At 36.5% G+C, this 57,671-nt stretch carries 50 protein-coding genes (2 of these 50 running past the window's edge); 26 read left to right on the top strand and 24 right to left on the bottom strand.

All coding sequences use genetic code 11. The features are described 5' to 3' along the window. The 8 genes from VUJ46_RS22470 to VUJ46_RS22505 all read left to right on the top strand — a co-directional run. Positions 1 to 249, top strand: the 3' portion of a protein-coding gene (locus tag VUJ46_RS22470; protein WP_326982882.1) for a CPBP family intramembrane glutamic endopeptidase. 582 nt of this gene lie to the left of the window's left edge; 249 of the gene's 831 nt are visible here — the last part of the coding sequence; its start codon lies beyond the left edge, outside the window; it ends in the stop codon at positions 247 to 249. A 111-nt stretch (positions 250 to 360) separates the two neighbouring features. Beyond that, the gene (gene rdgB / locus VUJ46_RS22475) at positions 361 to 936 is read left to right on the top strand and encodes an RdgB/HAM1 family non-canonical purine NTP pyrophosphatase (protein WP_442784938.1); all 576 of its coding nucleotides are present in this window, start codon (positions 361 to 363) and stop codon (positions 934 to 936) included. Between the two features lie 137 nt (positions 937 to 1,073). After that, positions 1,074 to 1,988: a ribonuclease Z gene (locus VUJ46_RS22480; protein ID WP_326982883.1), complete on the top strand. Its 915-nt coding sequence runs from the start codon at positions 1,074 to 1,076 to the stop codon at positions 1,986 to 1,988. Positions 1,989 to 1,994: 6 nt separating this feature from the next. Further along, positions 1,995 to 2,765, top strand: coding sequence for a TIGR02757 family protein (locus VUJ46_RS22485; RefSeq protein WP_442784939.1), 771 nt, complete (start codon positions 1,995 to 1,997; stop codon positions 2,763 to 2,765). Positions 2,766 to 2,776: 11 nt separating this feature from the next. Continuing rightward, positions 2,777 to 3,328: a DUF1003 domain-containing protein gene (locus tag VUJ46_RS22490; RefSeq protein ID WP_326982884.1), complete on the top strand. Its 552-nt coding sequence runs from the start codon at positions 2,777 to 2,779 to the stop codon at positions 3,326 to 3,328. A 199-nt stretch (positions 3,329 to 3,527) separates the two neighbouring features. After that, a complete protein-coding gene (locus VUJ46_RS22495; RefSeq protein WP_326982885.1) occupies positions 3,528 to 5,894 on the top strand; it encodes a choice-of-anchor L domain-containing protein in 2,367 nt (788 codons plus the stop codon). Positions 5,895 to 6,067: 173 nt separating this feature from the next. Next, positions 6,068 to 9,673, top strand: coding sequence for a choice-of-anchor L domain-containing protein (locus VUJ46_RS22500; RefSeq protein WP_326982886.1), 3,606 nt, complete (start codon positions 6,068 to 6,070; stop codon positions 9,671 to 9,673). A 136-nt stretch (positions 9,674 to 9,809) separates the two neighbouring features. Beyond that, entirely contained in the window at positions 9,810 to 12,191 is a 2,382-nt protein-coding gene (locus tag VUJ46_RS22505; protein WP_326982887.1) for a choice-of-anchor L domain-containing protein, read from the top strand. Positions 12,192 to 13,290: 1,099 nt separating this feature from the next. Here VUJ46_RS22505 and VUJ46_RS22510 read toward each other — a convergent pair. Together VUJ46_RS22510 and VUJ46_RS22515 are read right to left on the bottom strand one after the other, a co-directional pair. Beyond that, the gene (locus tag VUJ46_RS22510; protein WP_326982888.1) at positions 13,291 to 14,577 is read right to left on the bottom strand and encodes a T9SS type A sorting domain-containing protein; all 1,287 of its coding nucleotides are present in this window, start codon (positions 14,575 to 14,577) and stop codon (positions 13,291 to 13,293) included. Between the two features lie 219 nt (positions 14,578 to 14,796). Beyond that, positions 14,797 to 15,609 (bottom strand): T9SS-dependent choice-of-anchor J family protein, encoded by an 813-nt coding sequence (locus tag VUJ46_RS22515; protein WP_326982889.1) that lies wholly within the window; start codon positions 15,607 to 15,609, stop codon positions 14,797 to 14,799. Positions 15,610 to 15,704: 95 nt separating this feature from the next. Between VUJ46_RS22515 and VUJ46_RS22520 the strand changes: the two genes are divergently transcribed. The 12 genes from VUJ46_RS22520 (at position 15,705) to VUJ46_RS22575 (ending at position 30,593) form a co-directional block, all read left to right on the top strand. After that, entirely contained in the window at positions 15,705 to 17,837 is a 2,133-nt protein-coding gene (locus VUJ46_RS22520) for a TonB-dependent receptor plug domain-containing protein (protein WP_326982890.1), read from the top strand. 10 nt (positions 17,838 to 17,847) lie between these two features. Then, complete coding sequence (locus VUJ46_RS22525; protein ID WP_326982891.1) at positions 17,848 to 18,957, top strand: HmuY family protein; 1,110 nt, start codon at positions 17,848 to 17,850, stop codon at positions 18,955 to 18,957. 22 nt (positions 18,958 to 18,979) lie between these two features. Next, positions 18,980 to 19,858, top strand: a complete 879-nt coding sequence (locus tag VUJ46_RS22530) for a heme/hemin ABC transporter substrate-binding protein (RefSeq protein ID WP_326982892.1) — start codon at positions 18,980 to 18,982, stop codon at positions 19,856 to 19,858. Beyond that, positions 19,842 to 20,882 (top strand): FecCD family ABC transporter permease, encoded by a 1,041-nt coding sequence (locus VUJ46_RS22535; protein WP_326982893.1) that lies wholly within the window; start codon positions 19,842 to 19,844, stop codon positions 20,880 to 20,882. Before VUJ46_RS22530 ends, VUJ46_RS22535 begins: the two co-directional genes overlap by 17 nt. Continuing rightward, the gene (locus VUJ46_RS22540; RefSeq protein ID WP_326982894.1) at positions 20,882 to 21,652 is read left to right on the top strand and encodes a heme ABC transporter ATP-binding protein; all 771 of its coding nucleotides are present in this window, start codon (positions 20,882 to 20,884) and stop codon (positions 21,650 to 21,652) included. The genes VUJ46_RS22535 and VUJ46_RS22540 overlap by 1 nt, the downstream gene beginning before the upstream one ends. Before the next feature lies 1 nt (position 21,653). Then, a complete protein-coding gene (locus tag VUJ46_RS22545) occupies positions 21,654 to 22,304 on the top strand; it encodes a class I SAM-dependent methyltransferase (protein WP_326982895.1) in 651 nt (216 codons plus the stop codon). A 4-nt stretch (positions 22,305 to 22,308) separates the two neighbouring features. Beyond that, positions 22,309 to 23,337, top strand: coding sequence for a hemin-degrading factor (locus VUJ46_RS22550; protein ID WP_326982896.1), 1,029 nt, complete (start codon positions 22,309 to 22,311; stop codon positions 23,335 to 23,337). A 271-nt stretch (positions 23,338 to 23,608) separates the two neighbouring features. Next, positions 23,609 to 24,481 (top strand): ChaN family lipoprotein, encoded by an 873-nt coding sequence (locus tag VUJ46_RS22555; protein WP_326982897.1) that lies wholly within the window; start codon positions 23,609 to 23,611, stop codon positions 24,479 to 24,481. A gap of 1,150 nt (positions 24,482 to 25,631) precedes the next feature. Continuing rightward, a complete protein-coding gene (locus tag VUJ46_RS22560) occupies positions 25,632 to 26,456 on the top strand; it encodes a tail fiber domain-containing protein (RefSeq protein ID WP_326982898.1) in 825 nt (274 codons plus the stop codon). Positions 26,457 to 26,989: 533 nt separating this feature from the next. Beyond that, positions 26,990 to 27,808, top strand: coding sequence for a tail fiber domain-containing protein (locus VUJ46_RS22565; RefSeq protein ID WP_326982899.1), 819 nt, complete (start codon positions 26,990 to 26,992; stop codon positions 27,806 to 27,808). 519 nt (positions 27,809 to 28,327) lie between these two features. Further along, the gene (locus tag VUJ46_RS22570; protein ID WP_326981209.1) at positions 28,328 to 29,668 is read left to right on the top strand and encodes an IS5 family transposase; all 1,341 of its coding nucleotides are present in this window, start codon (positions 28,328 to 28,330) and stop codon (positions 29,666 to 29,668) included. A 295-nt stretch (positions 29,669 to 29,963) separates the two neighbouring features. Next, on the top strand, positions 29,964 to 30,593 hold the full coding sequence (locus VUJ46_RS22575; RefSeq protein ID WP_326982900.1) for a peptide deformylase: 630 nt from the start codon (positions 29,964 to 29,966) through the stop codon (positions 30,591 to 30,593). A gap of 187 nt (positions 30,594 to 30,780) precedes the next feature. Here the strand turns inward: VUJ46_RS22575 and VUJ46_RS22580 are convergent, their stop codons facing one another. The 3 genes from VUJ46_RS22580 to VUJ46_RS22590 are packed head-to-tail and all read right to left on the bottom strand — an operon-like array spanning position 30,781 to position 32,722. Beyond that, the gene (locus VUJ46_RS22580; protein ID WP_326982901.1) at positions 30,781 to 31,902 is read right to left on the bottom strand and encodes a lactonase family protein; all 1,122 of its coding nucleotides are present in this window, start codon (positions 31,900 to 31,902) and stop codon (positions 30,781 to 30,783) included. Further along, complete coding sequence (locus VUJ46_RS22585) at positions 31,903 to 32,460, bottom strand: hypothetical protein (RefSeq protein WP_326982902.1); 558 nt, start codon at positions 32,458 to 32,460, stop codon at positions 31,903 to 31,905. A gap of 10 nt (positions 32,461 to 32,470) precedes the next feature. Beyond that, a complete protein-coding gene (locus VUJ46_RS22590; RefSeq protein ID WP_326982903.1) occupies positions 32,471 to 32,722 on the bottom strand; it encodes a hypothetical protein in 252 nt (83 codons plus the stop codon). A 140-nt stretch (positions 32,723 to 32,862) separates the two neighbouring features. On the opposite strand from VUJ46_RS22590, the gene VUJ46_RS22595 reads away from it, so the two are divergent. Then, the gene (locus VUJ46_RS22595) at positions 32,863 to 33,162 is read left to right on the top strand and encodes a hypothetical protein (RefSeq protein WP_326982904.1); all 300 of its coding nucleotides are present in this window, start codon (positions 32,863 to 32,865) and stop codon (positions 33,160 to 33,162) included. 237 nt (positions 33,163 to 33,399) lie between these two features. Here VUJ46_RS22595 and VUJ46_RS22600 read toward each other — a convergent pair whose 3' ends face one another. The 18 genes from VUJ46_RS22600 to VUJ46_RS22685 all read right to left on the bottom strand — a co-directional run bounded on the left by VUJ46_RS22600 (position 33,400) and on the right by VUJ46_RS22685 (position 47,616). Next, a complete protein-coding gene (locus VUJ46_RS22600) occupies positions 33,400 to 33,822 on the bottom strand; it encodes an organic hydroperoxide resistance protein (RefSeq protein WP_326982905.1) in 423 nt (140 codons plus the stop codon). Further along, positions 33,823 to 34,257, bottom strand: coding sequence for a MarR family winged helix-turn-helix transcriptional regulator (locus tag VUJ46_RS22605; protein ID WP_326982906.1), 435 nt, complete (start codon positions 34,255 to 34,257; stop codon positions 33,823 to 33,825). A 32-nt stretch (positions 34,258 to 34,289) separates the two neighbouring features. Beyond that, positions 34,290 to 34,922 carry an NAD(P)H-dependent oxidoreductase gene (locus tag VUJ46_RS22610; protein ID WP_326982907.1) on the bottom strand — a complete coding sequence of 211 codons (633 nt, stop codon included), beginning with the start codon at positions 34,920 to 34,922 and terminating at the stop codon, positions 34,290 to 34,292. A gap of 217 nt (positions 34,923 to 35,139) precedes the next feature. Continuing rightward, positions 35,140 to 36,270: a DUF4932 domain-containing protein gene (locus tag VUJ46_RS22615; protein WP_326982908.1), complete on the bottom strand. Its 1,131-nt coding sequence runs from the start codon at positions 36,268 to 36,270 to the stop codon at positions 35,140 to 35,142. Positions 36,271 to 36,312: 42 nt separating this feature from the next. Next, entirely contained in the window at positions 36,313 to 37,344 is a 1,032-nt protein-coding gene (locus VUJ46_RS22620; protein WP_326982909.1) for a serine hydrolase domain-containing protein, read from the bottom strand. A 129-nt stretch (positions 37,345 to 37,473) separates the two neighbouring features. Further along, positions 37,474 to 38,202: a lipoyl(octanoyl) transferase LipB gene (lipB, locus tag VUJ46_RS22625; RefSeq protein WP_326982910.1), complete on the bottom strand. Its 729-nt coding sequence runs from the start codon at positions 38,200 to 38,202 to the stop codon at positions 37,474 to 37,476. 32 nt (positions 38,203 to 38,234) lie between these two features. Continuing rightward, positions 38,235 to 38,969, bottom strand: coding sequence for a tryptophan synthase subunit alpha (trpA, locus tag VUJ46_RS22630; RefSeq protein ID WP_326982911.1), 735 nt, complete (start codon positions 38,967 to 38,969; stop codon positions 38,235 to 38,237). Continuing rightward, on the bottom strand, positions 38,966 to 39,508 hold the full coding sequence (locus VUJ46_RS22635; RefSeq protein ID WP_326982912.1) for a hypothetical protein: 543 nt from the start codon (positions 39,506 to 39,508) through the stop codon (positions 38,966 to 38,968). The genes trpA and VUJ46_RS22635 overlap by 4 nt, the downstream gene beginning before the upstream one ends. Further along, positions 39,501 to 40,688 carry a tryptophan synthase subunit beta gene (gene trpB, locus VUJ46_RS22640; RefSeq protein ID WP_326982913.1) on the bottom strand — a complete coding sequence of 396 codons (1,188 nt, stop codon included), beginning with the start codon at positions 40,686 to 40,688 and terminating at the stop codon, positions 39,501 to 39,503. Before trpB ends, VUJ46_RS22635 begins: the two co-directional genes overlap by 8 nt. After that, the gene (locus tag VUJ46_RS22645) at positions 40,678 to 41,193 is read right to left on the bottom strand and encodes a hypothetical protein (protein WP_326982914.1); all 516 of its coding nucleotides are present in this window, start codon (positions 41,191 to 41,193) and stop codon (positions 40,678 to 40,680) included. Before VUJ46_RS22645 ends, trpB begins: the two co-directional genes overlap by 11 nt. A 152-nt stretch (positions 41,194 to 41,345) precedes the next feature. Next, positions 41,346 to 41,867, bottom strand: coding sequence for an IS200/IS605 family transposase (gene tnpA, locus VUJ46_RS22650; RefSeq protein ID WP_326982915.1), 522 nt, complete (start codon positions 41,865 to 41,867; stop codon positions 41,346 to 41,348). Beyond that, complete coding sequence (locus VUJ46_RS22655; protein ID WP_326982916.1) at positions 41,868 to 42,539, bottom strand: phosphoribosylanthranilate isomerase; 672 nt, start codon at positions 42,537 to 42,539, stop codon at positions 41,868 to 41,870. A 25-nt stretch (positions 42,540 to 42,564) separates the two neighbouring features. Then, a complete protein-coding gene (trpC, locus tag VUJ46_RS22660; RefSeq protein WP_326982917.1) occupies positions 42,565 to 43,338 on the bottom strand; it encodes an indole-3-glycerol phosphate synthase TrpC in 774 nt (257 codons plus the stop codon). 11 nt (positions 43,339 to 43,349) lie between these two features. Then, complete coding sequence (gene trpD, locus VUJ46_RS22665; RefSeq protein ID WP_326982918.1) at positions 43,350 to 44,336, bottom strand: anthranilate phosphoribosyltransferase; 987 nt, start codon at positions 44,334 to 44,336, stop codon at positions 43,350 to 43,352. A 38-nt stretch (positions 44,337 to 44,374) separates the two neighbouring features. Next, positions 44,375 to 45,007 (bottom strand): anthranilate synthase component II, encoded by a 633-nt coding sequence (locus tag VUJ46_RS22670; RefSeq protein ID WP_326982919.1) that lies wholly within the window; start codon positions 45,005 to 45,007, stop codon positions 44,375 to 44,377. Further along, complete coding sequence (locus tag VUJ46_RS22675) at positions 45,004 to 45,363, bottom strand: four helix bundle protein (RefSeq protein ID WP_326982920.1); 360 nt, start codon at positions 45,361 to 45,363, stop codon at positions 45,004 to 45,006. Before VUJ46_RS22675 ends, VUJ46_RS22670 begins: the two co-directional genes overlap by 4 nt. Positions 45,364 to 45,422: 59 nt before the next feature. Further along, on the bottom strand, positions 45,423 to 46,847 hold the full coding sequence (locus tag VUJ46_RS22680) for an anthranilate synthase component I family protein (protein WP_326982921.1): 1,425 nt from the start codon (positions 46,845 to 46,847) through the stop codon (positions 45,423 to 45,425). Between the two features lie 352 nt (positions 46,848 to 47,199). Then, a complete protein-coding gene (locus VUJ46_RS22685) occupies positions 47,200 to 47,616 on the bottom strand; it encodes a cupin domain-containing protein (RefSeq protein WP_326982922.1) in 417 nt (138 codons plus the stop codon). 382 nt (positions 47,617 to 47,998) lie between these two features. On the opposite strand from VUJ46_RS22685, the gene VUJ46_RS22690 reads away from it, so the two are divergent. Genes VUJ46_RS22690 through rlmF form a run of 3 tightly spaced genes read left to right on the top strand, consistent with a single transcriptional unit; the run spans position 47,999 to position 49,518 of the window. Beyond that, on the top strand, positions 47,999 to 48,214 hold the full coding sequence (locus tag VUJ46_RS22690; protein WP_326982923.1) for a hypothetical protein: 216 nt from the start codon (positions 47,999 to 48,001) through the stop codon (positions 48,212 to 48,214). Further along, positions 48,214 to 48,585 carry a c-type cytochrome gene (locus VUJ46_RS22695; protein ID WP_326982924.1) on the top strand — a complete coding sequence of 124 codons (372 nt, stop codon included), beginning with the start codon at positions 48,214 to 48,216 and terminating at the stop codon, positions 48,583 to 48,585. Before VUJ46_RS22690 ends, VUJ46_RS22695 begins: the two co-directional genes overlap by 1 nt. 3 nt (positions 48,586 to 48,588) lie before the next feature. Next, positions 48,589 to 49,518 carry a 23S rRNA (adenine(1618)-N(6))-methyltransferase RlmF gene (rlmF, locus tag VUJ46_RS22700; protein WP_326982925.1) on the top strand — a complete coding sequence of 310 codons (930 nt, stop codon included), beginning with the start codon at positions 48,589 to 48,591 and terminating at the stop codon, positions 49,516 to 49,518. A gap of 72 nt (positions 49,519 to 49,590) precedes the next feature. On the opposite strand, the gene VUJ46_RS22705 is transcribed toward rlmF, so the two are convergent. Beyond that, positions 49,591 to 51,342: a beta strand repeat-containing protein gene (locus tag VUJ46_RS22705; RefSeq protein ID WP_326982926.1), complete on the bottom strand. Its 1,752-nt coding sequence runs from the start codon at positions 51,340 to 51,342 to the stop codon at positions 49,591 to 49,593. 233 nt (positions 51,343 to 51,575) lie between these two features. Here VUJ46_RS22705 and lysS point away from each other — a divergent pair, with 233 nt between their 5' ends. Further along, positions 51,576 to 53,273, top strand: coding sequence for a lysine--tRNA ligase (lysS, locus tag VUJ46_RS22710; RefSeq protein ID WP_326982927.1), 1,698 nt, complete (start codon positions 51,576 to 51,578; stop codon positions 53,271 to 53,273). Positions 53,274 to 53,483: 210 nt separating this feature from the next. Further along, positions 53,484 to 57,671 carry the 5' portion of a glutamate synthase large subunit gene (gltB, locus tag VUJ46_RS22715; protein ID WP_326982928.1) on the top strand. 345 nt of this gene lie beyond the right edge of the window, so only the first 4,188 of its 4,533 coding nucleotides appear in the window; its start codon is at positions 53,484 to 53,486; its stop codon lies beyond the right edge, outside the window.

Here is a 57,671-nt window from a genome sequence, read left to right on the forward strand (position 1 = left end):
GGTGCCATTTTATTGGGCTGTGTTTTGGGGCTGGTTTATTTTAAAACAAAATCTCTTCTTCTTCCGATGTTGTTGCATGGTTTTAATAATTTATGTTCAACATTATTGATTACGTATACTAAAAGCGAGAGTTTTGCAGAAGCTTTTAAAGTCTCTGAATGGATGGTTCTGGCTATCGGGCTCGTACTTTTCTCTTTGTTTTTATATCTTTTTACAAAAAGGAATAAAGTGCATTACAATGAGATTTAATTTTAAACACTAATTACACGAATATTTTCACAAATTTCACAAGATGAAATGGTTTTATTCGTGCAATTTATGTTTAAGCAAAAAATAAAATTTAAATAAATGAAATTGGATATGGAATTATTAGTAGCCACCCACAACGAACATAAAAAAGAAGAGATTCAGCAGATTTTAGGAAACGAATTTGTCGTGAAAAGCCTTACAGATTATGATATTCATGAGGAAATTGTAGAAGATGGCGATTCTTTTAATGCAAATGCTTTAATTAAAGCTAAATATTGCTTCGAGAAAACAGGAATTCCAAGTTTGGGCGACGACAGCGGTTTGGTGGTTGAATCTTTAGACGGTAGACCGGGGATTTTTTCTGCCCGTTATGCAGGAGATCACGATTTTGCTAAAAACATTGAAAAAGTGCTGAGCGAAATGGAAGGAGTTGAAAACAGAAAAGCTTATTTCATCACGGTTTTATGCTATTATGATCAAAATGGAGCTCAATATTTCGACGGAAGAGTTCACGGGAATTTATTAACTGAAAATAAAGGGTTCAAAGGATTCGGATACGACCCTATTTTTGTGCCTGAAGGTTATGACATGACCTTTGCTCAAATGGAACCGCGGGATAAAAATAAGATCAGCCACAGAAAGCAGGCGCTGGATTTATTTTTGGACTTCTTAAAGGGAAAAGAGTAAAATTCCGCTGAGGTTAAGATGAAGACAGAGGTCAGAATTAGGAAAATAAATCTAAATTCTGACCTTAATTTTAACCTTTGCCTCCACCTGATTCTTAACCTAAATCCGTACATTTGTCTTTATAATAAACAATTAATTTGAGTACTTATTTAACGATATTAGGCTTTAACTCAGCGATTCCTACCATTAATTCTTCCCCCACTGCACAGTTTTTGGAAATGGAAGAAAGGTCTTTTCTGATAGACTGCGGTGAAGGGACTCAGGTACAGCTGAGAAAAGCAAAGGCAAAATTTTCAAGAATTAATCATATTTTTATTTCACATCTTCATGGTGATCATTGTTTCGGTCTTCCGGGGCTGATTGCATCTTTCCGGTTATTGGGAAGAGATACTCCGCTGCATGTTTATGGACCTAAAGGAATAAAAAAAATGCTGGACACCATCTTTACCATTACGGAAACCCACCGTGGCTTTGAAGTGGTGTATCATGAGCTGGATAAAGATTATTCTGAGAAAATATACGAAGATAACAGGGTAGAGGTATATACAATTCCTTTGGATCACAGGATTTACTGTAACGGTTATTTATTTAAAGAAAAACCGAAAGAAAGACATCTGAACATGAAGGAGATTGCGAAATACAGTGAAATAGAATCCTGTGATTACCATCATATCAAAGCAGGAAGAGATTTTGTGTTGAGCGATGGCTATGTTCTGAAGAATGAAATTCTGACGACAGATCCTGCGTCTCCTGTTTCGTATGCCTTTTGCAGCGACACCAGATATTTGGAAAGTGTTATCCCGATCATTAAAAATGCGACGGTTCTGTATCATGAATCAACATTTTTGCACGATTTAAAAGAAATGGCAGATTATACGGGGCATACCACCGCGCTGGAAGCAGCAACCATCGCACAGAAAGCACAGGTTGGGAAGTTGATTCTTGGGCATTTTTCGAATCGTTACGGAGATTATACGGTATTTACAGATGAGGCAAGACCTATTTTCCCGAATACTTTTTTACCGAAGGCTCTGGAGCCTGTGAAAATTTAAAAATTTATGTTGAAATTTGAAGAATTAAAAGTCTTCTTAGATGAAAAGGCTGATCAATACAATGATCCTGAGTTTATAGACAATGATCCGATTCAGATTCCGCATCGTTTTTCTTTGAAACAAGATATAGAGATTGCGGGTTTTCTGGCGGCTACTATTTCCTGGGGAAACCGGAAATCAATTATCAATTCGGCTGAAAAAATGCTGGATATCATGGGGAATTCTCCCTACGATTTCGTGATGAATTACTCTGAGAAAGAATTGGACGATATCAGGGATCAAAGTATTCACCGGACATTTAACGGGGAAGATTTTTCTTATTTTATCAGTCAGTTTAACAGGATTTATACAGAAAATAATACACTGGAAAATTTGTTTAAGGTAAATGATTCAGAAATCAATTTTTCGCATGCTATCGAAAGGTTCAGAACCCAATTTCTAGGTATTGAAAAGCACAGAACGCACAAGCACGTGAGTTCGCCTTATAAAAACTCATCCACAAAAAGAATCATCATGTTTCTGAGATGGATGGTTCGTAAAGATAAGAGAGGCGTGGATTTTGGGATCTGGGAAAGCATTAACCAAAGAAATTTATCCATACCTTTAGATGTGCATACGGGAAATATTTCCAGAAAACTGGGGCTGATTACCCGAACGCAGAACGACTGGAAAACCGTAGAGGAGCTGGACCTTGTGATCAGGCAGTTTGATGCAGAAGATCCCGCCAAATATGATTTCGCATTGTTTGGATTGGGGGTAACCAAGGAATTATTATAAAAAAACATGCAATGAAAAGCTATTCTGAAAAAACTGAGATCTTAGAAAAGATCGCGAACGGAATTACGTGGTGGATTGGCTCTATTCCTTCACTCATCGCTCATACCTTATTTTTCATTGTCTCGTTCCTGCTTCCGCTGCTGCATCTGGTTGAATTTGATAAAATGCTGCTGATCCTTACAACGGTAGTTTCTCTGGAGGCTATTTATCTTGCGATTTTTATACAGATGTCTGTGAATAAAAGTCATGAGAAGATAGAGGATATTCAGGAAGATATTGAGGATATTCAGGAAGATATCGAGGAAATTAGTGAGGATATTGAAGAGATTAGCGAGGATATCGAGGAAATAAGTGAAGATATTGAAGGGATTAATGAAGATATTGAAGATATTCAGGAGGATATTGAAGAAATTAATGAAGAGGAAGATGATGAAGATCATAGCGAAAGGGCAAAAACGGTGATGCTGAAAAGCAATGTGAATTCAAATAAAAACGAGATCAAGGCATTGAAAGATAAAATTCAGGAGCTGCAGGATATGATTGATGAATTGAAAAAAGATTAAATCTATACCTGCTCGACCAATATGCAAATAATATATTTACAAAAAAGACTAATCGCAGATTAGTCTTTTTTGTTTTCAAATTAAAACAAAATTAAAAACGGATTAGAATTTAAATAATTTGAATTATTGTTGTTAATTATAACATTTAGGATGCGTTTTAAATCGAAAAAAGTAGTATTTTTGAACAAACAACAATAAAATGTTAAAGTATAGACTAAAAAATTACCTTTTTCTCTTAGTGCTATTATTTGTTTCAGCATCTTTATTCTCTCAGAGGAAATACCCTAAGAACATTGTCAACTCTACAAACAATAAAGCGGGTGTTTTTATTGATGTGAATGCGGCCGGTTATGCACCATCAAATTATACACCGGAGCAGCTGGTGAAAGATATTCTGATCAATGGGGGGTCTACCTGTTCGGTTCCGGACGTTAGCAATGTTTCGATAACACCCAACCAGCCTATTTCTAATAATGACCGCTTTTGGGGATATTTTCATAAAGGAACGACCAACTTTCCTTTTACAGACGGTATTGTCTTAACCACCGGAATGGCAAGACAGGCGGGAAATGTGGCTTCAGGGGCAAGTTATACGATACCTGGGGCAGGAGTGGATGACCCGGATCTTCTGGCCGCTGTTCCTAATCCAACGCCCAGTAATCATTATAATGATAATGTAATGCTGGAGTTCGACTTTGTGCCGAATTCCAATCAGATAAAATTCAATTATTTATTTGCTTCTGAGGAATATTCAGGAAGTTATCCCTGTCAGTACTCGGATGCTTTTGCCTTATTAATAAGACCGGTTTCGGGAGGACCTTATGTAAATATGGCTGTTCTGCCTAATAATGCAGGTCCCGTAGCAATGACCAATATCCACCCGCTCATCACGGGATTTGGGGGTTGTGCCGCAATTAACGAACAGTACTTTGACGGGTATAATTCTACCCCAAATATTGTGACCAATTATGACGGGAGAACAGTGCCATTAACAGCGGTAGCTGATGTGACACCCGGCGTTGCTTATCATTTCAAAATGGTTTTATCTGACTACAGAGACTGGAGTTTTGACTCTGCTGTTTTTATCGAAGGTGGATCTTTTGATATCGGTATTAAAATTGTTGACGGAAATGGGGTTTTACTGCCTAATGAAGTTAAAATGTGTGACAATACACCACAAACTTTGGTTGCCCAGGTAGCTGCGGTACCAGGGATGCTTTATCAATGGTTTAAAGATGGTACGGCAATCAATGGTGCAACATCAGGTTCTTATGTTGCCACTTCTCCGGGAGATTATGAGGTGAAAATTTCTGTTCCTGGAAACAACTGCCCAGGCTCTGCTGTGATTACTATTGTGGGTGGGACGACTCCAACGGCTCAGAATGCCAGTCTGAAGCTATGTTCAACGCCAACCAACAGTACATTTAATTTAAATGACGCTAAACCTCTAATCAGTACAACTACAGGGGCTGTATTCCGTTTTTATACGACTCAAGGTGGAGCACAGGCTCAGGACAACACATTTATTCCCGACTCAACGCTTTCATCTTACAACGGAACCGACGGTCAGGTTTTATACGTGCTTGTTTCCAATGGAGCTTTTTGTAGTAAAGTGGTTACTTTAACATTGAATAAAGAGGATTTACCTATTGCCCAGCTTAATGCATCCAGGTTAAGAATTTGTGTTGGAGAGTCTGTTACCTTAACAGCTTCCGGAGGCGCTACTTACCAATGGGGAGATACCTCTGCGACAGGAGCTGTAAGAACAGTAAGCCCAACCCAGACCACAACCTATACAGTGGATGCCTTAGGAGTACAGGGATGTAAATCTGTAACGCCTGCTACCATCACCATAGAGGTAGTTCCGGCAATTACCTCTGACTTAAAAGGTGGGATGATCTGTGAAGGTGATCAGATTACTTTAGATGCAGGTACAGGGCCTAATCATACCTATTTATGGAATACAGGAGATACCTCACAGACAATTACAGTGAGTACTCCCGGGGCGTATACGGTAACAGTTACGAATGGAGTTTGTACAAAATCGTATACTACTCAGGTAATCAGAGCTATTATTCCGGAGGTTATTAAAGTAGATTATAACGAAAACGGAGTCATGACGCTTACGGCAAGTAATCCGAGTAACGGCCCGTTGGAATATTCTGTTGATAATGGAGTGACCTGGCAGAACTCAAATGTTTTTTCGGGAGTTCCGAGAAATAAGGTGATTCAGATCAGGGTAAGAGTTAAAAATACAAGTTGTGTAGGCTTTTTAGAATATTTCACTTTTGTTATGCAGAACGTGATTACACCAAACGGAGATAATGTTAATGACATGATCGATTTCAGAGGGGTAAGTGAATATAAGGATTTTAAAGGTTTTGTTTTCGATCGTTATGGAAAGACGGTCTTTACGGCCAGTAAAATGACTCCTTACTGGGACGGATATTTCCAGGGTAAGCGTCTTCCAACAGCAACTTATTGGTACCAGGTGACTTTTGAGGATCCTGCCAGCAAGCAGTTAACCGTAAAAACGGGTTGGATTTTACTGAAAAATATAGAATAAGTCATTCACTTGATAATTTAAAAGACTAACAGATTTGTTAGTCTTTTTTTATTTAATCGTGAAAAGTAAAATTGTTATTGACTCATAAATAAAAATATATTACTAATAATACAAATTCTATAGAATTAAATTTAAATCAAAAAAAATAGTATTTTTGTTTAAAATAATATAAAATGTTAAATAGGAGGACAAGAAGTTTATTTTTAACTTTAGGGATGGCTCTTGTAAGTACTTTTGCTTTTTCTCAAAACAGAAAAATGGGAAGTACTCAAAAAGCAACGCCCTCTACAATGAAGGCCGGAACTTTTATAGATGTTAATACCACACCGTATCCGGAATCTAATTACAGTATTACCCAATTGGTAAAGGAGGTATTAATTTCCGGAGGTTCTACCTGTACCACAGCCAATGTAAGCAATGTGGTTGTTTCTCCTAATTTAGCAGCAAGCAATCTGGGCAGAAGCTGGGGCTTTTTCAATAAGGGGACGACTGCTTTTCCCTTCGATAAAGGAATTATACTTACTACGGGACATGCCCGGAAAGCGGGAAATGCCTTTCAGTCGGGTCAGTTGAATGATGGCTTGCCTACGATGGGGGATGTTGATCTTGCCAATGCATTGGGTATTAGTAATTCAGATCTTAGAGATGCAACCTTTATTGAGTTTGATTTTGTTCCCACTTCTACCGAAGTTAGCTTCAGATATATTTTTGCTTCTGAAGAATATGAAAGTAACTATCCCTGCTCCATTGGGGACGGATTTGCCTTACTTCTAAGACCGGTTTCCGGAGGGCCTTATACCAATATGGCAGTTTTGCCTGGAGGAGCAGGACCTGTAAGTGTTACCAATATCCGTCCGAATACACAGTTTAACGGATCTCCTTTAGATTGTCCTGCAGTGAATGCCGGTTATTTTGGAGGGTATAATACGTCTAATATCGAAACGAATTTCAGTGGACGTACCATTCCTTTGACAGCTAAGGCTAACGTTACACCGGGAGTGGCGTATCATTTTAAAATGGTTTTAGCTGATTATCAGGATTCTAATTATGATTCGGGAGTTTTCCTGGAAGCAGGCTCCTTTAATATAGGGGTTAAAATTCTGGATCCCGCAGGCGTTCAGTTGCCTTCGTCAGTTAATATGTGTGACAATACTCCACAGACTTTTACTGCATCTGTACAAGGTTCCGGTGCCGTATACCAGTGGTTTTTAAATAATGTAGCTATTTCAGGGCAAACCAGTGCCACTTACACGGCTACAGCGCCGGGCACGTATTCTGTTCAGGTTTTATTACCCGGAAATACATGTCCGGGAACGGCAACTGTTACCGTAGTTGGGGGAACATCTCCTACGGTACAGAATGCGACTTTAACTGCATGTTATGTACCCGGCAATCCGTTGTATAACTTACTATCTGCTCAGTCTGCCATCAGCACAACGCCCGGAGCTACTTTCTCATACTATATAAATCAGGCTGATGCGGTAGCGGGAAATGGAAATACCATCGCTACACCAACCTCTTTTTCAAGTCCCGGAAATCAGACAATCTATGTACTTGTAAAAAATGGGTTCTGCTCCAAAATTGCCCAACTGCAATTGGTCAAAGCTACCCAGTCAACCGTTACGATTGCTCCGCCAACTGTTCTGACATGTGCTAATTCTCAGATTACTTTGAATGCTTCGGCCTCAACCTATCCTGCAGGCGCTGTATTCAATTGGACGACCACGGGAGGAAATATTGTTTCCGGGGGAAATACTTTAAATCCGGTGGTTAATACGGCGGGAACTTATACTTTAACGATATCCAATACCTATCAGCCGGGAAATACAATTTGTTCAGCATCAGGTTCAATCACGGTTACAGGAGACAGCGCGCCGCCTTCAACGGGTCTTACGGCTTCCAAAATTCAGATTTGCGAGGGTGAATCTGTTACTTTGACGGCGAGTGGAGGAGCAACTTATACTTGGCAAGGTCTTACAGGAACAGGGAATACGCAAACGGTAACACCTACGACAACGACAATTTATACTGTAACGGCAGTGGGTGCAAACGGATGTGTTTCTCAAAATCCAGCAACGATTACCATTGAAGTTTCTCAGCCTATCACGGTGAGCAATGCTTCCTTGATCAAATGTTATCAACCGGGAAATATAACTTATGATTTAACCTCGGCACAACCACAAATGACAACGGTGGCGGGTGTTACTTTTGCTTATTATCTTGTTCAGGCTGATGCCTTGGCAGGAAATGCAAATACCATTGCAACGCCTACTGCATATCAAAGTGCAGCGAATCAAACTATCTATGTTTTGGTTAAAAATGGGGGTTGTAGCTATGTGGTCACTTTACAATTGATAAGAACGGCAGCTACGGATCTTGTGGTGGCAGCTCCTCAGACAATTACCTGTACGACAACTCAAGTTGCCTTGAATGCTTCTGCTTCTGTAGTTCCTGCGGGTTCTACAATTCTATGGACAACATCAGGTACGGGAAATATTGTTTCGGGTGCCAATACTTTAACTCCGATTGTTAATCAAGGCGGGACATATACTTTAACGGTAACAAATGTTACACAACCACAAAATTTAACTTGTACTTATACTATTAGCGTAAACGTTGTTAAAGATACTACGCCTCCGGTAACAACGGTAACCTCATCGCTTCCTCAGATTTGTGCGGGAGAGTCAGTTACTTTAACAGCTTCGGGGGGGGCTACCTATATTTGGGGAAATGGTCTTACAGGAACAGGAAGCACTCAAACTGTATCTCCTACAAATACTACTGTTTATACAGTAACAGCAATTGGAGCTAACGGATGCGTATCTGGAACGCCTGCGACGGTAACGGTAATTGTTGGACCGCCAGTAGCAATTTTAGCTGCTTCAAAAAGTAAAATTTGTGCCGGAGAAACGATTACATTAACGGCTTCAGGAGGTGTTACGTATGAATGGATCGGTCTGCCAGGAAATGGACCAACTCAAACTGTGACACCATTAACAACAACGACTTATGAAGTATTTGCATTAGGAGGAAATGGATGTAAGGTGGCAAATCCTACAACGATTAAAATCGAAGTTGTTCCAGCAATTGAATCTACTTTACAGGATGTGTATGTATGCGTGGGAGATACCGGAATTTTAGATGCTGGTGCAGGTCCGAACTATACTTATCTTTGGAGTAACGGAGCAACAACGCAAACTATTTCTACAAATGTGGTGGGACCTTATTCTGTGACGATCAGTAACGGAGTTTGTTCTAAAACATTCTCAGCACAGTTATTGAATCCGAATTTACCGCAATTTACCAATGTAGGCTACGAAAATCATATACTTACGCTTACTGCAACCAACCCAACAGGTGGTACTTTAGAATATTCTATTGATGGCGGAGTAACTTGGCAAAATTCAAATGTATTCTATAATGTTTTGGATAATGCGAATTACAATTTTATGGTCAGAGTCATTGGTGCGAAATGTAGTACAACATTGCAATATTTTACATTTGTTGTGGCAAATGCCATCACACCGAATTATGATGGAGTAAACGATGAGGTAGATTTTACAGGAATCAGTAATTACAATAATTTCTCTGCATCTATTTTCGACAGATATGGTGCTGAAATATTTAAAGCCTCGAAAGGAAATACAGTCTGGAGAGGGACTGTGAAAGGGCTTGTGTTACCGACTGCTACCTATTGGTACCGAGTACAGTGGGAAAATCCTGCGAGTAAAAAAACGGAGCAGCGCTCTGGCTGGATTCTACTTAAAAACAGGAATTAACAATTAGTTAAAATTAAAAACATTATAATTCAAAAGTCTTTCTAATCTGAAAGACTTTTGTTTTTTATGGTAAAAAAAGCTAAATATCTATGTGGTTTATTTAAAAAAAAATTAAATTTGTTGAAACAAAAGTATTATGAGAAGATATCTACCGTTTTTATTATTTTTAGTTTCATCCAATTTCCTATTTTCACAAAATTCCCCCCCCAGAAAAGTAAATTCCAAACCGAGAGCGAACCTTGACAAAAAAGCAGGTGCATTCATTGATGTTAATGATCCTTCTTATGCGGAGTCTTCCTACACTGTAGAACAATTGGTAAAAGATGTATTGATCTCGTCAGGGACGAACTCTTGTCTTACGCCCAATGTTTCTAATGTCGTGATAAATCCCGGGCTTAGCGCCAGTGATCCTGACAGGGCTTGGGGATATTTTAACAGAGCCACAACTGCCTTTCCTTTTAAGGACGGGATTATTTTAATGACCGGTAAGGCCAGTGAAGCAGGAAACTCTTATATCGATGTCGATACCCCTATTAGTACCCTGGGATTCACTCTGGGAACAGGGAGTGATGCTGATCTTGTAGCAGCGACCAATCCCTCTGTCTCACTACAGGATACCGCCATCCTGGAGTTTGATTTCGTTCCGACTTCCTCTCAGGTAAAATTCAATTACCTGTTTGCTTCCGAGGAATATACAGGAGGCTTCCCATGTAGCTTTTCGGATGCATTTGCTTTATTGCTAAGGCCTACTGCAGGTGGTCCTTATGTGAATATGGCAGTTCTTCCTAGTGGTGCGGGCCCAGTAAGTGTAACCAATATACGCCCTGATACTGAATTTAGCGGTGCTGTCCTTTCCTGTGGTGCCGTAAACCCAACCTTTTTCGGGGGCTATAATACCGCAAATATTGAAACCAACTTCAGCGGGCGAACAATTCCGCTTACGGCTACAGCAACTGTAGTCCCTGGGCAGTCTTATCATTTTAAAATGGTAATTGCTGATGCTTCAGACAGAAGATATGACTCTGCTGTTTTCCTTGAAGGGGGCTCATTTAACATTGGGGTAGAATTGTTAGATCCTAGTGGTGCTGCTTTACCTCCTTCAGTGAATGTTTGTGATAATGTTCCACAGGTAATTACGGCTTCTGTAAGCGATCCTAATTTGCTGTATAAGTGGTACAGAGACGGTGTGGAAATTCCCGGAGCAACTTCCAATACAATTACGGTGGTGACACCGGGAGATTACGAGATTGAAGTTTCTGTTCCCGGAAATCCTTGTCCTGGTAAGGCTTCTATCAAAGTAAATGGAGGATTCACCCCACTGGCACAGGATGCTACCTTATTACTATGTACGACCCCCGATATTACAACCTATGATTTGAATCTGGCAATGCCTTTAATCAGTCCTACACCAGGTGCCGTTTTCCATTTTTATGAAGATCAGGCAGATGCATTGGCACAGAATGGTAATTATATCACCAATATCTTAAACTACAATGGTAGCGATGGTCAAATTTTATATACTGTCGTTTCAAATGGATTCTTTTGTAGTAAATTGATTGAGCTGACGTTAGCAAAAGAAGCTACCCCAACGGCTCAGGTAAGCTCCAATAGAGTAAAAGTATGTCCGGGAGAACCCGTAATACTGAAAGCTACAGGTGGTGCTACGTATCTGTGGGAAAACTTCCCGGGAACAGGAGATACCCAAACTGTCAATGTACATCAGACGACAACATTTAAAGTATATGCAGTAGGACCGAAAGGATGCCGATCTCTGAATCCGGCTTTGGTTACGGTTGAAGTAACGGATCCACTGACAAGCCCTCTGAAAGATGTAGAAATGTGTATCGGAGACCGCGTAACATTGGATGCAGGAGCCGGAACAAACTATAAATATTTATGGAGCAACGGAGCAACAACCCAGACCATCAATGTAGATCAGATGGGAATTTATACCGTTGAGATCGACAATGGATTCTGCAAAAAGATTTTCGAGGCTAAAGTGATGGGAGCTGCTATTCCGTTTTTTACGAATTTAAGCTATGATAATGACCATAATTTAACAGTGATTGCTGCTAATCCTCCGATTAATAATATTACGGGAGTTCTTGAGTATTCCATTGATAACGGAATCAATTGGCAGGATTCAAACGTATTTACAAACCTTCTGGATAATAATACCTATACTATTTTTGTAAGGGTGAAAGGAACTTCCTGTTTAGGAACAATTGAATTCTTTACGCTGAAAATCAATAATATTATAACTCCGAACGAAGATGGGGTGAACGATGTACTGGATCTGACGCCAATGACGAAATACAAAAATTTCCTGGGGTCTATTTATGATCGATACGGTGCTGAGATGTTTAAATTCTCGAAAGACACACCGATCTGGAATGGGACTGTAGGAGGCAAGAGGTTGCCAACAGGTACCTATTGGTATAAATTTAACTTTGACTATGATAAGTCCAAAGTGAAAATGGAAAGATCAGGATGGATCCTTCTTAAAAACAGAGAATAACTATATCATGTATTGTTGTAAAATGCCTTTCAATTATTTTGAAAGGCATTTTGTTTGTCAACTTGTTTTTTCGCTATTCACTTATATTTATTATAATTAGTAAAGACTTTGATAGCGATACTGGACATAAAAGGAGATTAATACCATTTTATCTTTGAAATTTCCTTTGGATTATTCAGCTCCTGCGGGGTTATAATATCGGATCAGTTTCAAAACTTGGGGAGAAATTCTTTAGATGTATTTTTTGCCACGAATGCACTAATATTTTTTATTTGCCTTAGAAGATGCTTTTTTGTTGGTTTTTCGCAAAGCCGCAAAGATATATTTTCAATACTTTATGTTTTTAAGGCGTAAGGATTTTATCAAAGATAAAATGGAGGGCTGAAAAATAATCGCCACGAATGCACGAATATTTTTATTTCGCCCAGATCGCAAAGATTTTCACAGATGCTGCTGTTTCTGTTGGTTTTTCGCAGAGACGTAAAGATATTTTTTAATGCTTTATGTTTTTAAGACGCAAGGATTTTATCAGAGATAAAATGGAGGGGTTTTAATATTGCCACGAATGTACGAATATTCTTATTTCTCACAGATTTCTCATATTTAGAGCCCATCATTAGAAAATCAAAGATTTTCCACAGATGATATCGTTCATTTTCTTTGCTTATCTTTTCCTGTTTTTTATAGGTAGAACGGTTGGGTGAGACTTAAAACAGAGGTGTCAAAAAACTTGGGGTGGCTTTGTGTTCAATATGTAAAGTGTAAGGAAAAGAATCCGCTTCATTTGCAAAATCTGCGAGAGCAAAAAATTTCATCTTACATTATCTAACCTTTTTTGCCTAGTCCCCAACTTTTGTACTTGATCCGAGAAGGGTAAGAGTGCGAAACAGACTTTAATGGGGGTACTTTTTTATGACAACCAACAAAGAGTCATCATATAAATAAGGTAGTCTCGTGTTGTGGTCTGTCAATAAAAGGCTGCCTCACACTTGTAAAGCAGCCTTTATTAGAAAAAATAGAAAGTATTAAAATTTAGATTTTTTTGAATTGATATTGGTCTGAATTAAAAATTCTCATTAACCATTCACAATTCACTTTTTTATTTTACAATTAACTTTTTGGTTTCTGAGCTTCCGCCAAAAGTAATTTTTACCAGATAGTTTCCTGGGATCAGTCTTGACAAGTCTAAATCCTGTTTGTAGAATCCAGCCTGATTGCTTAATTCTGCCTGATAGACCTGTTTTCCTGTAAGGTCAAATACCTGTACATTTCCTTTGTTGTCAAGTTTTTCTTTAACATCAAACAAAACTGTTACTTTTTTATCTGCCGTAGTCGGGTTTGGATAAATACCGAAAGATGCTTTTTTACCGGCGATATCCGTAACACCTAACACAGACGTGATGTTTTTGTATTTGAAGTAAGTGTTTCCGCTTGTTTCACCTCCGTTTGATATGAAATACATTCTGTAGTAATCAGACCCTTGCTTTACATAATAAACTGCATCTGTATAAAAACCACTGGTAGGCTTCCAGGAATGACCTATTGAAGCGATATTGTTTGAGAATGAGGTAGAAGCTGGGAGTGTTGCAGCAGAAGTATCCTGAGTTTCAGGCTGTACTTTTGCAACAGTAATGTTTGGACTCTGTAAAACTCCTGCCATTTTATACATCATAGATCCTCCGGGATATACAAAATCGGTATAATATCTTGTAAACATAAGATCCCAATTTGCCTTTGGTGGTTCTAGATTTGCTACTTTTTCTCCTGTAGCGAATGAAAAATAGTTGAAGTAAGCATCATCAGTACCGTTTGCAATTGTTTTTGTCTGCGTAGGCTCCCATGTAGACGTAGCTGCATTCCATTTTGAATATTTGAAGGTATATCCTCCGAAATAATCATCAATCATGAATTTGATATACTGATCTGTTGAAACATATTTTAAAACAAAGATAATTTTTCCTTCTACATGGTGACTAGGTTGATAATCTCCCCATCCAAAAGATGCAGATCCTTGTTCGAAAGCCCCGTCTTGCAAACGTGTAGTAATATCCGGATTATATTTAGGTGCTCCCCAAGAACCAATATTTGCGATATTGATATTATCCCAGTTTGCAGGCACATTAGATGCCTCGTAAACCTGTATAGTCTGTGCATCATTAATTCTCGTACCAAAATCCATTGAAGAGTTTCTGTAAAAAGCAATATCCCATGTGTTGGCCGGCTGAGAAACAATGCTGTTTGCACTAAAATCGAAAAATACACGATTTTGATAAGCTGGTCCCATGGTAAGATTTACTGTGTTATATCCATTAGCATCTGTTTGAGCCAAAGCGGTTTGCTGAACTGAAAGGGCAAACAGAGAAGCCAAGAGTAATTTTGTTTTCATAATATCTTTAATGTTTAAATTCCTTATTTAGAATGATTCCACAAAACTATAAAATAATTTTTATTAATTCTAAATAAAAACATGATATTTATCGTGTTTGAACATTAAATTTCTGAAATATGCTTATGTAATGGGCTTTTTTGGATGATTTGAAAAGAAAAAGCCGACTTATGAAAATTCATAAATCGGCTTATTTAATATGATTAGTCTAATAAAATCTTATTTCTTGATGAATTTTGATTTTGTTGCTGTTCCGTCTGCTTCTTCAATAAGAACGAAATAAACACCTGACTGAAGTTGGCTGATGTCAACTCTAGAATTATTTAGCTTACCATCAGACACTTTAGTTCCTAATGCAGAGTATACCTGAACATTTTTAGGATCTTTCTTCGCTACAAACTGTAATGCTGTGTTATCTGCAGTTACTGCAAACTGAGTACTCTTACTAGAAAATTTTACATTGTCAGAAACTGCGAGGCTACTTGCAGGTGTAAGCACTATATTATCAAGGCGTAACGCTTGGTGAGCAGAGTTTGCAGAAAACTTAAATGCAATATACTGGTATGATGATGAAGGAACATTAAAAGTTGTGTTAGTAGCTGTAGCTGTTGAAATAGGGGTTATTGTTCCGATAGATGTAAATGTAGACATATCGGTAGGATTTGCAACTAATCCTATTTCAAGAGTTCCGTTTCCTCCAGGAATTCCTCCAATTCTTAAAGTAGTGACAGAAATCGTCTGTCCTCCTGAAGGAGCAACAATTTGTGGAGAAATTAAGTAAAAAGGAATGTTAGGAGATGTAAAAGAATAAGCTTGAATATATTTATCAGCAATTCCATTAGGCCCCTCAACAGTTAGAACAGGATCAGCCGATGGATCTACAGGATTAATTTTTGTTGTCCATCCATTTTGAGGTAAAGAACCTGTTCCTAAAGTTGTAAATGAATCGAAATTTTCATTAATAAATGCTACTTGTGCATTAGCTGTAACAGCCGTAAACATCAAAGCTCCTAAAAGTAGTTTTAATTTCATAACGTTATTTTTATTTAGAATTATTCCACAAAAATACACAATTATTTTTAATTGTTCTAAATAAAGCGCTATATTTGCGAAAAATTTTTGCGTCTATGAAGAAGAAAGTGCTTTCTTTACTGTCATTGTCTGCCGTTCTATGGGTAAATGCACAGGAAAAAGATTCTCTACAACAGAAAAATATAGAAGAGGTTGTCATCACAGGACAATATATGCAACAATCTATCAATAAATCTATTTATAAAGTTGAAGTAATTGATGCACAGCAAATTAAAAATATGGCTGTGACCAATGCAGCAGAGGTTCTAAATCAAAATCTTAATATCTTAGTTGAACCCAATTCTGGATCTGGAGATTCTAATGCCAATATTATGGGGCTTAGCGGTCAGTATACGAAGGTTCTTATTGATAATATTCCTGTAGTAAGCGATCAGGGAATGGGAAATCTTGTAGATCTTTCAAAAATCAATGTTAATAATATTGAAAGAATTGAGATTGTAAAAGGTTCTATGGGAGTTGAATATGGTAATAATGCTGTTGCAGGTGTTATCAATATCATTACCAAGAAAAATTATTCTAAAAAATTCAATGCCTTAATTTCTTTACAGGAAGAAACCGTTGGAAAGGATTACGATTGGTTTAAAAAAGGTAATGGGCGTCATGTTCAATCCTTAAATTTAGGATATAGAATCAATGATAATTGGTCGGTAAGTGCAGACATAAACCATAATGATTTCCAAGGATTCAAAGGAAAATATAATGGTTATAAATATTTTAGTGAAGGTAACGACGGACTAAGAGGATATGAATGGCTTCCGAAAGATCAACTCATCACAAATGCTGCCGTTAGATATGCGAAAGGAAGTACGTCATTCTTCTATAAGGTAAATTATCTTAATGAAGAAATCAATAGCTATAACCAAATTATAAATCCTGATTATGAATCCGGAAGCAAAACTTTTGTAGCTAAAGACAGAAATTACTTTACCAATAGATGGCTTCATCAGTTTAATATTCAAACTAAACTTGGAAGAATAAATTATAACGGAGATTTTTCTTATCAGACACAGAAAAGAAAATATCAGGAATATGATTATGATGTTCCTAATAGAGCAACACTTTCTAAAGATCCGGAGCTTACTTATTATGAGTCAAAAGTATTGTATTCTAGAGGGATGTTCAGTAATTTCCTTAATAGCGATAAGATTAATTTTCAGTTAGGATATGAATTAGACAGAACGGAAGGTTATGCAAATTCTGTCACTTTTGAATCTAATAATAACGGAAAAAATATTAATAGAACCATATTCAATTATGCCAATTTCTTATCTGCTGAATGGAAGGCTAATAATTGGTTATCATTACGTCCAGGAGTGAGATTGGCTTTAAGTGATAAATTTGATTCACAATATAATTATTCAGTAACTGCAAAATTTAATACTTCTCAGAATTCAGATATACGTGCCGTATTCGGATCAGCAAATAGATTTCCTACTTATGATGAATTGTATACTTTCGTAGTAGATAACAATCATGACATTCGTGGAAATGAAAATCTTAAACCTGAAACAGGGTATTCAGCAGGATTATTCTGGGATTATAACACCAGCTCTTCTGGAGCTTGGAAATTTAATCTAAGTTTATCTGGAATGTATCTAGATGTGAATGATAGAATAGAAAGTGTTATTATAAATCTTGAACCTTTAAAATATACGTATTTAAACGTTAACAAATATAAATCAATGTTATTCGGAGGAGGCTTGAATATTCGCAAAGATAATTTAACTTTAAATACCGGTGTTTCTGTTATGGGAGTTTCACAAGCTTTAAATACAGGACAAATTACTTCGCCTAGTGACTATAACTATTATGTTGAAGCAAATTTAGGGGCAAATTACACATTGGATAATACAAAAACACTCTTTGCTTTATATTATAAATATACAGGTAAGAGAAAACAATTTACATATATTCCTTCCACTAGTTTGAGCACAGATCCAGGTAAGTTTGTATTGGGTGAAGTTCAAGATTTTAATATGTTGAATTTTACGGTGTCACAGCCTTTTTTCAAAGATCATTTTGAAGTAAGCCTTGGTATCAAGAATATTTTTGATGTCTCTACTATTAGAAATACTGTTTCTGCTGGTGATGCTCACAACGCAGGTAATGGAAATCAAAACCTTTTCTACGGCAGAAGTTATTTTGCTAGAGTAAACTACAATTTTTAAAATTATTACAATGAAAAAAATACTGTTTTATATTTTAATAGGAACATCATTCGTTGCTCAATCTTGTATTAATGATAATGAAGATCCGGTAGCAGTTTTACCATCCGATGGCATCATATCAGATGCTAATGTTGGAGGTCCTACACAACCCAATCAGGTGTGGATAGATCTTAGTGATATTAGTATTGTAAATGGTAAAGAAGGACCAAAAGAAACTCTTACTAAGAGAACAGATTGGGACATGGGATTTTATTCAGGAAGTTCTTTTAAGGTTATTATTAATTCTTCTGTTATGATGGCAGCAGGAAAAATTACCGGTGCTACAAATATCGATTTAGTAAAAGAATCAGATGTAGCAGCATTGAAAAATCAAGTTCAGGTTGCTAGTTTTAATCCTGCAAATGTAGCTTATGTTGATAATGTAAATGGAAATTTCCCAACAGATAATACAGCAATAGCAGATGTGAATGCGGTAGATAGTGAGAATGCTATTTATCTTGTTAATATGGGAAAAGATCTATATACAGGCAGCGTTCCTGTAGGCTCTATTGCTACGGGAGGTGATAGCAGGGGATGGATGAAAGTTCAGGTAGTAAGATCTGGAGATGGCTATAAAGTAAAGTATGCAGAACTTGGTGCAACTACTCATAAAGAACTTACGATTGCTAAAAATGCAGCATATAATTTCAATTTTGTAAGTCTTAAAAATAATAAAGAAGTTTTTATTCAGCCTGAAAAAAATAAGTGGGATATTAGCTTTACGGTATTCACTAATATCATTGAAGGGGCTGGAACTTATGTATATGGTGATTTTGTAACTACAAATATAGTAGGAGGTGCTGGTTCTTATGAAGTAAAAGTTGCTGCGAATGTTGCTGCACAAACATATAAAGATTTTAAAAAAGCAGATGTTGATGCTTCGAAATTTATTTATAATGATCAGCGCTCAATTGGTCCAAACTGGAGAAATCCTGTAGGGGTTAATGGGCTTGAAGTATATGGAGACAGATTTTATATTATAAAAGATCCTGAAGGTAATTATTTTAAACTTAAGTTTTCAAGAATTACAGATAAAGATGGAGTAAGAGGGTTCCCTCAGTTTGAATATAATCCGTTGTAAAAAATAAATCAAATAGTATATCATGAAAAAATTCATTCTTGCGGCTTCTGTGCTGGTAGCAGTGTATTCTTGTAAAAAAGAAGAAGGGGCTAAAACAGAAAATGCAACAGAACTAAGTTCAGAAACACCAAAATCTAATAATAAAATTGTAACGTTAAACGGCGGAATTACGGAAATCGTTGCCGCTTTAGGTCACGAAAAAGAAATCGTAGCAACAGACGTTACAAGCACTTATCCAGAATCTTTAAAAGCTACGGCTAAAGATCTAGGGCATATGAGATCAATGACGATCGAGCCAATCATGTCTGTAAATCCAACATTAATTTTAGCTTCTGATAAAGACATCAATCCTGAATTGATGGGTAAAATCAAAGCTTCAGGGATCAAAACGGAGACTTTTAAGCAAGAGTTTACGGTTGACGGAACGAAAAAATTAATCGCCGACGTAGCCAAAGCGATCGGAAATACAGATTATCAGAAACTAACGGATAAAATCGATGCTGATTTAAAGCAGGTACAGCCTATCGCTAAAAAACCTAAAGTATTATTCATCTATGCAAGAGGAAATATGCTGATGGTTTCAGGAAAAAATACCCCAATGGATGCACTGATCGGATTAGCTGGTGGTGAAAATGCGGTAAAGGATTTTGAAGATTTCAAACCATTAACGCCGGAAGCCGTAGTAAAGGCAAATCCTGATGTATTATTCTTCTTCTCTAGCGGACTGGAAAGTGCGGGGGGGAACGAAGGTGCATTGAAAATGCCGGGTGTTTCCCAGACCAATGCCGGTAAAAATAAGAGAATTATCGCAATGGACGGAGGTTTAGTGTCAGGTTTCGGACCTAGACTGGGTGAGGCTGCAGTAGGATTAAACAAATTATTAGTTGAAAGCACAAAGTAAATTATACTTTTACATGACAATGAGTACCATACTGCTTATTCTTATAGCAGTATGGTCTCTCAATACAGGAGTTTACGATTTTGGGGGTAAATCTGCGTTTGAAGTGTTGGGAAAAGTAATGAAAAATGACCCCGGTATATCATTAAGTGATCAGTATGTAGTCTGGGATGTAAGAGCAGCCAGAATTATCATGGCTATTCTTATCGGAAGCATGCTTTCGGTATCAGGAACAAGTTTGCAGGGATTGTTCAGAAATCCGCTGGCAACGGGAGATCTTATCGGGCTTACGGCGGGAGCAACCCTGATGGCAGCAATTACCATTGTTTTAGGAGGGTATTTCAGAGAGTATCTTCCTGAGGTAGTGCAGTTTTCCCTTGTCGGGATTGCTGCTTTCATCGGTTCGCTTTTGGCGATGTTACTGGTCTACAGAATTTCTACAAGCGGTGGTAAAACCAATGTGGTGATGATGCTTTTAACGGGTGTTGCTATTTCTGCCATTGGGTTTTCTATTGTAGGTTTTCTGATCTATATTTCAAAAGACGATCAGTTAAGAGATCTGACATTCTGGAATATGGGAAGTTTAGCGGCTGCTACCTGGACGAAGAATATTATTCTGACGGTGATTTTAATACTTTCTTACTCGGTTCTTTTGAGAAAAGGAAAGGCATTGAATGCCATGATGTTGGGGGAGAAAGATGCACAGCATTTAGGAATTAATGTTGAAAATCTTAAAAAGCAAATTGTAATCATCGTCTCATTAATGGTGGGAAGCTGTGTGGCTTTTTCAGGCACGATAGGTTTTGTAGGATTAATTGTACCCTATATTTTAAGACTTTTATTTAAGTCTAATTACAACTATATTCTGCCTTTATCGGCTATCCTGGGAAGTATTTTATTATTGACCGCAGATACGATTAGCAGGAGCATTGTACAGCCTTCGGAACTACCCATCGGAATTTTAACAGCCATGATGGGAGCACCTATTTTTATTGCTATTTTATTGAAATTTAAAAAATCAATGTAATGGTTAAAGCAGAGCAGATCAGTTATAAACATAAGGATTTTTATATCCTGAATGAAGTGGATGTAACGTTAGGCTATGGCGAATTTTTAGCCATTGTAGGTCCGAACGGAGCCGGAAAATCTAGCCTTTTGAGTGTTTTGGCGAATGAGGTGAAAAGTCATCATCAGATTTTATTTAAAGATAAAAATATCCGCGATTGGAAAGTGGCTGAATTGTCTAAACATAAAGCTAAATTTTCTCAGCACAACAGCAATGATATTCCACTTGAGGTAAAAGATGTCGTGATGATGGGACGTTACCCGTATTTCGATGCACAGCCGAGACAGGAGGATCATGAAGCCATGAACAATATGATGTATGAAACGGATGTTTATCATTTAAAAGACAGGGAATATAACACTTTGTCCGGTGGTGAAAAGCAGCGTGTACATCTTTCGAGAGTAATGGCTCAGCTACAGAATGATATTACCAATAAGCTCGTTTTTCTGGATGAACCTTTGAATAATTTAGATGTTAAACATCAATACAAAGCCTTAGAGATCATTAAAAATTTCACCAAAAAAGAAAATTCAGCGATTGTTGTGTTGCATGATTTAAATCTTGCGGCACAGTTTGCAGATAAAATTTTATTGATGAAATCCGGAAGAGTTGCCGCATACGGAACACCAACTGAAGTTTTTACCGCAAAAACCATTAGTGATGCGTATAATTTTCCGTGCACCATTTGCGACCATCCGATCACGAGCAACCCAATGATTATTTTTGGATAATATGGAAAAGAAAGACTTACAAATATTAGCACAAAATCTGGCCAATCCTCAAGGTGAAAAAGGTATTGAGATCGGTGAGATGATGAATGCCACGAATATCGGTATGACCCTGGAAAGTATTAAAACGCTTTTAATTGAAGATGATGAAACGATTCTTGAAATTGGTCACGGCAATGCTGCTCATGTTAAAAGCATTTTAAACAAAGCTCAAAACGTACAATATACAGGAATTGATATTTCTGAAACCATGCATAATGAGGCCAAAAGATTAAATGCAGAGTTTAAAGATCACGCTGAATTTGTATTATATGGAGGGAAAAAACTTCCTTTTGAAGATCAGGCTTTTGATAAAATATTTACCGTAAACACAGTTTATTTCTGGGAAAATCCGGTGGAATATTTAAATGAGATCTACAGGGTTTTAAAAGATAACGGAACATTCGTTCTTACTTTCGGACAAAGACATTTCATGGAAAAACTTCCCTTCACGGAATATGATTTCACATTGTATAATACCGATGAAATGGAGGAAACCGTTTCTAAAAGCTATTTCAAAAGAATGAAGGTCTCAGAAAAAGACGAAGAAATTAAAAGTAAAACGGGGGATGAAACCGTTAGAAGAATATACACAGTTTTAACCATAAAAAAATAACATAATGAGCACATTAGTTAACGATTTAAAGGAAAAATGGGAAGCTCTTAAAGCTGAAAACCCGCATTTGAGAATCAGAAATGCAGCTGACCAGCTTGGCGTAAGCGAGGCTGAATTATTGGCAACAAACGTAGGGGAGGGCGTGACCGTTCTGAAACCTGAATTTCAAAATATTTTAACGGAAGTTGAACAGTTAGGAAAAGTGATGGCACTTACAAGAAATGATGAGTGTGTTCACGAAAGAAAAGGGACCTACCTGAATGGAGATTTCAGCAGCCTGCACGCACAGCTTTTTGTAGGTGAGGAAATTGATTTGAGAATCTTTTTAAACCACTGGAAATTTGCTTTCGGAGTCGTGGAAGGTGATAAAAAAAGTCTTCAGTTCTTCGGAAAAGACGGGTTGGCGCTTCACAAGATCTATTTAACAAAAGACAGCAATGATGCAGCTTTTGATGTGATTGTTGAAAAATTTAAGGCTGATGATCAGAATTCTGCATTAGAATTGGAAGCTGTGGCTCCAAAAGCTGAGGAAAAAGCAGATGCGGATATCGATGTGGAAGGTTTCCAAAAAGCTTGGTCTGAATTGAAAGATACTCATGATTTCTTTATGATGACCAGAAAATTCGGGGTAAGCAGAACTCAGGCTTTGAGATTGGCTCCTGAAGGATTCACAAAGAAAATTGATAATGCGAAAGTGGTAAATGTGCTGGAGGATGCGTCTGAGAAGGAACTTCCGATCATGATCTTCGTTGGAAACAGAGGGATTATCCAGATCCATACCGGAAATGTGAAAAAAGTTCTTTGGCACCAGCAGTGGTTCAATGTAATGGATCCGGATTTCAATTTACACCTTGATGTAACGAAAATTCATGAAGCATGGATCGTAAAAAAAACTACAGAAGACGGAGAAGTTACTGCTATCGAAGTATTCAATAAGGAAGGTGATTTCATCGCTCAGTTCTTCGGAAAAAGAAAACCGGGAATTCCTGAATTGCAAGAGTGGAAAGACCTTGTAGCGGAATTGGAAAAATAAATAGTTAGATGATTTTATAAGGCCGTTTTGTTTTTTGCAGACGGCCTTTTTGTTTTAACTTAAACACAAATATCTCCACAAATACCTCATTAGTTAAAAAAATCAAAGATTTTTCTTTTTGCAGGCTTTTGAAATACTTTAAATAAATTGAATAAGGTCTTTTGCTTCTTTTGTGGTTAAATTTAGAATTAGTTTAAACAAGCTTATATTTAATAATGGTGATATTTGTGAAAACCATTGGTGTCATTCGTGTTTAAAAAAAAGAATAAAAATGAAGAATATTTTAATAGCACTATTGCTTGCAGGTTTCTGCTCATTGCAGGCGCAAAGCTTCAAAGCCTATCAGTTTTACGATAAAAAAGGAAAAGAAGTAAACACCGACAAATTGGTGAAAGATCTGGCCGATTACGACATTATTTTCTTTGGTGAAAATCATAACAGCTCTATCAATCACTGGCTTCAGCTGAAGATCACTGAGGCTTTGTATGCTCAGAAAAACGGACAGCTTATTTTGGGGGCCGAAATGTTTGAAAGAGATAATCAGTCTCAGTTGAATCAATATTTGACGGGGAAATTTGATGCTAAAACATTCAAAGATTCTGTGCGTTTATGGAATAATTATGCAACAGATTATAAGCCGTTGGTCGATTTTGCCAAGACAAAGAAACTGAATTTCATTGCCACCAATATTCCGAGAAGATATGCATCACAAACGGCAAAAGAAGGGTTAGAATCTTTGAATACGCTAACGGCAAAAGAAAAAACATACATCGCTCAGTTGCCGATTAAAGTAACGCTGGATACGCCTAGTTATACCGAAATGAAAGCGATGATGGGTGATCATGCAGAAGGTACCAAAGTGATGAATTTTATTTCTGCTCAGGCAACGAAAGATGCTACGATGGCGGAATCTATTCTGAAAAACTTTCAAGATGGAAAGACATTTATTCATTATAACGGAAATTATCACAGTAAAGAATTCGGAGGGATTTACTGGTATATCAAACAGAAAAATCCTAATCTTAAAATGGCAGTGATCTCTGTTTTTGAATCTGAAAATCCTGAACTCAAAGTTCCTGAAAAGGAGTATATTCCTACAGATTTCAACCTTGTCATTCCAAGTGATATGACAAAGACTTTCTAAAGTAAATCTGGCAACTTTGAAGCTCAGTGCAGTATTTTAACCGGCATTTTCACAGGCATAGTTAAAATCTTTATCCAAACAGAGGGATTGTTTCAGAATTAAATAGAGCCCTGGTGTTTGTGGATTTTTTGAACTAGTTCAAGTTTTTTGGTTTTTATTGTTCCTAGATTTGCAGTAACAAATTATCAAAGCAAACACAAATGATACACAAATGAGAAAAAAATAAATTTAAGATACTGTGAAGGATCCATTGAGTAACCCTATCGGTATTATGGTAATATTGTTGTTAAAAGGCTATTCATTTTTTGGATAGCCTGTTTTTCTATTATCCGTGCAGGCATGTGGATCACAGATATTGGATTAATGATGAAACCCTGCACTTTTGTCGCTCAGTAAAAACCTGAGTTCGATCAATAAAATATTCTACTCGATCAATAGGGACGGTTTTCAGCCCAACGCTATTGGTAGGTGTGTTAATAATTATAAAATCAGTATTTTAAATTGTTTTTTAATCGAGCTTAGGTTAAAAGGTTGCAGAATCTGAGTTGATATTCTAATGTTAGTCTTTTGCGCTCATAGATTTTTAAATGATGCAGATTTTTTCCTTACATTTTAAATATTGAACATAAAGGCTCATCGGTATAAAATCGTGGTAATGGTGGGAGATAAAAATATTCAGGCGTTCGTAGCAAAAAAAGACATCTAATACTGTTTTCTTTTTGAATTTACCTTACTAAATCCCGAAGGGATTATAAATATCAGTAGCGCCAGGTGAAACCCGATGAACACGTATTCAATGATGTTATAACCCCGCAGGGGTTCAATAATGTAAAGGAAACTTCAAAGATAAAATGATATAAACAACTCCCCCAAGTTTCGGACTCGATTCTTCAAATCGATTCCATTCATTTTTATCGGATTCACATTTTAAGTACCTGAATACAGTCAGACAGATACAATTAGGTGTAAGAAAAAATAACTGACTTTTTTTTGGCTTCATAATCAATAAGTAGTATATTTAACGATGATTTGATGTAATATATTGATTATTAGTTGTTTATTTGATGTCTTGAGATTGAAAATAATAACTTTATCTAAAGTATTTCTTCATTTTAAAATAGAAAAGCATAAAACATAAAAAAAAATTATTATGAAACTAACAATTATCACGATTATTTTAGGTGTTCAATTCACATGTGCACAGGTAGGAGTTAACACCATTAATCCTGGAGGAGTATTTCATGTGGACGGGGGGAAGGACAATCCACCCACAGGCGCAATTTCTGCCGATCAGCAGGAAAATGACTTTGTTATTATGGCAAACGGAAATATAGGGGTAGGAACTACTGCACCTATTGTAAAAGTAGATGTGAATGGCGTTTTGCAGGTTAAAGACACAGATGCTTTAAACAGACAGTCCCATATAAGAATTGAAAGCCGTGAAGGAGTAAGGTTAACCCTTCAGGCCACGAACAGCGGTTCTCCATATGGAAAAAAAGGAATTTTGGGTACGGCAACGGATGATGATCTCGTCTTTGTATATGAAAATGCAGGGATACTCGTTATGAATGATACAGGTCTTTTCCCCGCGGTTACTAATACCATTAATTTAGGAAGAGCCACAAATATATTTGCAAATGTTTATGCACAGAGTTTTCAGACGATCTCCGATCTCCGGTTTAAGAAAAATATAAAAGCATTGGATTACGGTCTCAGAGAAATAATGAAGATGCGCCCTGTGTCCTACAATTTAAAAAAAGGAAATGACAACCATATGCACATCGGAGTGATTGCACAGGAAATTGAAAAAATTATTCCGGAAGTCGTTACGATGGACGAAGGTACTGAAGGCTATAAGGCCGTAGATTACGTGATGCTGATTCCTGTTCTGGTAAAAGGCATGCAGGAGATGCAGAGGGAAATTGATATCCTCACTCGGACTGTTGAAGAACTGAAAGCCAAACAAAACCCGTGAGAATAGGCGTACTATAGAAGTCGGGGCATACTACAACATTGGCTAAGATTGATTTCTGATGTTGAACGGTGGCGATATTCAATGACACCAGTCGGATAAACCGGGTTCCGGGGATTGCTTTTCAACGGTAACTTCATTAAAAGTCTGCTTTTCGAAGCGGACTTTTATCGTATACAAAATCTGCTGAATGAGAAGATTTTCTACCACAGACAGATCTACCGATTTTTTTAGGCCTCTATTCTCTGAACTGAATATTGACCTGAAAAAATAAATATGAATTAAACCTTGTAAAAAAAAAACACAAATTAAAATAAATCATATTATCGTGATATACGTGGGCCTGTTCTTTATCCTGTATCTAAAATTCTTTAACAGTAAGGGTTTTGTAATGGTTTGATTTTTATACTGTTGGTGATATATTATGTTGTGGTAGTTAATTTTATTAAACATAATAAAAAATTTTCAAAAAAATTTACATAGTCGTAAAAATAATGCTTATCTTCGTGATACTAATTAATGAAAAAAAATCTATTATGAAATTACAGATTCTCACTATTTTATTGAGCAGTTCTTTTGCGTTCGCTCAAGTAGGGATTAACACAACTAATCCTCAGACTATTTTTAATGTAGACGGAGCAAAAGATAATCCGACTACAGGTGCCCCTTCAGATGCTCAGCAGCTCAATGATTTTTACGTAACAAACAGTGGCTCAGTAGGGATTGGTGTTGTCGCGCCGCAGGCTAAACTGGATGTTAATGGTAATTTGGATGTTAACAGTAAATCGGCTGCATATGGATCCTTTATCAGAGTTCGTAATTCAGACGGAGTTATAATGACTGTTCAGGCTTCTAATACTGGTACTACCTTCGGTAAAAGGGGGGTAATTGGAACGAATACTAATGATGAGCTAGTTTTCATCTATGGTACTAATTCCATTTTGGGAATGAACGGTACAACCTTGTATCCTATTACCCCTAGCGCTGTCAATTTAGGTTCAGCTGCCAATAGATTCGGTACCGTATTTTCCAATGTTAATAATACACCATCTGATATTCGATTTAAAGCGGGAATTAAAAACCTTAGCTATGGTATTAATGATGTAATGAAGATCCGTCCGGTTTCTTATTACCTGAAGGACAATATGGATTTTCATCCTCACATTGGATTTATTGCACAGGAAATGGAGAAAATTATTCCTGAAATTGTCTCTACCGATAAAGATAGCGTAGGGTATAAAGCTATAGATTACAGTAAGTTGGTTCCGGTTCTTGTCAAAGGAATGCAGGATCAGCAGAAAACCATTGAAGCTCTTACAAAAAGGGTAGAAGAGCTGGAGTCTTCTCAAAAGTAGAAAGATTTTAATTCACTATAATAAACTAACATTATAAGGTGTTAAAGTATGAGAGGGCAAAATGAATCTGCATAAGATCTTTTTGTTCTCTGATACTTTTTTTGTTTTGCCATTGTTCAGATTTTACACTGAATCGGCGGTGAAAATGTATCATAAAGACGCGTACTGGAGATCTTTGCAAGATCGTTTTTCTTTTGCCACGAATGCACTATGTCTTTTTATCTTCGCAAGGTTTTTACAGATGCTGCAGTTTCTGTTGATTTTACGTAAAGACGCAAAGATATTTTTTTTCAATACTTTATGTTTTTAGGGCGCAAAAATTTTATCAAAGATAAAATTGAGGACTGCATACTGTGGCCACAAATGCACTAATTTTATTTCCCGCAGGTTTCTCATATTTAGTCATTCCTTAAAAACCAAGTAATATTTTGATTATCAGTTTTATGCACTTATATTTCGTAAAAAATCGTTGTAAAAAATTGCAATAAATTGTATTTTTAGGATATAAAAAGTGGCAAAATGTTAGGCAAAATAAGAGAGGATTTACAGCAGAATTTATTCAAGACCAGGCTTACGGAGCTTATTAATATGGAGCATCCGGTGGTAAAATTAGCTGGGGAGATTTCCTGGGATAAAATGGAGTCAGAGTTTGAGAAATTATTTTCAGAAAACGGAAGACCTTCTATTGCTATCCGTAAAATAGCAGGAATGCTTTTGCTCAAGGAAATGTTTAAAGAAAGTGATGAAAGTGTAATAGAGAGATGGATTGAGAATGCGTATTGGCAATATTTTACCGGAGAAACCTTTTTCCAGACAGAGCAGCCTTTCGATCCGAGCAATTTTGTACACTTCAGAAAAAGAATTGGAGATAAGGGTTTGGAATTTCTTTTGGGACAAAGCGTTTCTCTCCATCCCAAAGCCAAAACAGAAGATGAAGTTCAGGTAGATACGACGGTTCAGGAGAAGAACATTACCTTTCCTACCGATGCCAAATTAGCAAAAAAAGTAATCGACAATTGTAGAAAAATAGCAGAAAAAGAGAGCGTTGTACAAAGACAAAGCTACAGAAGAGTGAGCAAACAATTATTGCGGGACGCTTTTTTTGGACATCATCCCAGAAGACAGAAGAAGGCAAAAATGGCGAGGAAAAAGCTCAGGACGATTGGTAAAAGAGTTCTTCGGGAATTGGAAAGAAAACTTCCTAAAGATGTTTTGAAAGGCTACGAAGACGTTTTTAAAATTTACCTTAAAGCACTCACCCAAGAACGTACCACGAAAGATAAAATTTACAGTCTTCACGAGCCACAAGTTGCGTGTATTGCGAAAGGAAAATCGGGAAAAGCATACGAGTTTGGGACAAAAGTAGCAGTAGTAAGAGGTCGGAAAACAGGGATCATCAGCTCGGTAAAGAGATTTTCTGGCAATCCTCACGATAGTAAAACTCTTGAAGAATCATTGGCACAGAGTGAGAGGGTAAGAAAATCCGTTGGCGGAACAAGACCTACGAAAGCCACTACAGACAGAGGATTTAAAGGAATCAAAGAAGTGGAAGGAACAGCAATTTTGCTTCCCGCAAAAAAAGAAAAAACAAAATATGGGCAACAAGTAGCCAGATTAAGATTCCGGGCAAGAGCAGCCATAGAACCTTGTATCTCTCATTTAAAAAGAAACCACTCCTTAGGATTAAACTTCCTGAAAGGAGTGGCTGGAGATATTAATAATGCATTATTAGCAGGGATTGGATACAATTTGAAGATGAGATTGAATCAAATCAAACAACAAATTCTTCTTTGGCTCGAACTTGTTCTCCGAATCTTTTTAGGCAAATATAATTTTCAAAGTCAAAAAACAGCTTTTTAAGGAGCGACTATTTAGAGTCCATCATTAGAAAATCAAAGATTTTCAAAAACTTAGGTGCACTTCTATGCAGCTTAACAATAAGCTTAAATAACTAAAGTGGTAAAAAGCTTTTGTGACTTTTGTGGTTAAATTTTAGCTACAGATGATATTGTACGGTTTTTTATCCTAATACTTTCCAGCTTTTGAAAACCCATTGGCAGAAGACATGAAACAAAGCAGGTATTGACCCTAAAATGCTACTTTAAAATCTTCCGAAAACAGATTTTATTTTACCTTTGTCAGATATTGATAAAAAATGAAGAAGCTGTTTTTTCTCTTGATGTTTTCCGTAATTTCCGGAAATGCCCAGACCCTGAGTTCCGGAGAAATTTCCATTATCAACGGAGGTGATAAGCATACGGCATTACCCATTTATCAGACTACGGATGACCATCAGCATAAAATCCTGTTAAGCCTTTCAAAAGAGGCAGATCCTTTAGATCCAAATATTGCCACCCTGGTAAAAAGAATGCAGCTTTCCCTACTGTCAACGGATGGAGGGGTCGGAATTGCCGCGCCGCAGGTAGGCATTAACAGAAAGATAATTTGGGTTCAGCGTTTTGATAAAAAAGGCGATCCGCTGGAATATTTTATCAATCCTGTGATTGTCTGGAGATCGGAATTGCAGAACTTGGGCCCTGAAGGGGATTTGTCGATTCCCGATTTCAGAGATCAGTTTTACAGAAGCAAAGTGATTCAGTTGGAATATGTTGATTTAAAAGGACAAAAATATTCAGAAATTGTTGAAGGTTTTACCGCAGTTATTTTCCAGCACGAAATCGATCACCTTTTGGGAATTTTAATTTCAGACAAAAAAGAAAAAGAGAAAAATGAATCTTATAAGCCGGTAGATGCGTTTAAGAAAAGTGATTCGGTGACGAGGTAAATTTTTAACCTGAGTTCAGGATGAGTGTACTGAAGCTTGAAGCCGGGAGCCGGAAGCTATGTTTGGTAAAATCAATCATAAATTTTTGATTTCATTGATTTTCAGTGTTGTAAAAAATGAAGCAATTACACGGGATTTTAACTTTCATCTTCTGGCTTCCAGCCCATTATCGAAGATATGGCTTCCATCAATATTTCCTCATCTTCACATTCGTCACATTTTTAATTGTAATCTTTTTTCCAACTTTTTTTAGTAAGCCCGTTTCTGCATTTCGTTTAAATACAGTCACATTGCTGGAAACGGTATTGGCTGTAATCAGAAATTTTCCGCTCGGATCAAGACCGAATGTTCTGGGATGTTTTCCCTTAACCGACTGATAACCGATGGTTTTCAGTGTTCCATCATTCTGAATAGAAAATATGGCAATATTATTTTCATTTCCGCGATTAGAAGCATATAAAAACTTTCCGTCAGGCGAAATATGAACATCAGAACTTTCAAAATCATCTTTATATTTTTCAGAATGTGTATTGATTCTCTGTACATTGTTCAGTTTCCCATTTTCATAAGAATACACGCTTACCGCACCGCCCATTTCTTCAATACAATAAGCAAATTTTCCATTAGGATGAAAGGTTAGATGTCTGGGGCCGCTTCCTGGAGTTGTTTTTGTAAAGGAAATTTCGGCTTCCTGTAACGGCTGTTTATTTTCACTTTCAAATTGGTAAGTTCTGATCTTATCAGCTCCCAGATCCGGAAGAAAAAGATAGTTGTAATGGGGAGAAAAAACCGTGGAGTGGATGTGCGAGCGCTCCTGCCGGTTAGGATTTACACTTCCTTCAATATATTGTATGTTCTGAACATAAGGCTCAATTTTTCCGCCTTCTGAAATAGGATATACTGAAACACTGCCTTGTGTATAATTTCCGTTTACCAGCCATTTTCCGTTTTGGTGAGCCATCATGTAAACCGGGTTTTCGCCGCCGCTTTTTTGCTTGCTGATGAAGGTTAAAGATTTCTTGTCAGGATTAAATGCAAAACTGCTCACACTTCCGCCATTCGGAGTTTTACTTTCTGTACAGGCAAAAAGATATTTTCCGTCGGATGATAAGGTAAGAAAAGAAGGATTTGAAATCCCTTTATAGGAAGTCACTTTTGAAAGATTACCTTTAACGGTGTCCAGTTCATACACATAAATTCCTTCTGTATCTTGATCCCAATTGTATGAACCGAAGAAAGCATATGTTTTTTGAGCATAAACAGAGAGAATTGTAGAAAAGGTAAAGGCTAGAAGTAGGAGTTTTTTCATTTATAGTTGCTCTTCGGCCGATTTCAAAATTTTAATTAATTGTTTTAATTCAGTCTTATCAAATTCGATCAGATTTTGATTGTTAAAAGACGAAGGAAGCTTAATATAGTGAATCCAATTTTTAGCATAACTGCGGTATACACAACCAAATTCAATATTACTAAGGGTAACAAACTTATATTTCGTATACTCCTGATTCTGAGTTTCATTTCCCTTTTGGTCCAAAATCTGAAGCGATAGCAGAAGTTTGATAAGTTCCGCTTTTTCAATGGTAAGGGTTTTCTTGGAAATAGTATCAAATGTTTCAGTTTCGGTCATGATTCCCAATACATTCTCTGTAGAATTATCAGACATATCTGTGGTCAGTATTTTCTGAATATTCAGGGTTTTAAATACTGCGAGATCGATCGTTCGTTTTTCAATAAGTGTTCCTTTTCTAGAATTTATTTTTAACCCTTTTGATGTTGTTAAAGGATTTTTTATGACCGGAGGAGGTGATGTCTGAGCATTTCCTGAAAAATAGAGGATACAGGAAAATACAGATATTATTTTTTTCATTTTTTCTGAATTAAAAGTGAAGATTACGTGATTTGATTTCTTTATCGAGTTCTTTCGCTTCTGATTGATTCCGCATCAGCATGAATACAAAAATCAATGGGAAAAATGTGAAAAATCCGAGTCCTTTTTTAATCGCGCTAAAGACAGCAATTCCTACAAAAAAACCTATTAATACGGCGCTTATAATGTTGGCATTTTTAGCTTTCTTTCTTTTGTCCAGTAGCTCTTCGTTTGTTAATTCTGAAATTGTTTTTCCGCTCATTCCTTGTTGTTTAATGTTGATTTTTTAGGTTATTCTGTTTTTAATAAGACTGTAATGTCTGTTAAGATGTGATAAAAATAATTATTTTATTTCTAATAACCTGAGTTCTGTTAAAATCAACAATTTAAAATTTTGATTTTATGGCTGTTAAGATATACATCAATAGTGTTGGGTTTCAGCTCAATGATAGAATTTCAAATCGAATGGGAGCTTTAGCCGGAATTTATAATCAATTTCGGCTAAAGCCTCTGGGAGTTTCATCTTTTTTAGACAGGCTGAAGCCTGTCCTTATTGATCCAGCAGAATATTTTATTGATCGAACTTATACCATTTTATCTTTGAAATTTCCTTTACCCCTATGGGGTTATACCATTATTAAATACTTGTTCGTCGGGCTTCACCCGACGCTACTGACATTTAACCCTTTCAGGGTTTATTAAGGTAAATTCAAAAAGAAAATAGTATTATACCATTTAATCATTTAACCCTCTCACGGGTATAACATTATTGAATACTTATACATCGGGTTTCACTTGACGCTGCTGATATTTAACCTTAAGGTAAATCCAAAAAGAAAAACGGTATTAGGTTAACAGCAATGGTATTTTCTCTCTGTTCAAACAAAAAAAATCTGCTTCTACAGAAACAGATTTTGTTATTTTATGACGAACTCGATCTTAGTTGTTCGTTACCGAAAGCTTTACTTCAATATTATTTCTTGTCGCATTAGAGTATGGACAGATTTCGTGTGCTTTTTCCGTTAAAGACTGCGCTTCGTCCAGCGAAACTTCAGGAATATTCACATCCAGTTCCACTGCCAGACCAAAACCTCCGTTTTCCAGTTGACCAATGCTTACTTGTGCAGCAACGGTGGTTTCCCCCGTTTTTATTTTAGCCAAACTGATCACTCTGTTCAAGGCACTGTCGAAACATGCTGAATATCCGGCAGCAAAAAGCATTTCGGGATTAGCGAAATCATCATTCGCACCACCTAAAGCCTTTGGCATTCTCACTTCAAGATCAATAATTCCGTTTTCACTTTTTACGTTACCGTTTCTTCCTCCTTTGGCTGTAACTTTTGTTGTATATAACGTTTTCATTTATTTTTCTATTTTGTTTAATATTTTTTGTACACTTTCTTTCAGATCAATCCAGTCTTGTGGCTGAACGTCTATGATATTGTGTATCTTCTCGGGAATTTCGCAAGCCTTTTGCTGAAGGCCTTTTCCGGATTCTGTGATGAATACTTCAACCACTCTTTCATCTTCTTTTTTTCTTTTTCGCCGGATAAATCCTTTGGTTTCCAATCTTTTCAAAAGAGGGGTTAAAGTACCGCTGTCGAGGTATAGTTTTTCCCCGATACTGCTCACTGGCAATCCATCATTTTCCCATAAAATCATCATTACAAGATATTGGGGATACGTGATGTCCAGTTCATCAAGAAACGGACGGTAAAGCCCTGTGATCTCTTTTGCAATCACATAAAGCGGAAAGCAGATCTGATTTTCTAATTTTAAAGATTTTGAATTTTCCATACGAATGAACATGAAAGGTTAGCTAACCTTATTTATTTTTTAATGATGAATTCCTCCATCGGTACACGAACTTTCTTCATTGTAGAAAGCCAGTCTTTTTCTTCGTCTCTGTAACCAAGATATAGCAAACTTACACTTTTTAAACCTAATTCGTTTAATCCTAGAATTTCATCGACCACCGCATTGCTGAAACCTTCCGCCGGGGTACTGTCGATTTTCAATTCTGCAGCCTGGGCTAAAGCGAAACCTAAAGCAATATACGTTTGTCTTGCGGTATGAGCAAAATGTTCTTCAGGAGTCTGTGCATTATATATTTCTTTAATTTTATCGGTATAACTTCCGAAACGCCCTCTTGGCAATTCCCTTACATCTGTATGATGATCATACACTTTGTCAATCTTTTCATTGGAGTAGCTGTCCCAGGCTGCAAAAACCAACACATGAGAAGAGTCTCTCATCACTTCCGGATTTAATGCACCTTCTACCATTTTTTCCTTTAATCCTTGATTTTCAACAATAATTACCTTGAAAGGCTGAAGCCCGGAAGAAGTAGGAGCCAGTCTTGCTGCTTCCAGTATAGTATGTAAATCTTCTTCCGATACTTTTTTGCTCGGGTCATAAGCCTTTACGGCATGCCTCCAGTTCAAATCTTCTATTAATGACATTTCTATTTATTTTAAAGTTAAACTTGTTTTTTGATTCAGAACTTTTGCCTGATCGAATTAACAATACAAATATATAAACAATTGTATTGTGTGCAATTTAATTTAGTGAAATTTAACATTTGAAAAAATCTATAATTGTTATTGGTGATAGCTTAAGGTGTTGATTTTTAAATAAAAATAAAAAAAAACTGCATTGAATACATGCAGTTTTACTATTTTATAGTTGACCGAGCCATTGAATAAATGCAGGGTAGAAATCATCGATTTTTTCGTTAGGATGTTTCTTTTTCATGGCTAGTAATCCGTCATTAAATTCTTTCATCTTTGGAAACCCTCTTTCTTTCATCACCTGATTGACGCTGTAATAGGCATGATCTAAGGTTTTCTGATCATTTTCAAACTTTTCAACACAGAAAAGATAAAAGGCAGCGTAGGTCATATATTCATCAAAAACCTTCTCGGGATTAGGATAATATTGGGTACCTTCCTGTTTGGTATTCACCCATTTTTCCCTGTCTTTTAAAGCTTCTTCAATCTCTTTGATGTATTTTTTTGTAGGTGTTCCCACATAATTATGATCAATTTCTGTGAACATTCCTCTCGTATTCAAAACTATATTTTCTTTTTCACTAAGAGATTTTTCTTCTTCAATAGGAGGAAGTACCATGACGATTTGCTTAAAGTCTTTATCTTTATAGCTATCCGTATAATTAAATCCGTTAATTAACGGCGAGCATAAAATTAAGTAGCTGTTTATTTTAGTATTAAAGTTTTTCTCCAGCCATTTCCACTGCTCATCGAGATTGGCTTGCTTATGATACATGGAAATAATGCTTTTATAATAAGGAAGGTGAGCTTTGTAGAATTTTCGGAAGCCTGATGTTAAGGCAAAATCTTCAATTTCTTTTTTGTAAGTAGTGATAGGGTTAACTGTGATTTTTTGCCCGGAAACACTTTGAGCCGGAAATAGATAATATGTATTAGCAACCAGCTGGTTGTTTTTAAAATCATAACTCGTTCCGTTTCCTGTCAGAAATACGTAGTTCAGGGGATTTGCTTTGATTAAAGAATCAAACTTGATAATGATTTTTTCATTACCATATTTTTTAAAATGCTGAAGAACATCCTGATAATATTCTCCGTTTTGCTGGATCATATCGTCATTTTCTAAACCAGCCTCGGTAATGGCGATCATAATATGCAACAATTCTTTCAGCTCATTGATCTCAATTCTTGCGCTTCCCTGATATTCTTTTTTAAATTTTTCATCAAACTGAATCTGTCTTGTTTCCTGGGCAGTCATCACAAAGTTCAGCAATAAGCTCAGGAGTAAAATGATTCTTTTCATAGATAATTATTAGTTGAAGTATTTTTTAATGTCAGAAATCTTTTATTTATTAATTAAATCACTTCTAAGAATGATATTTTTAATTTCGGTTTCGAAGTAATAGTATAATTCATTGTTTTCATTCATCTGATTTTCAAGAACAATGATGCTGATGTCGCTTTCCGGAATATAAATATTGAGCGAAGCGAAGCCGTCACCCAACCCTGTATGCCCCAAATAATGAACTTCCTGATCATTCACGATTCTGATATTATATCCGTAGCCCATTTTCTCTTTTCCGAAAACATCGTGTTGAGACATCGCTGACGGAGTCGTCATCAAATGATATGTACTGAAGTTGAGAATTTTATTTTTATGAAGCTGATCATTCCATATTGAGAGGTCTTTTGCGGTAGTGACCACGCCGTCTGCCGGAAGATTTTCATCATTGATAAAAGAGTCCTCGACGGTACTGAAAATATTATTATTAACCATATGACCGGTAACAAGCTTCCCTTTATTTTCTTTAGAATAGCAGAAAGTATCCTTCATTCCCAATTGCTGAAAAAGTTCTGTTGCCAGCTGTTTATAGGATTGCCTGGATACATTTTCAATGATTTTTCCTAAAAGAATATTGGAAAGATTTCCATACTTAAAATCTGTTCCGGGCTCGAAAAGCAAAGGCTTTTCAAGATCTGAAATTCCATGGGTGTGGTTTAAAAGCTGATGAACAGTCACTTTTTCTGCCCAGGGCTCTGTAAGATTCGGTAAATAACTTTTAATTGGGAATTTTAAATCTACTTTTCCTTTTTCCACTTCTTTCAACAGTAAAACCGCTGTAATCTGCTTGGTATTCGACATGATTTCGAACTGATCATTAAGCTGCAAGGGCTTTTGATCATTAATATTGTTAAAGCCGTGCGCTCGGGAATACTGTGGTTTTCCATTTTTAGTGATCAATACCACTCCGTTAAACATTCTGGGCTCTTTAACATTGATCAGACTGTCTATTTCGAAAATATAATTCGTCTGCGCAAAAGAAGTGAAAAATGAAAATAAAAGTAAAAAGGTTACTAGTTTGAAATTCGTCAACATTGGGATCTTGGTTAATTTTGAATTTCAAAAATAGAATTAAAAATTAAATTGAGCTAGTAAAAGTAGCGGTTTAACAAGGTTTATGGTAAAAAATAAACCATCAAAAAAGATGATGGTTTAGCTGTATTTCTATTTGAGTTTTATTTCCGCCTCAAAAACTTCCTCAAAATGTTTTCTGATCTTCGCTTTAATGTCTTCCATTTCTTCAGGAGTCAAATCTCTTTCAAGCTCTCTTTTCATCGAGGTTACCTGTTTATCTTTAATGCCACAAGGAACAATGTATTCAAAATAACGCATATCGGTATTTACATTCAGTGCAAAACCGTGCAAGGTGACCCAACGGGAAGCTTTCACCCCCATGGCACAGATTTTTCGTGCATAAGGTTTCCCGACATCCAGCCAGACGCCTGTTTCACCGGGAGAGCGTTCTCCTTTTAATCCGTAATCGGCAATGGTTCTAATGATCACCTCTTCCAGATTTCTCATGTATTTATGAATATCTGTGAAGAAGTTTTCAAGGTCTAAAACAGGATAACCCACAATTTGACCGTAGCCATGATAGGTGATATCGCCGCCGCGATTTACTTTTACAAAAGTGGCATCAATTTCCTTTAATTTATCAATTCCGGCCAACATATTTTCTTCGTGACCACTTTTTCCTAAAGTATATACATGAGGATGCTCTACTAAAAGAAAATAATTCTGAGTTGTCGTATGTTGTTCAGAAGGTAAATCCCGGTTCTTAATTTTGGTGTCTATAATATCTTTCATCAGCTTTTCCTGATAATCCCAAGCGGGCTGATATTCTTTTATGCCTAAATCTTCAAATTCTACTATTTTATTTTGAATTGTGTTCATACCATTTTTTGAATAGACAAATTTAGTGATTTTTACCCTTTTATGGAATGCACAAAATCTATGGCTTTTGTTTTCCAATCTCTATTTTGTAGTAAAATATTCACAAACGCTGTTCCGATGATTCCGCCGTCGGCTTTTTCGGTCACGTTTTCAAAATCCTCTTTTGATTTAATTCCAAAACCGATCATCACAGGATTTTTTAAGGAAAGAGAAGCTAATCTTGAAAGGTAATCTTCGTTTTTTAAAACTGCATTTTTATTTCCTGTTGTAGATGAGGAGCTTACCGCGTATAGAAACCCTGAACTTAATGAATCCAAATATAAAATTCTTTCATCCGAAGTTTCAGGCGTAACTAAAAATGTAAAGTTTAAATTATATTTTTCTAAAATTTTCTGATAATTTTTTTCAAATTCAATCGGCGGTAAGTCAGGAATAATTAATCCCGAAACACCACTTTCTGAACACTCTTTACAGAAATTTTCAAACCCAAAACTTAAAACAGGATTAATATAACCCATCAAGATCAAAGGAATTCTAATCTCGTTTTTTATTGATTTTAATTGAGAAAATAGGGTAGAAATGGTCATTCCGTTTTTCAAAGCTAGTTCGTGAGCTTGTGAAATGACCGGCCCATCGGCAACAGGATCAGAATACGGCATCCCGATTTCGATCATATCGGCTCCCGAATCCTGAATTAATCTAATAATATCAGCAGTATCTTCCAGTTGCGGAATTCCTGCGGTGAAGTATATGTTTAGTTTTTTCATATTTTTAAAAAGTTTAATAGCATTCCCAATCCCTCCTGAGCTATCATTAGCGCAAATAGAATAACTATAATCAATAATATTTTCAGAATAATTTTTTTATTTGAAAAATTGAAGTCTAGCTTTGAGAGTTTAATCATATTGATTAATTTCTCTTTATTCATAAAAAGAACAATCAATACTATAATTTGATATATAATTGCGTTGGCCATTGCGCCTCTGTGGACTCCATAAAAGTAATCCTGTAAAATAACATTGATCAGAATAGCTGATAATACAAATCCTCCGATAATTCTCGTTCTTGGAACTAAGAAAAGTATAGATCCTAAAATTTCAAATATTCCTAAAATTACAGCATACGTTTTAGAATAAGAATAAAAAGCCCACATAAGACTCATTCCATCGTAGGAAAACAAGGGTCTTGTGTATTCGTTAATATCTCCAAATTGGAGAGCTTTTGCCTCCCCGTAAATACTCATATAAAATGCTACAAAAATTACAAAAGACCATTCTAAGATGTTGAGAAATTCTTTTTTAGTCATTTTCCAAATGCTGCAAATACGTTTCCATATCCTTGTCGCCACGGCCGCTCAAACAAATTACGACCACATCATTTTCATTGAATTTCTTTTTGTCTAAAACCGCCAGCGCATGAGAACTTTCCAAAGCGGGAATAATACCTTCTAGTTTTGTCAGTTCAAAAGCAGATTTCAGAGCTTCATCATCGTTAATGCTGAAAAACTCTGCGCGATTTTCCTTAAATAAATGAGCATGAAATGGTCCGATTCCCGGATAATCCAATCCAGCAGAAATAGAATGGGGCTCGATGACCTGACCGTCTTCCGTTTGCATCACCAAACTTTTACTGCCATGCAAAACGCCTAAAGTTCCTAAAAAAGTAGTGGCTGCAGATTTTCCTGAATCGATGCCAAAACCACCGGCTTCGGCGGCAATAATTTTTACATTTTCTTCATTCACAAAATGATAAAAAGTCCCTGCAGCATTGCTTCCGCCGCCAACGCACGCGATAACATAATCGGGATTGGAACGACCGATTTTCTCCTGAAGCTGTTCCTTAATTTCCTGTGAAATAATACTCTGAAATCTCGCAACCAAATCAGGAAAAGGATGCGGACCGACTACGCTTCCAATTACATAATGCGTGGTCACTGGATTATTGATCCAGTCTTTCAACGCTTCATTGACAGCATCTTTCAGCGTTTTTGAACCTGAAGTTGCCGCGATAACTTCTGCACCCAGCATTTTCATTCTTGCCACATTCGGAGCCTGCCTCTGAATATCGATTTCACCCATGTAAACGATACATTCAAGACCTAATAAAGCACAGGCCGTTGCCGTTGCAACACCATGTTGTCCGGCTCCGGTTTCTGCAATAATTCTGCGTTTTCCGAGACGCTTTGCTAATAAAACCTGTCCGAGTGCATTGTTGATTTTGTGTGCTCCGGTATGATTCAGGTCTTCTCTTTTCAGATAGATTTGAGTATTGTATTTCTGACTTACATTTTTTGCGAAATATAATGGCGTAGCACGTCCGACATAATTTTTTAATAAATCCTGATATTCCTGTTGAAAATCTTCCGATTCAATAATTTCAAGATAATTTTTCTGTAATTCCTCTACATTGGGATAAAGCATTTCGGGGATAAAAGCACCTCCGAAGTCTCCATAATATCCATGTTTATCTGGATTTTTATAATTCATTTTGTAATGTATTTATGAATGAAATATTGTATTCAAACTGTTGTTTTGTAATCTGCTTATTTTTAAATAATAATTGAATTTTAGCGGTTAAATCAATTAACATTGCCAAATTTGGTTTAGATTGATACCTATTGACCGCAATTTCCAGATTGTCTATCAGGAAGTAAGAATCCAGCTTTTCATATAAACAGAAAATCTTACAGTAAACAATTCCGAAATCATATTTTACAATTGCTTTTACATTGTTATCTAATAATTTATCGGCAATAACAACAAGGTGGTAGCTATCCCAAAGATGAATGGTCTCAAAAAAATACTGAATGTCTTCTCTGTTAAAATTTTTAATAATATCAATGAAATCACTTAATAACCCACCGATGTACCAACTTTCTGTATTGCTGTCATTCTGAGAAATAAATGTATGTAAATTCTCAATCTTTTCATTTTTAAACTTTATAGGGAAAAAAGCCTGATGAACAGATTGGCCTAGTGATCTAAAATTCATCCGTTTCATCTTTAAAAGTTTTAATTCTTTCGAATAATATCTTTTCAATGTGTGTTGTTTTTTGTGTTTATTTAAATATTTTAGAGGAAGTCCCGCAGGGACGACTTAAGACAGAATTGGATGCTAGTCCAATTTAAATTATAGAATTATTTTTAATCCCATAAATACCTTTCATCATATTTCATTTTTTGTTTTTCCAGCATTTCTACCAGTTCATCTTTATAGCTTTTAGTTTGATGATGCTCTCTCTGATTTTTAATATAATTCTTTACTGCATATACATTCTCCTCATTGATGGAAAACGCTCCATAACCATCTTGCCAAAAGAAATTTTCATATTTCTTTCCCTTTGTTTTAATCCATTTTGAAGAATGCGCTTTCACTTCCTGTACCAGTTTCATTAGAGCAATTTTTTTAGATAACAAACAAAGGATGTGGATATGATTATCTGTTCCTCCAATTTGTAATGCTTTACTGTCACGGTCTTTGCATAATACGGCAATATAAGAAAACAGTTCTTTCTCTATTTTTTCATCAATGAAATCTTCTCTCTGTTTTGTACTAAAAACTATGTGAACGTAGTTTTTGACTAATGATTGTGACATTTTGTTTGTGTTTTTTTTAATCGGATTAGCATCCGATCCTGTTATAAGTCGTCCTTTCAGGACTCCCATTTATATCATATCTTTAAATACTTTTATTGTTTTTATATTTTTTATTCCGGGCTCAATCTCAAATTTTGAATTAATATCTAAAGCAAACGGTTTTTTATTTAAAATATTCAATTGATTTATATTTTCCTCTGAAATTCCGCCACTTAAAAAATAGGGAAGAGGAATTTCAATTGCATTCAGAATATTCCAGTCAAACTGTTTTCCTGTGCCTCCGAATGCTGTTGAATCAGTGTCGAACAGGAGGTAGTTGATGGTAGACAGTTGATGGTTGATGGTTTGATGGATTTTACTTTCAACGTCTGACTCCTCACTTCCTATCCTGATTACCTTAATAATTCCGGTTTCAGTATTTAATTTTTTTCTTAATTCTAAAATATAAATTTCATCTTCATCGCCATGGAGTTGTATGAAATTGAGGTTGGCTTTTTTTGTTATTTCAATAACTTTTTCCAAATTTTCATTGACAAAAACTCCGATTTTTCCTTTGTGATTAATCGTTGAAATTTCATCCAAACTCAAATGATTCAAAACATATCTTGGCGATTTTTCGTAAAAAATAAAACCAAGAAAATCTACATTCATAGCAATTAATTCATGAATTTGGTCTAACTGAGTTAAACCGCAGACTTTTAGTTTTGTTTTATCCTGATTAGTAGATGATTGGTGAGTCATTGTTACACTTCTAGACGTTTGATCATTAAATATTTGAGGTGAATTCTTCGAAAGCTCTCGATGGGTTATTATTTTTCATGAAATATTCGCCCATTAAGAATCCATTGAATCCTTTTTCTTTTAAATATTGAAAATTTTCAATACTGTAAATTCCGCTTTCCGCCACTGAAAGAACATCATCTGGAAGCTGATTTTTCAATTGAACAGAGTGTTGTAAATCAACTTTGAAATCTTTTAAATTTCTATTGTTAATTCCCACTAAATCAACGTTTTTGTTAAAATGCTTCAATTCTTCTTCTGTGTGAATTTCCAATAAAACTTCCATGCCAAGCTCATGAGATAAATCAGTAAATTCCTGAACCTGTTGAGGTGTAAGACAAGCGGCAATTAACAAGATAACATCTGCACCGATACTCTTAGCTTCATAAAACTGATATTCATCAATCATGAAATCTTTTCGCAAAATAGGAATGTCGATATGATTTCTTACACTTAAAATATCATCAAAACTTCCTCCAAAAAAATCTTTATCCGTTAAAATAGAAATTCCGCTTGCTCCAAAATTTTCATACGCTGAAGCGACTTCCAAAGGTGAAACTTGATCGTTAATAATTCCTTTTGAAGGCGATTGTCTTTTAAATTCGGCGATAATTCCGCTTTTGTTTGTTATGCTTTCTTTTAGTGAAAAAGTTTCTCTTCCGAAAAATTCAGAATCTTTCAGTTTCTCAATTGAGATCTGAGATTTTGAAAGAGCAACTTCTTCTTTTTTTCTTTGTATGATTTTATCTAAAATATTCATTTTTATTAAAATTAATCCAAAAGCAATTCAAGACATTTCAACGCTTTCCCGCCAAACAAACTCTCCTGTGCGAGTAAAAGACAATCATCATAGTTTCCAAATTTATGCGTGTGATAAAGGGCAACAGAAGCATTTGCTAAAACCACTGAATTTTGTTGCTCAGTCCCTTTTCCATTCAAAATATTTCTAAAAATCTTTGCTGTTTCCTGAGTCGTTTTTCCCGCTTTTATACTTTCAGGAGTTACCGAATCAAAACCTAAATCTTCTGCAGAATAAATTTCTTCGCCGTTTTTTGTGATAATTTTACTGTCATGAGTTAAACTAATTTCGTCATAACCATCCATTCCGTGAACCAAAATGAATTCTTTATCATCTTTTTGCAACAGATATTGATAAATTCGTGCAATCTCCAGATTATAAATTCCAATCATTGAATATTGAGGTTTTGCTGGATTGACCAAAGGCCCCAAAAGATTGAAAAATGTTCTTAAGCCCAACGATTTTCGCAATAAACCAACCGATTGAAGCGCAGGATGAAAGTACGGCGCATGTAAAAAGCAGATGTTTGCTTTTTCCAGATCTTCCTGTAATCTTGCGGAATCATTTTTAAATTCATAACCCAATTCTTCCAAAACATTGGAAGCTCCGGTTGTTGTGGAAGCACCATAGTTACCATGTTTCGTTACTTTTTGCCCGGCTCCAGCTACGATGAAGCTTGCCAAAGTTGAAATATTGATTGTATTTTTTCCATCGCCACCAGTTCCGACAATATCAATCGCGTCGCTGGTGTCCAAATTTACCGGAACGGCCATTTGTAACAGGGCTTCACGAAAACCTTCAAGTTCTTTAAGGGTGATATTTCGCATCAGAAAAATGGAAATAAAAGCAGTCACTTCTGTGGCATTAAATTTATTTTGAGCAATTTCAATCATAATAGCCTTTGCCTCAGATTTGGACAAGGTGTGATGATTGAATAAATATTGCAGTATTTCTTTCATTTGGGGAGATTTTTGGGTTGAAGGAATTTCTATTGTTTTCAATGTAGAAGGAAGTTTTTAATGATCACTTCTCCGTCAGGAGTTAAAATACTTTCGGGGTGAAACTGAACTCCATGCACATCATATTTTTTATGCTGCAATGCCATGATCATTCCGTCTTTATCTACTGCCGTAATTTCCAATTCATCTGGGAAATTATCAGGATTGACAGCCCAACTGTGATATCTTCCGACTTCCAAACCGCTTGATAAATCTTGGAACAGTTTTGTATCATTTTTTACCAATTCAGCAGAAGTGGCAACTCCGTGAAAAATTTCCGAAAGATTGATTAGACTTCCGCCGAACGCTTCGGCAATAGCCTGCTGACCAAGACAAACGCCCAAAATACTTTTCGTAGGAGCATATTCTTTAATTAAATCCAGCAAAATTCCTGCTTCTTCAGGAATTCCCGGACCTGGTGAAAGAATGATTTTATCATATTTCTTGATTTCTTCTAAAGTTATCTGGTCATTTCTAACCACATCCACTTTTGATCCCAAAATTCTTTCAATAATCTGAACTAAATTATAGGTAAAACTATCGTAATTATCGAAGACAAGAATTTTGGTTGATGGTTGATGGTTAGTGGTTGATGGTTTATCGTTTTCGGTTGCTTGTTTTATATTGTTCATTTTAAATTTTTTCTATGATAATTAATAAATCCGTTTAGTAATTTCTTACAAAGTATTATTTGATTTAAAATAATTATAAACTTTTCTTGATCTAAATAATTTTGATCTGATGATAAATAAATTTGAGTTTCTAATTCATATAAAGAACCTCTTGCAATAAATAAAAAATGTATAGTTTCTTTTGTCGTATTTCGCCCACAGCCTTCTGCAATATTAGAAGGTACAGAAACGGAACATCTTCTGATTTGATTTGTTAACCCAAAAACCTCCTCTTTAGGAAAATTTTTAGTTGAGTCATAAACAAGATTTGTAAATTTTCGTGTCTCTATCCAAACATCAAGATTTATATATTCCATATTTGTGCTTTTAGATTTTTATTAATACTTGATATTGGTTATCTAACAACCGGCAACCATTATCTATTAACTAACTTCTCTGCCTTTTCAACCGCTTTTTTCAGAGCATTCAGCTTATTATTCACTTCCTGCAATTCACTTTCAGGGTTTGATTTGGCAACCAATCCGGCGCCTGCCTGATAATATAAAGTATTGTTTTTGCTTAAAAAAGTTCGGATCATAATGGCTTGATTGCAGGTTCCGTTTAAACCAATCATTCCGATGCAGCCACCATAATAACCGCGGGAATCTTTTTCATATTTATTGATGAGCTGAAGTGCTTTATGCTTTGGTGCTCCGCTTAAAGTTCCCTGTGGAAAGGTAGTTGCAACCATTTCGAACGGATTTGTTTTTTCCTGTAAATCTGCTGTCACTTCACTTACCATGTGAATGACGTGAGAGAAAAGTTGGATTTCCTTTAATTTTGTGACGGTGATATTTTTTCCTAATTTTCCTAAGTCATTTCTTGCCAAATCAACGAGCATCGTGTGTTCTGCATTTTCTTTAGGATCGCTTTTTAAGGCTTCAATAGACTGTAAATCAATATCAAAATTTCCTGTTCTTTTGAAAGTTCCGGCGATAGGATGGATGATAGCTTTGTTGTCTTTAATAATTAATTGACTTTCAGGACTTGAACCAAATAATTTGTAATTTCCATAATCGAAGAAAAATAAATAAGGCGAAGGGTTGATATTTCTCAACGCTCGATACACATTGAACTCATCACCTTTAAATTTCTGTTCAAATCTTCTGCTTAATACCAACTGAAAAACATCTCCTCGCATGCAATGTTTTTGGGCTGTTTCTACCAAATCAAGATATTCTTCATTGGTGATATTTGATGTTTCATCACCATTTTTTTCAAAAGGATAAATAATCGTATTTTGATTTTTAATAAGGCTTTCTAAAGAATAGATCTCCGATTTTACACCCGGAATCTGATTCTCAATAATATGCATTTCATCATTATAATGATTGATGGCAATAACATATTGATACAGTCTGTAACGAAGAATAGGAATTTCAACTTCAGGACTTTGTGCTTTAAATTTTACATTTTCAAAAAACTGAACCGCTTCAAAACTGGTATATCCAAAAAGGCTTTGCGCTGTTTCTTCAATCGAATCATTGGCTTTTTCACATTCAAAACATTTGGAAAATTCTTCAAAAATATCGGAAACTTTATGATCGATAATGAATTGTTTTACAGGGTTTTCTCCAGGAAACTTGATTTCAAATTCATTTAGATTTTTAATTTCAATTCCGGCAACCGCATTGATGGCGATAAAGGAAAAATTATTATCAATATTCTTAGAATCAGAACTTTCTAAAAGGATCGTATCTCTGAATTTATCCCGAACTTGCAAATAAATACTCATCGGAGTCTGAAGATCTCCCAATGTTTTTTTCGAGGACGTTTTAATTTTTATTTTTTTATTGAACATGTAAGGTATATTTTAAATTTATTGTAAACAAAAAAAGACTTCAACGGCATCCGTCAAAGTCTTTATTATATTGTTTTAATTGTATCTCTGTTGCGTTCTATTTACAACATGACAATAACATCAGACCCGACGAAGAGTTTGAATGCCACCACCAAAATTTGTTGCTCATATTTAACATGGGACAAATGTAGAATATTTTTTTGATACAGAAAACAAAAAATGTGAAAATAAAAAAACTTAAAATTAAATTCATTTATTTAAACAATTGATATGTAATGAAATATAAAGGTTTCATTGCTCTAAAGAACAAGTTCTGTGATCGGAAGATCGGGAGTTCCGCTGTAAAAAACGATTAAAGTTGCCCTTTGTCGCCTGTTTTACCGCGGTGAGGAACGTTTAACATTTCAGGAACAATTTGTCCTTTTCTGAACGTTTGTGCTTCCCCGTTATCTCTTCTTTCCACCTGAATTTCACCTTTTTCTACATACGCAGCGTTGATAACGGGATGTTTGTGCCAATCCAGTGCTTTGTTTGGCGGAACTGAAATCTTTAAAACGGTAATTTCAGGCTGACCATCGGGATATTTTTCATACAAAGCGCCGTCCCACGATTTTTGTGTTTTTAATAGGGTTACCGATTCTATTTGATCAGAATATTCTGAAGATTCATCATCTGAAGATGAATTGTCGCAACCTAATGTTGCTGCCAGAAGGGAAGCGATGCATACCGTTTTCAGGAAAGTTTTTGTAGTCATAAATTTTTTGTTCATTTTAATAATTTAATTAATCGACTGCACAAAAGTAAAAATTTTTCTTAAAATTCACCATTTAATGAATTAAATAAAGTGAAAAGGTAGAGGTAAAAAGAGCCAGAACCTAGAGAAATAAGGTAAGAAAGTCTTTGATTTTTATTTCAAATATATTTTCAATAGAAATAGGTTCACCAAAAAAGAATAGTGCTGGATTAAGAATTGATGATAAAATTCTGAAAATGATGGTTTAATCTGGAAGAGGTAGTAAAATATTAATCTGTAAATAAGAGTTATATCGAATATCTGAGCTTCATCTACTTTGCTCTTTTTACTTTTAAATAATATTTATCATGAGTTTAAAAGTTTATTTTTTATATTTTTGTTTCCAAATTAGAAAACAATGAAAAAAGTATTAGCATTAGCATTTGTAGGAGGTTTATTCGTAGTAAACTGTTCAAAAAAGCCAAACCACGATTTGCAGGACAGCAACACGATGTTACCAGAACCGGATGCTCCGACAGTAGTAGATTCTACAGCGAAAAAAGCTGACACACCAGCTGCAGCGCCTGCATCGGCAACTGAAGCTCCTAAAACAGATTCTGCAGCAGCAAAATAATGAAAAAACTGTTTGTGACAGGGCTGGTAAGCTTGCTTATTATTTCCTGTTCTAAAAAAGAAAATCCATCGGTAGAGTCTTCTTCTGATGCAACTGATGTTTCTACACCTGCGCCAAGTAATCTTACGGGAGAGCAGATTATCGAAACATTGGATTGCTCAGGTTGCCATTCGCCGAGTGAAAGAATGATAGGACCTTCTTATAAGGAAATCGCAGAAAAATATTCTGAAAAAGATATTGAAATGCTGGCTTCAAAAATTATAGAAGGAGGAAGCGGAAATTGGGGAAGCGTACCTATGCAGCCTCATTCACAGGTGTCTAAAGAAGATGCTAAAAAAATGGTAGAATATATTCTGAGTCAGAAAAAATAAAATATGACTACTGAAAAATCCAGTCTGCACGCGAGAAATCTGCATCGGGATCCTTATGATTTTGATCTGCTGATTTCTTGTGTGCCGGAACTGAAACAATACGTTTTTGAGAATAAATATGGAACAAACACCATTAATTTCAGTATTCCAAAAGCGGTAAAACTTCTTAATAAGGCATTGTTGCAACATTTTTATAATGTTAAAAATTGGGATATTCCAGATGCCAATCTTTGTCCGCCCATTCCGGGAAGAGCAGATTATGTGCATTATATCGCCGATTTGCTGGCGGATCAACAAAAAGAAATTCCTGTAGGTTCATCTAGTCAGGGCTTGGATATTGGAACGGGTGCCAATCTGGTGTATCCTTTAATTGCCCATAGCTCTTATGGCTGGAAAATGTTGGGAACGGATATTAATGAAGATTCTTTACAGAATGCACAGCAAATTTTAGATAAAAATGTTGATTTACAGTCTGATATTCAATTAAAAAAACAGAAAAATTCTGATTATATTTTTAAGAATATTATTGATGCTAAAGACAGGTTTGCTTTTACCATGTGTAATCCTCCATTTCATGATTCTGAAGAAGCTGCCTTAAAGGGAAATCTTAGAAAAATGAAGAACTTAAATAAATCAAAAGTTCAAAAAGCTAATTTAAATTTCGGAGGACAACAATCTGAATTATGGTGTGAAGGCGGAGAAATCGCTTTTATCTCGAATATGATTCAGGAAAGTGCTTTGTTTGCCGATCAGGTTCTTTGGTTTACGTGTCTGGTTTCTAAAAAAGATAATTTACCCCGACTTCAAAAGCTTTTAACAAAGGTAAAAGCGTTGGATATTAGAATTATTGAAATGGCTCAGGGTCAGAAAATAAGCAGAATGTTAGCATGGACATTTATTTCTGAAGCGAAACGTAAAAATTGGTTTGCTTAATCTCAATTTCATTCAAATAAAAAAAACCTACAAATTGTATTGTAAGGCTATGATGTGTTTCTAGAATCGTATTTAAAAATAATCTGCTCTTACATAGAGATTATCATTTCCCGAACCATATGTTCCACGTACAGATTGGCCGCTGGAACATCCAATCAATGCAATGATATCTAATCTATAAGTACCTGTGGGAAGGGTTAGCATTGGGTTTGAGGCACTATGGTAATTTCCTGTTAAGTTTGAAGTTGCGGATACCGTATTATTATGCCCTACCGAAGCTAATCCTAAATTATCCTGAATAGTAGTAGCCCCTGTAGAATCTGAAATTCTTACCCATGTAACCGATAATCTTGGAGAGCCATCTGTAATGACTGCTCCGGTTGCTGTGGTAAAACCTACCGATGTAGAATTAAATATAGATACAATTGCAGGTCTACTTAATGTAAAGTTAACATTATATATAGACTGTACTAATGAGCCTGTGGCGGAAGCTGTAGCAGTCGCATTAAGCGTAACAGGGGTTCCATTGGGAATATAATTGGAATTAAATATCAATAGCTCCGAAGGTCTTCCCTGATAAATATCTCCTGTGGTAGTATCTAAAATCAAAGGAACGGTAGTGTTTGGAGAAGCGGTTGCGATAGCCTGTAAATTGCTTACCCTAATTGGTGCGGCGGCGGCATTTACATCAAGTTTTCTGGCCGGGGCTGATTGATTGATCCCGATATTTCCAGCCGGTGCGGCCAAAGTACCATTCATCCCCGTACCGAAAACTAAGTTTCCGATGTTCATTTGGTTACTTGCTGTTGCAGTAGGAACCTGGGTCGCATTACCAATGGCAATATTTCCAGCTCCTGTTGTGATATTTGTTCCGGCTGAAGATCCTAAAATAACATTATTAGTACCTGTTGTAAGAAAGCCTCCAGAGTTAGTCCCTATCGCGACGTTATTATCTCCGTTAAGCTGAATTCCTCCTGCGGTATCACCTATTAACAGGTTGTTTGATGCTGTCGTAATGGCAGTTCCTGTATTTATCCCTATCGAAATATTTGAATTTCCGCTTACATTATTAAATAATGCGTTGTCTCCAATGGCAATATTTCTTTGCACTGCAGCGGCAGAGGTGCTTTGGAGCGTATTGGCCCCGATGGCAACGTTTGTAGAACCCGTGGTAATACCTCTCGCAGCATTAGAACCAATCCCAACGTTTCGAGATCCTGTCGTTACTGTACTCAGTGCGGTTGTACCTAATGCAGTATTTCCGGTCCCGGTGGTTACAGTGCTTAGTGTTGTCGTTCCTAGCGCTGTGTTTCCCGCTCCCGTAGCAGTAATAGGAATACTATTAACCCCAAAAGCTGTATTGGTGGCACTTAGCATACCCGACTGAACATTATTTCTTTTAAAAATAACGTTCTGGTTGTCTGATGTACCCAGATAATTCGTTCCGGGAGTTGTTCCTGCATTTCCAGTGAGGCCCCAGCTTTGGGCGCTTACTCCTGCGGGGGTTGAGAATCTTTGCCAGACCCCGGCCTCGAAGTAATAATAACCTACAGCGGTAACATTCACGGTTTGCCCTCCGGCAGTTCCTGTGGCCACATCATTTACATAAATAATGGTACCGGCAGGCACACTTGCCATACTTTGTGCTCGTGCACGATCTACCCGTGGTGCGAGTAGCCCGTCAACGTTGTTAGAAGTTCCGGTTGCATTGAAAGCAACAATGTCGAGAGAGGTCGACGGATTTGCGGTGTTAATCCCAATTTGTGCGTAGGAAAAACTACTCAGTCCAATTAAGGAAGAGAACATAATAATTCTTCTTTTCATAAATCAAAATTTAGATTTGGTGAGTTAAATGTATTAATAAATAATCACATTTAAGTGATTATTTATTAATTTTTAACACTTAATAAATGTGAACTTTTATTAAAATTCATAAAAAATCTTTTATTAAAAAGAGAAATCATAAATCATGTTACAATTGAAATTATTAAAAGAAAATTTTACTCTAAAATTTTATAAATTATCACTAAATTTGCACGTTATTTTAAATAAATACAATGCAATTATCAGAACAAGAAATCATTAGAAGAGAAAAGCTGAATAAGCTTACTGAAATGGGGATTAATGCGTTCCCTGCGGAAGAGTATACACTTACAGATACTACAGAATCTATAAAACAGGACTTCACAGAAAATAAACAGGTGAAGATTGCTGGTAGATTGATGTCCCGCAGAATTCAGGGGAAGGCTTCTTTTGCTGAATTGCAGGATTCTACAGGTAGAATTCAGGTATATTTTAACAGAGATGAGATCTGTACAGGTGAAGATAAAACGTTATATAATGAAGTTTACAAGCACCTTTTAGACATTGGAGATATTATCGGTATTGAAGGAGAATTGTTTACGACTCAGGTTGGTGAAAAGACGGTTTTGGTGAAAAACTTCACTCTTTTAACTAAAGCGTTAAGACCTCTTCCTCAGCCAAGAACTGATGAAAATGGTGTAGTACATGACGGATTCAACGATCCTGAATTGAGATACAGACAACGTTATGTAGATTTAATCGTAAATCCTCAGGTAAAAGAGACTTTTGTTAAAAGAACAAAAATGTATACAGCAATGCGTCAGTTTTTCAATGATGCAGGCTATATCGAAGTTGAAACTCCCGTTTTACAGGCTATTCCTGGTGGAGCAGCAGCAAGACCTTTCATTACGCATCACAATGCTTTAGATATTCCTTTATATATGAGAATTGCTAACGAATTATATCTGAAAAGATTGATCGTTGGTGGTTTTGACGGGGTTTATGAATTCTCTAAAAACTTCAGAAATGAAGGGATGGACAGAACGCACAATCCTGAGTTTACCGTAATGGAAATTTACGTTGCTTACAAAGACTATTATTGGATGATGGATTTCACCGAAAGAATGATAGAGCATTGTGCCATTGCAGTAAACGGAACTACAAAAGCCAAATTCGGAGATCAGGAAATTGATTTCAAAGCTCCTTATGCAAGGGTTTCAATGAGAGAGGCGATTCAGAAGTACACAGGTTTTGATATTGCGGGAAAATCTGAGCAGGAATTGTTCGATTTTGCTAAATCTATCGGAATCGAAGTGAACGAAACAATGGGTAAAGGAAAATTAATTGATGAAATTTTTGGTGAAAAATGTGAAGGAAACTTCATTCAGCCAACTTTCATTACAGATTATCCTGTGGAAATGTCTCCGTTAACAAAGAAACACAGAAGTGAGGAAGGTCTTACCGAGCGTTTTGAATTGATGGTTTGCGGTAAAGAAATTGCCAATGCATATTCTGAATTAAATGACCCTATCGATCAGAGAGAACGTTTTGAAGATCAGTTAAAATTAGCGGAAAAAGGAGATGATGAAGCAGGGCAGTTTATTGATGAAGACTTCCTAAGAGCTTTGGAATACGGTATGCCGCCAACGTCAGGAATGGGAATCGGAATGGACAGATTAATCATGTTCTTAACGAATAATGCGTCTATTCAGGAAGTATTATTCTTCCCTCAAATGAAACCTGAAAAAGCAGTTCCTCAAATAGAATTGGGTGAAGACGAGAAAATTATTCTTGAAATCCTGAAATCTGGAGAACAAGTTGCTTTAGCGGATGTGAAAGATCAGTCTAAACTTTCAGGTAAAAAATGGGATAAAGCTTCAAAAACTTTAACAAAAAATAACCTGGTGAAAGTGGAAAAGATTGATGAAAATGTTTTAATGAAATTAGTGTAGCCGTAAAGCACACAAAAATATAAACGCTAAAGCGGACTTATTGCATCAATAAGTCCGCTTTTTTATTACAGTATTTTGATTTCTGATTATTGATTTGTAGTTTTTTTCATGTTATTTTGATTTAATATAAATTAATGATAAATAAAGGTGTTTAAAATTATTTTATATTCATCATTTGTTTTAAATTATTGTTTTTGTTACATTTGGTTTATGGAGCTGAGAAAAGACAGAAAAAAGAAAGGAGAGGTTCAGGAAAGATATGGGCTATATCAGAATGAATTTGAATTTGATTCCTGTGGAGTTGGTTTTGTAGCCAATATAAAAGGAGTGAAATCATACAAAATTATTAGCGACGCAATTACGATGCTGGAAAATATGGAGCATCGGGGGGCTACGGGATATGAAAGCAATACAGGTGATGGTGCCGGTATTCAGATGCAGATTCCTCATGAGCTTTTGTATGACGAAGGTCTGCATTATGGCATCGATTTACCCGAACCTGGATATTATGGAGTCGGAATGTTTTTTTTTCCTCAAAATAATTTTATCAGGGAAGAATGTAAAGAAATCATTTATCAGTCTGCAGAAAAATTAAATCTTAAAATTTTAGGGTATCGTCCGGTTCCTGTAAGTAATATAGAATTGGGAGATCTTGCAAAAAGTGTAGAGCCTGTGATGGAAATGCTTTTTGTGGAAAGACCTTTTGATGTAGAAACCGAAAAAGATTTTGAAAGAAAGCTTTTTGTTTTTAAAAATTATATTTCACATCAGGCTATAAATGTGGTTAACGGTGATCCTATTGGGTTTTATATCGCTTCTTTTTCATGTAAAAAAGTAATTTATAAAGGGCAGCTAAGAAGTATTCAGGTCAGAAATTATTTTAAAGATCTTACCAATCCGAATATCCGTTCCGCTTTTGGAATGGTGCATTCCCGTTTTGCCACCAATACTTCTCCCACCTGGGGCTTAGCGCAGCCCTTTAGATTTCTGGCTCATAATGGAGAAATTAATACTATCTGGGGTAACCTCAACTGGCTGAAATCCTCAGAAAAAGTATTTTCAAGCCCATTGTTTACACCACAGGAAATGGATATGATCCTTCCGCTGATAAAACCCGGACAGTCAGATTCTTCTTACCTCGATAATATGGTGGAACTGCTGTATCATTCGGGGCGTTCGCTTCCTCATACCATGATGATGCTGGTTCCTGAAGCTTGGGACGGCAATGCGCAGATGGAGCAGTACAAAAAAGATTTCTATGAATTTCATGCCTGCTTAATGGAGCCTTGGGATGGCCCGGCTTCCATTTCTTTTACGGATGGAGAAATAATAGGCGCTACATTAGACCGTAATGGACTTCGCCCTTCCAGATACTGTATAACCTCAGATGATTTGGTGATCATGGCTTCGGAATCAGGGGCTTTGCCTGTAGATCCCAAAAAGATCATTAAAAGAGGGCATCTGCAACCAGGAAAAATGTTTTTGGTAGATCTTAATAAAGGAGAAATTGTAAGTGATGATCAGTTAAAAAGAGAAATATGTACTTCGCAGCCCTATCGTGAGTGGCTGGATACGTTGAAAATAAATATTGAAGAACTTCCGAATCCTAAAATCCGCTTTAACAAACTTGAAACGGAAGATATATTTAAATGTCAGAAGGCTTTCGGGTATTCCCGGGAAGACTTGGAAGTGGTAATTAAAGAAATGGCGGGGCACGGAAAAGAACCCATAGGATCGATGGGGTATGATGTTCCGTTGGCTGTTTTAAGTGAGCAGCCACAGCATCTGAGCTCTTATTTCAAGCAGTTGTTTGCTCAGGTTACCAATCCTCCGATTGATCCGATTCGTGAGAAATTGGTGATGTCTTTAAAAACGATTATCGGTGGAAACGGCAATCTTTTGCAGGAGGATAAAAGTTTTGCACATTCTATTATGCTGGAAAGTCCTATCCTTAATAATAAGCAATTAGAAAAGCTCAGGAGTGTAGATACCGGAAAATTTCAGGCGAAGACTATTTATACGTACTTTAATGCCGATGGTAAAAGCGGAAGTTTAAAAAAAGCAATCGACAGACTTTGTAGATATGCTGTAGATGCAGTAGATGATGGTTTTGAGGTGATTATTCTATCCGATCGTTCCCTGGATTCTCAACATGCTGCAATTCCCTCCCTATTAGCCTGTTCGGCAGTTCATCATCATTTGATTAGAAAAGGAATTCGCCGGAAAATAGGCTTGGTGATGGAGGTAGGAGATGTTTGGGAAGTTCACCATTTTGCTGCTTTGCTTGGTTTTGGAGCAACTGCAATCAATCCTTATCTGGCATTGGCTAGTATTCGAAAAATGTTTAATGAAGGAATTTTTGGTGAAGAAGAAGATCTGGAACTGCTAAAAGACAACTACAAAAAAGCGGTGGGAGAAGGTCTTTTGAAGATATTTTCCAAAATGGGAATTTCTACATTGCAGTCGTATCACGGGGCTCAGATTTTCGAAATTATCGGACTGAATAGAATTGTCGTGAATACATGTTTTACCGGTGCCGTATCGAGAATAGAAGGAATTGGATTTGATGAAATTGCCAAAGAAGCGTTGATTAAACATCATGAGGCATTTGGGAGCAGTACATCGGTTATTTTAGAGCCGGGTGGTATTTATCAATGGAGAAAAAACAGTGAATACCATCAGTTTAATCCGCAGTCGGTTCATTTGCTGCAGCAGGCTACATGGAACAACAATTATGGAATATTTAAAAAGTATACCCGGCTTGTTAATCAGCAGACTTCCAATGCTTCTGTTCTTAGAGGACTTCTGGAATTTAAAAATGTAAGGGAGTCTATCGCTCTCGATGAGGTGGAGCCTGTAGAGAATATTTTAAAACGTTTTGCTACCGGGGCGATGTCTTTTGGTTCTATTTCCTGGGAAGCGCACACTGCCCTGGCTATAGCGATGAATCGGATAGGAGCCAAAAGCAATACCGGTGAAGGAGGAGAAGATGAGTCGCGTTATCAGCCATGTGAAAACGGGGATAACCTGCGTTCGGCGATTAAACAGATTGCTTCAGGAAGATTTGGGGTTACCGCAAGATATTTGGCTGAGGCGGAGCAGCTTCAGGTGAAAATGGCACAGGGAGCAAAGCCGGGAGAAGGCGGGCAGCTTCCCGGTTTTAAAGTGGATGAATGGATTGGGAAAACAAGGCATTCCACTCCGGGAGTGGGGCTTATTTCGCCACCGCCACATCATGATATTTATTCTATAGAAGATCTGGCGCAGCTTATTTTCGATTTAAAAAATGCAAACCGCCATGCCGTAATTTCAATAAAGCTCGTTTCTAAGGCCGGAGTGGGAACCATTTCCTCAGGCGTCGCCAAAGCCAAAGCAGATCATATATTGATTTCGGGTTATGACGGCGGTACAGGCGCGTCGCCACTCGGTTCAATACGGCATACAGGATTGCCCTGGGAGCTTGGGTTGTCAGAAGTACATCAGACGCTGATTAAAAATAAACTCAGACAGAGAGTGACCATTCAGGCAGATGGTCAGATTAAAACAGGGAGAGATCTTGTAATAGCCACTTTGCTGGGGGCAGAAGAATGGGGAGTATCTACCTCTGCTCTTATTGTTGAAGGGTGTATCTTGATGAGAAAGTGTCATCTCAACACTTGCCCTGTAGGTATTGCGACTCAAAATGAAGAGCTTAGAAAGAATTTTAAAGGTAAGGCCGAGCATTTGGTGACTTATTTTACTTTCCTGGCTATGGAAGTACGTGAGATTATGGCGAGTCTGGGATTCAGAACGATAGATGAGATGGTAGGGCAGACCCAATGTCTTGAGCAAAAATCTGATGTCAGGTTCTGGAAACATAAACATATCGATCTCAGTAGGCTTCTTCAGAAGATTGAAACCGATTTACCGGTTGTCAGGTCTGAAGATCAGGAACAGGACTGGAAATCTTCTATTTCCTGGAATATGCTGGAAGCGGCGGAAGAAGCACTACGGCATACTACTAAAATGAAAGCTGGTTTTGATATTAAAAATACGGATAGGGCAGTAGGAACAATTCTTTCTCATGAGTTGACTAAAAAATATAAATCCGAAGGAATGGAAGAGGATTCTCTGCAATTTAGTTTCAGAGGGACCGCGGGACAGAGCTTTGGGGCTTTTTGTAATAAAGGAATTACCATGCGTCTGGAAGGGGATGCCAACGATTATTTTGGAAAAGGGCTTTCAGGTGCCAAGCTGTCGGTTTTTCCGGATAAAGAAGCTGTTTTTAAAGCTTACGAAAACACCATTGTCGGCAATGTTGCTTTGTACGGAGCCACTTCAGGAAAAGTATTTATCAACGGGAGGGCAGGGGAACGTTTTGCGGTAAGAAATTCCGGTGCGACCGCTGTTGTAGAAGGG

This window comes from Chryseobacterium sp. MYb264 (assembly GCF_035974275.1).
In the GTDB taxonomy this organism is placed as follows: domain Bacteria; phylum Bacteroidota; class Bacteroidia; order Flavobacteriales; family Weeksellaceae; genus Chryseobacterium.

Excerpts from the sequence above, each read along its gene's own strand:
- VUJ46_RS22545 (WP_326982895.1), top strand. The coding sequence starts at position 21,654 with ATGGAAAAGAAAGACTTACAAATATTAGCACAAAATCTGGCCAATCCT.
- trpC (WP_326982917.1), bottom strand. The coding sequence starts at position 43,338 with ATGAATATTTTAGATAAAATCATACAAAGAAAAAAAGAAGAAGTTGCT.
- VUJ46_RS22705 (WP_326982926.1), bottom strand. The coding sequence starts at position 51,342 with ATGAAAAGAAGAATTATTATGTTCTCTTCCTTAATTGGACTGAGTAGT.
- VUJ46_RS22575 (WP_326982900.1), top strand. The coding sequence starts at position 29,964 with ATGAAGAAGCTGTTTTTTCTCTTGATGTTTTCCGTAATTTCCGGAAAT.
- lipB (WP_326982910.1), bottom strand. The coding sequence starts at position 38,202 with ATGAACACAATTCAAAATAAAATAGTAGAATTTGAAGATTTAGGCATA.
- VUJ46_RS22620 (WP_326982909.1), bottom strand. The coding sequence starts at position 37,344 with ATGTTGACGAATTTCAAACTAGTAACCTTTTTACTTTTATTTTCATTT.
- VUJ46_RS22530 (WP_326982892.1), top strand. The coding sequence starts at position 18,980 with ATGAAAAAATTCATTCTTGCGGCTTCTGTGCTGGTAGCAGTGTATTCT.
- VUJ46_RS22655 (WP_326982916.1), bottom strand. The coding sequence starts at position 42,539 with ATGACTCACCAATCATCTACTAATCAGGATAAAACAAAACTAAAAGTC.
- VUJ46_RS22525 (WP_326982891.1), top strand. The coding sequence starts at position 17,848 with ATGAAAAAAATACTGTTTTATATTTTAATAGGAACATCATTCGTTGCT.
- VUJ46_RS22590 (WP_326982903.1), bottom strand. The coding sequence starts at position 32,722 with ATGAGCGGAAAAACAATTTCAGAATTAACAAACGAAGAGCTACTGGAC.
- VUJ46_RS22550 (WP_326982896.1), top strand. The coding sequence starts at position 22,309 with ATGAGCACATTAGTTAACGATTTAAAGGAAAAATGGGAAGCTCTTAAA.
- VUJ46_RS22600 (WP_326982905.1), bottom strand. The coding sequence starts at position 33,822 with ATGAAAACGTTATATACAACAAAAGTTACAGCCAAAGGAGGAAGAAAC.
- VUJ46_RS22520 (WP_326982890.1), top strand. The coding sequence starts at position 15,705 with ATGAAGAAGAAAGTGCTTTCTTTACTGTCATTGTCTGCCGTTCTATGG.
- VUJ46_RS22615 (WP_326982908.1), bottom strand. The coding sequence starts at position 36,270 with ATGAAAAGAATCATTTTACTCCTGAGCTTATTGCTGAACTTTGTGATG.
- trpA (WP_326982911.1), bottom strand. The coding sequence starts at position 38,969 with ATGAAAAAACTAAACATATACTTCACCGCAGGAATTCCGCAACTGGAA.
- trpD (WP_326982918.1), bottom strand. The coding sequence starts at position 44,336 with ATGAAAGAAATACTGCAATATTTATTCAATCATCACACCTTGTCCAAA.
- VUJ46_RS22515 (WP_326982889.1), bottom strand. The coding sequence starts at position 15,609 with ATGAAATTAAAACTACTTTTAGGAGCTTTGATGTTTACGGCTGTTACA.
- VUJ46_RS22610 (WP_326982907.1), bottom strand. The coding sequence starts at position 34,922 with ATGTCATTAATAGAAGATTTGAACTGGAGGCATGCCGTAAAGGCTTAT.
- VUJ46_RS22695 (WP_326982924.1), top strand. The coding sequence starts at position 48,214 with ATGAAAAAACTGTTTGTGACAGGGCTGGTAAGCTTGCTTATTATTTCC.
- VUJ46_RS22645 (WP_326982914.1), bottom strand. The coding sequence starts at position 41,193 with ATGAATTTTAGATCACTAGGCCAATCTGTTCATCAGGCTTTTTTCCCT.
- VUJ46_RS22570 (WP_326981209.1), top strand. The coding sequence starts at position 28,328 with ATGTTAGGCAAAATAAGAGAGGATTTACAGCAGAATTTATTCAAGACC.
- VUJ46_RS22595 (WP_326982904.1), top strand. The coding sequence starts at position 32,863 with ATGGCTGTTAAGATATACATCAATAGTGTTGGGTTTCAGCTCAATGAT.
- tnpA (WP_326982915.1), bottom strand. The coding sequence starts at position 41,867 with ATGGGAGTCCTGAAAGGACGACTTATAACAGGATCGGATGCTAATCCG.
- VUJ46_RS22500 (WP_326982886.1), top strand. The coding sequence starts at position 6,068 with ATGTTAAATAGGAGGACAAGAAGTTTATTTTTAACTTTAGGGATGGCT.
- VUJ46_RS22510 (WP_326982888.1), bottom strand. The coding sequence starts at position 14,577 with ATGAAAACAAAATTACTCTTGGCTTCTCTGTTTGCCCTTTCAGTTCAG.
- VUJ46_RS22560 (WP_326982898.1), top strand. The coding sequence starts at position 25,632 with ATGAAACTAACAATTATCACGATTATTTTAGGTGTTCAATTCACATGT.
- VUJ46_RS22685 (WP_326982922.1), bottom strand. The coding sequence starts at position 47,616 with ATGAACAAAAAATTTATGACTACAAAAACTTTCCTGAAAACGGTATGC.
- VUJ46_RS22585 (WP_326982902.1), bottom strand. The coding sequence starts at position 32,460 with ATGAAAAAAATAATATCTGTATTTTCCTGTATCCTCTATTTTTCAGGA.
- VUJ46_RS22565 (WP_326982899.1), top strand. The coding sequence starts at position 26,990 with ATGAAATTACAGATTCTCACTATTTTATTGAGCAGTTCTTTTGCGTTC.
- VUJ46_RS22540 (WP_326982894.1), top strand. The coding sequence starts at position 20,882 with ATGGTTAAAGCAGAGCAGATCAGTTATAAACATAAGGATTTTTATATC.
- VUJ46_RS22505 (WP_326982887.1), top strand. The coding sequence starts at position 9,810 with ATGAGAAGATATCTACCGTTTTTATTATTTTTAGTTTCATCCAATTTC.
- rdgB (WP_442784938.1), top strand. The coding sequence starts at position 361 with ATGGAATTATTAGTAGCCACCCACAACGAACATAAAAAAGAAGAGATT.
- lysS (WP_326982927.1), top strand. The coding sequence starts at position 51,576 with ATGCAATTATCAGAACAAGAAATCATTAGAAGAGAAAAGCTGAATAAG.
- VUJ46_RS22495 (WP_326982885.1), top strand. The coding sequence starts at position 3,528 with ATGTTAAAGTATAGACTAAAAAATTACCTTTTTCTCTTAGTGCTATTA.
- trpB (WP_326982913.1), bottom strand. The coding sequence starts at position 40,688 with ATGAATTATAAAAATCCAGATAAACATGGATATTATGGAGACTTCGGA.
- VUJ46_RS22635 (WP_326982912.1), bottom strand. The coding sequence starts at position 39,508 with ATGACTAAAAAAGAATTTCTCAACATCTTAGAATGGTCTTTTGTAATT.
- VUJ46_RS22670 (WP_326982919.1), bottom strand. The coding sequence starts at position 45,007 with ATGAACAATATAAAACAAGCAACCGAAAACGATAAACCATCAACCACT.
- VUJ46_RS22490 (WP_326982884.1), top strand. The coding sequence starts at position 2,777 with ATGAAAAGCTATTCTGAAAAAACTGAGATCTTAGAAAAGATCGCGAAC.
- VUJ46_RS22605 (WP_326982906.1), bottom strand. The coding sequence starts at position 34,257 with ATGGAAAATTCAAAATCTTTAAAATTAGAAAATCAGATCTGCTTTCCG.
- VUJ46_RS22485 (WP_442784939.1), top strand. The coding sequence starts at position 1,995 with ATGTTGAAATTTGAAGAATTAAAAGTCTTCTTAGATGAAAAGGCTGAT.
- VUJ46_RS22555 (WP_326982897.1), top strand. The coding sequence starts at position 23,609 with ATGAAGAATATTTTAATAGCACTATTGCTTGCAGGTTTCTGCTCATTG.
- VUJ46_RS22680 (WP_326982921.1), bottom strand. The coding sequence starts at position 46,847 with ATGTTCAATAAAAAAATAAAAATTAAAACGTCCTCGAAAAAAACATTG.
- VUJ46_RS22675 (WP_326982920.1), bottom strand. The coding sequence starts at position 45,363 with ATGGAATATATAAATCTTGATGTTTGGATAGAGACACGAAAATTTACA.
- VUJ46_RS22690 (WP_326982923.1), top strand. The coding sequence starts at position 47,999 with ATGAAAAAAGTATTAGCATTAGCATTTGTAGGAGGTTTATTCGTAGTA.
- VUJ46_RS22580 (WP_326982901.1), bottom strand. The coding sequence starts at position 31,902 with ATGAAAAAACTCCTACTTCTAGCCTTTACCTTTTCTACAATTCTCTCT.
- rlmF (WP_326982925.1), top strand. The coding sequence starts at position 48,589 with ATGACTACTGAAAAATCCAGTCTGCACGCGAGAAATCTGCATCGGGAT.